The organism is Shewanella sp. ULN5, from assembly GCF_030731885.1.
Taxonomy (GTDB): Bacteria; Pseudomonadota; Gammaproteobacteria; order Enterobacterales; family Shewanellaceae; genus Shewanella; species Shewanella holmiensis.
In genome coordinates this window covers 1-57,671 of sequence record NZ_JAPJEE010000023.1, presented here as the reverse complement: position 1 = coordinate 57,671, position 57,671 = coordinate 1, and the positions used below count along the sequence as shown (strand labels likewise).

The following is a 57,671-nucleotide window of genomic DNA, read 5'->3' as shown; positions in this document are numbered from 1 at the left end:
GCATTGATAATAATCAGTTGCTGATAAGTATGAACATAATGTAATAGAACCCGCTATTATAATTTACCCAATTAAATTATATGGTTATCATTTATTACTTATTCGTTTATGAGAAATGGGCTCGGCATCACGTTTTTATTCATCAGCTTTTATCTGAATAATTTATACTTATGACCTCATTACTTCATACGCTGCTTTAAATCTGATGACTGCTTCTCAAACTGACGACCGTGTTGTTCAATTAGTTAAATCTTGGCATGCGCAGTTCTTGCAGCTTCAGTCTTTAACCAAAGCGCACATTGTTATGTGTATAAATGATGAAGACATAAATATCCCTCCATTACTTTCTTTGCATACCTTGTCTTCTGAACAAGCTGAATATTGTTTGAAATATTTACCTATAGTTATTAATAAGAAAAGTTTGACTTGTGATAATAATTTGCTTTTAGATGAATCAATTAAATTCACACACTTTGAAATTTTAGACAAACCTAAAAATGCTATAAATCATGATTTTGCGATACTTGCAACCAATGATAATTCTGAATCTAATCTCGCTTTATTTAACTTATTAGTTAATCAATTTAAAACTGATTTATCAAAGACCCTTACAAATAAGAATCATAAATCCTCAAATATTACCATTTCAGATCTAATGAATTCTTTTGAAGAAATATTTTGGATAAAAGACACTCAAGGAAGATATATTTACGCTAACCAAAGTGCTGAAAAAGCTTGGCATAAATCTAACCATGAAGTTATAGGTAAAACAGATCACCAACTTTATGACCATGAAGTTGCAGATTTATTTATTGATGGGGATAGTCAAGCTATTCAGGCGGGAAGAAGTGTTATTGTTGCTGAGTGTGAGGATTTCGATTTATCGAGCAATAAAGCCTGGTTAGAGACCCTTAAGTCGCCAATATATCACAAAGGCGAACTTGCTGGAGTGCTCGGTTTTACGCGTGATATAGCCAAGCATAAAGCGGCTGAAGAGCAGTTAATGTTGGCTGCCTGCGTCTTTGAAAATGCTGTCGAAGGGGTGCTTGTAACTGATAAATATGGTGTTATTCGTGATGTGAATCAAGCGTTCACACAAATTACAGGTTATGAGTTAAGCGAGGTTTTGGGAAAAAAACCGAGTGTATTAAGTTCTGGACGTCATAGTAAGGCCTTTTTTTCAAAAATGTGGAACACACTTTTAGTTAATGGAAAGTGGCATGGCGAGATTTGGAATCGTCGTAAAAATGGTACTGTATTTCCTCAAACTATTACACTCAGTGCCGTTTATGATGAAGATAATTGTGTTAAGTTTTTTGTCGGTGTATTTGCTGATATTTCAATATTGAAGCAAACAGAAGAAAAGCTTAAAAATCTAGCTTATGTTGACCCGCTTACTGGTTTACCCAACAGAATGCGATTTGTTTCCTATCTTGAACAAGAAATTAGCCATGCTTTACGGGGGAAAAAACAGCTAGCAATTTTGTGTATTGATATCGATTTATTTAAGCATATTAATGAAAGTTTAGGGCATTTAGCTGGTGACGAAATTATTGTCGAGTTGAGCAAGAGATTGTCATACGCATTATCTGAGTTTGATGTGTTAGCGCGTCTTGGAAGTGACGAATTTGTCGTGCTTTTGCCTTCAATCACAGGTACAGAATCTGTTTTCTCAAGCATTAGTCATTTAAGAAGGGTATTTGAGCGTCCATTTATTATTGATAATACCCAACCAATAAGGCTTACTGCGAGTATCGGGATCTCTCTTTATCCTAATGATGGTCTTGATGCTGATGCATTATTACGAAATGTCGACGCAGCAATGCATAAAGCAAAAGCTCAAGGACGAAATGGTTATGCTTTTTATACAGAAGGCATGACCGCTGAAGCTGCAGAACAATTAAAACTCCAATCAGCTTTGCATCAAGCCATTATAAATAATGATTTTTATCTCGTTTATCAACCTAAAATACATCTTGCGTCAGGTCAAATAAATGGTTTTGAAGCACTGATCCGTTGGTACGATCCAAAGCTTGGCCAGATATCACCTGCCGATTTTATTCCCTTAGCTGAAAAAATTGGCTTGATAAATGATATAGGTTTATGGGTCTTGCAAGCCGCCTGTACTCAGGGAGTAAATTGGTTGACACAAGGATTACAGTTCAGCCGGATATCGGTGAATGTTGCCAGTTTACAACTTCAAAAAAGTGATTTTGTTGATAAGGTTAGAGATATTCTTTTAACGACAGGACTGCCAGCTAAGCACCTTGATATTGAAGTGACAGAGTCCTGTATGATGACGAATCAAGTTGCTGTTATTAAAGATTTGAAGCAGCTATCCGCTATGGGGATTTCAATTAGTATTGATGATTTTGGTACTGGCTATTCATCATTAACTTATTTGAAAAAATTGCCATTAGATACCTTAAAAATTGATCAATCTTTCGTTAAGAACATTCCATTTGATTCAAATAATAGTGCAATTGCCAAAGCTGTTATTGCATTAGGACATGCATTGAACTTACAAGTGATCGCTGAAGGGGTTGAAACCCAGCAACAAGCAGATTTTTTATTGCAAAATAATTGCGATTTAGCTCAAGGTTATTTGTACAGTAAACCCAAATTAGCCGAAGAAGTTAACGAATTCTTGCTTCCTATAAGACCTACTTAATTTATGATTTGATTATTAGGTCCGTCAATTTTTAGCGTTATTATTGCCGCAAGCTGTTGGCTATTTTACCAAGCAAAGGCTTTGTGGTGCTGAAATTTGGCTTAAAAGGTGGATAACACATTTAAGTGACCAACAAATGCTGCCTGAAGAGTTCTGTAAATCGTTTTATTACATGTTGAATGGCTTTTTCACAAGGCATCTCTTCATTTGCCTCAATCAACACGTTTTTAACGATAACAAAACTTAACTCGCAAAGATCAACAACTCTCAGTGTCATTCATATCAAGATAAAATCAGTCATGCTTTCTACAATTATCTTTTATGCTCGCTCATGGGCTTAGTTTTGTTTAGAATGTTGATCTTATCTCATTGGCCATTTGCTAATTGGGAGTAAATAACACTGAGGTGGACTGTTTTTCTACCTAGGAGCTTTAATGCAACTGTTTGTAAAAGATTTAACTGTAATTGATTTTTCTTATCTGTGCCCGATCCGCGGCATGGTTGGAGAAAGCTGGATTGTCGATGTTTTGCTTGATGGGGGGTTAGACGAGCAAAATATGGTACTGGACTTCTCTAAAGTAAAAAAGACCATCAAAAATACCATTGATGATGTTGCCGATCATCGCTTATTGATCCCGACTGCGTGTAGCCAAGTTAGATGGCAACAGCAAGGGGATAGAGTATGGATGGATTTTGCTAGCCAAAAAGGTGATATCCACTTAGCTTGCCCTTCACAAGCGTTTGCCTTGATCCCCACAGAGGTGATTGATTTTGAAAGTGTGAATGATTTTTTGCAAAAAGCATTGCGTGAAGCATTACCTGAAAATGTACAAGGTATTAGCTTAACATTACGTAATGAAGTACTTACCACACCTTATTATCATTACAGCCATGGTTTGCGAAAGCATGATGGCAATTGTCAACGCATTGCGCATGGTCATCGCAGTCCTGTCACAGTATTTGAAAATGGAATTGCTGAGCCTAAATGGGATGAATACTGGGCTAATCGTTGGCGAGATGCTTATTTGGGGACGCAAGAGGATTTAGTGTCCGTTACTGAGCTGCAATTGTCTAAGCAATCTAATATTAATGATGAATCCCATTATGGTTTTCACTATATAGCGCCACAAGGTGACTTTCAGTTGGCGATGCCAAAAGTTTGTTGCGATATCATTCCGCACGACACTACAGTGGAGCTACTTGCTGAGTATATGGCAATTACCTTAGCTGCTAAAGTACCTGAGAGTCATTTTAAAGTGATTGCCTATGAGGGCATTGGAAAAGGCGCGATAGCGGTCAGAGGTTAAAAGGAATTCATTGAACATGAGATTGTATTCTGCAGTTTTTGGCACATTTTGGGGATTGTTGTTTATTTCTTCAGCAGCTGCTGAAGTGACGTTTGAAGGTAAATTTGAGCAGGGGGCTTTAGTCAGAGGAACCGTGCCTATTGGGAGTCAGATTACACTCAATGGCGAGCCTGTTAAAGTGACCGCAAAAGGGCAGTTTGCCATCGGTTTTGATCGTGATGCCAAAGCCGAGCAAATGTTTGAAGTTATCTACCCTACTGGGATGACTGAACTTAAGCCGCTAAATGTTACTGCTCGCGAATACAAAATCGATCGTGTTACAGGTATTAGCACCAAAATTATGAAACCTGATCCTGTTGCGCAAAAGCGTGCGGCGGAAGATGCTAAGCAAACCCGCGCAGCTCGAAGCACTTTTATTGAAAATGATGCTTTCATGCAGGATTTTATTTGGCCTGTTACCGGACGTATTTCTGGAGTATACGGCAGTCAGCGTGTGTATAACGATGTACCTGGCAATCCTCATTTTGGTGTTGATGTGGCAAGGCCAACTGGCACGGTTGTTGTCGCACCAGCGGATGGTGTGATTACCTTAGCCGTGGCAGATATGTTTTATTCTGGCGGCACCTTGATAATTGATCACGGTTATGGTGTTAGCTCTACCTTTTTACATTTAAGTAAACTGTACCCCAAAGTGGGGGACAAAGTTATTCAAGGTCAGAAATTGGCTGAAATTGGTGCTACAGGTCGAGTCACAGGCCCTCATTTAGATTGGCGGTTGAACTGGTTTCAGATGCGTTTAGATCCTGTATCAATTGTGCCAGCTATGTCGAGTGTATTAGCCGCTGAAAAAAGGCCAACAAAATAGGTTTTGTTGGCTTCAAGTTGCCAATGATAAACCGTAAAAAAGGAGAACATATATGTTCTCCTTATTATTTGTCCATATCTCAATAACTGCATTTGATTAGGTTGCTTGCTCACTTTTGATGATTTTTTGAATATTGTGAGGGTGCACTTTCACACAAATTCCATATGCTTTAAACGCGATGGTTGGATTGGCTAAACGTTCATTATTCCCTTTTGGCGAGCTTTGTTTCACTTTTATATCTGTTTTACCCGCAATGACCTGTGCGAGTTGTGGCACCTTGGCAATTAACTCATTGGCTAATTCATCACAGGTTTGCGCAGTCGATGGCAACACTAATTCTACATGTTCCCAGCCTTCAATAGGGTAAGTTTTATCAGAGGGGAAGGGCAGTTCAACACATTCAATTTGCGTGTCGCCCAGCATTAATGGATCAGTTAATTTAATGATTAAAATCGGCCGCCCATTGATCATATTGTTAGAAATAACCTGACCGTGTTGACTGAACTCCTCGGCGAGTAATTGTGCGAGTTGATTATTATTAACTCGCAGTGCGCTATGATCGCAATCCAAAGCTAGATTATCTAAACCTAGTTGTTTGATAAAAGCTTGGATCTGTAAACTAAAGTCTGCCCAAGTATGTTGTAAAGTCTGGTAATTCATAGATTGTCCAATGGTGATAATCTAGCTTAAATTGTCTATTGTTTATGGCCAAATTTCGATTGGTGTGCCTTCATCTATCATGCGCCACAATTCATCCATTTCTTTATTAGTCACCGCAATACAGCCGTTGGTCCAGTTATATTTTTGTGCTTCTTCTGGTGATAACGATGAACGCGGATTTTGGCCGTGGATCATAATCATTCCACCTGGGCTAATACCTAATGCTTGGGCACGTAATTTGTCTTCATCATTAGGGTAAGAGATGTGTATTGAACGGTAAAATGCGCTGTCTGACTTTTTATAATCCAGCACGTACCGACCTTGTGGTGTACGTTGGTCGCCTTCTCTAAGTTTATGGCCTTTGGGCGCATCTCCCATGGCAATCACATAGGTTTTTATTACTTTGCCATCACGCATCACTGACATGCGTGATTCTGATTTATTCACTATCACTAAATCGACTTTAGTATGGGACTGAGCTGACGAGGCACTGGCGGTAAAAGGGCATACAATGCTGAGGATGAAAAACCAATAACGCAAGTGCATGATATCTCCGTATAATGAATTTTATTATATTTTTAGGTTTGCCATTAAGATTTTTGGAAAGTCTAATGTGCAATTTGAAATGATTTTAACGTCATCCGTTTGTAAATGGTATGGTTAAGTTAAATATCTTTTTAGGGATTTGAGTTAATAGGATATGAACGTAAAAAACATTGAAGAGTCGCCTTTAAAACAGCGTTTGCGTACCATCATTTTTGGTACTGACACCCCTGAGGGGAAAGCATTTGATATTGCACTGCTTGTCTCTATTGTTGCCAGTATTATATTGATATGTTTGGATACTATCGATAGTTTACACCACGCATATGGGGAGTTATTTCTCATTGGTGAGTGGATGTTTACTGTTATATTTACCCTTGAATATGTACTGCGCTTATACTGCTCTCAAAACCGTTTCCATTATGCCCGCAGCTTTTTCGGTATTGTCGATTTACTGTCAATTTTGCCTAGCTATCTGGCATTGATCTTTCCGGCTGCTAATTTTGCACTTGCAATCAGAGTATTACGATTATTTAGGGTCTTTAGAGTGTTAAAGCTTTTGCGCTTTCTTGCCGATGGAAATCTGTTGTTAAAAGCCATGCTGCAATCAAGTCGTAAAGTCTTTATGTTTTTCTTTTCTGTTAGTTTGATCATTTTGGTATTGAGCGTAGTAATGTATGTCATCGAAGGGCCAAATAACGGGTTCAGTTCGATTCCTAAATCTATGTACTGGACTATTGTGACAATTACCACTGTAGGTTACGGCGATATTACGCCACAAACGCCTTTAGGTCAGGCAATAGCAGCGCTGACTATGTTAATAGGCTATTCCATTATTGCCATTCCAACGGGAATATTAACGGCTGAAATTTCGCATGAAATGGTGAAAGTGCGTGATTTAAGAAAATGCAGTAATTGTGGCAAGAAGGGCCATGATAATGATGCGCAATTTTGTAATCATTGTGGCAGTGAGCTAGAAACCCTTGACTCTTTAACTAGTCCATAAGGTCAGTTGGTGTTAATCGCGTTAATTTATCTTATCTCATCTTATTTATATAAAGGATATTCATGACAACAGCCAAGTTTGTTGAAGGGCCTATTTTACGCCATATATTAGTCATGAGTTCGACTGCAGCTGTGGGGATTTCCGCTCTGTTTATTGTTGATCTATTAGATATCTTCTTTTTAAGTTTATTGGGCGATCAAGAGCTCACCGCCGCAGTTGGATATGCTGGCACCATTTCGTTTTTTACCACCTCTATTGGTATTGGTTTATCTATCGCCCTTGGCGCATTGGTGTCTAGGGCGGTTGGGGCTAAAAATAGCATTCAAGCTAAACGACTGTTTTTAAATTGTGTTGTTGTCACCTTTATCGTAAGTGTATTTGTTGCCTTGCTAGTGTTCAGTTTTATCCCTGAATTACTTGCTGTGGTCGGCGCTTCTGGTTACACCGCTGAACTGGCTCAAAGTTATTTATATATCCTAGTGCCATCACTTCCGGTGATTTGTCTTGCGATGGCATTAGGCGGTGCATTAAGAGCCGTTGGTGATGCAAAATTGTCAATGATGTCAACCTTAGCCGGTGGGGGCGTCAACGCAGTTTTGGATCCCATTTTTATTTTTATCTTTGCTATGGGTATTGAAGGGGCGGCAACGGCATCAGTGTTGGCTCGTTTTGCGGTATTGTTTATTGCTGGACACGGCGCAGTTGTTAAACATCAACTGGTGGGCAAATTTAGTTTTGATGAGTTCAAGCATGATTTACCGACCATTTTTGCAATAGCAGGCCCAGCCATGTTGACTAACATTGCCACGCCTATTGGTAATGCTGTGGTAACCCGTGCAATTGCCGACTTTGGCGATAGTTATGTTGCAGGCTGGGCTGTGTTAGGCAGATTGATCCCTGTAAGCTTTGGGATGATATTTGCCTTATCGGGTGCTGTAGGTCCTATTGTTGGGCAGAATTTTGGTGCCAATGAATATGACCGCGTGAAACAAAGTCTAAACAAAGCCATTCAATTTTGTGTCATATATGTGTTAAGTGTGTCGCTGATTTTATTTCTACTTCGACACCAGATTGTTAGCGCTTTTGATATGACGGGCAATGCTGCCGAGGTCATCCTTTTTTTCTGCCAGTATATTGCGGTGTTCTTTATTTTCTCCGGTATGCTTTTTGTTGCCAACGCATCATTTAATAATTTAGGTAAAGCCAAATATTCCACATTCTTTAATGTGGGTAAAGCAACCTTAGGTACCATCCCATTTGTTTATTTCGGCGCGCAATGGGGCCAGGTTTATGGGGTACTTATTGGTCAAGTGATAGGGGCTATCATTTTTGGTGTCGCCGGGGTAATTGTTGCTTATCGACTTGTGGAAAAACTTTCGCATACGGCTAAAGCTGAATTATCAGCACAGGTATTTACGCAACAGGACGAGGCACAGCTACAGAATATTGCGACCTCTTCGCCATTATCTTCAGCGTGTGCGCAAATGGCTCAGTTAGATGACGAGCCTTTATGTAAGCAAATTGCTGAGGCTGAAATAACACCTAAGACTTCCGCACAACGCCATCGATAATAAACCAGACTAGCCATCAACTGTTGAATTTATGCGTATTAACAAGCCCATCTTATTTAAGATGGGCTTGTTAATTGGTTTTTAACTAGTTATCGCTTTTTATAGGTAATGGCTTAAATCACTGCCTGCATTAATCTCTATTTCCTGTAGCTCGCCATGGAATAAGTATCCTAATTTGTCACCCACTAAGGTTAATTTATTACCTTGAAGTTTTAGGGCACTCCCTTCCTGAATTGCGATGATGGGGGTTAAAGGATCGACTTGAGTAAATTCAAATAAGCGTTGTGCGCGGGTTTCACCATTATGCCCTGGTGCTTGATAATTACTGTAATGGGGGTTGATCTGAAAAGGAACTAAGCCGATTGCCGAAAATGAGGGGGGCTCAATAATGGGCATATCATTAGTGGTTCGAATAGATAATCCGGCAATGTTTGAACCTGCGCTCCAGCCTACATAAGGTTTACCTAGATTTACCTGTTCTTTAATCAAGTGAATAAGATCGTAACGGTAAAGTTCATTGATTAATTGAAATGTGTTGCCTCCCCCAATCAAAATGCCATCAGCATCTTTAATCGCTTGCTTAGGATCGCCAAACTCATGAATACCATTAATGGTAATTGGTAGTGAGGATAACCCGATACGAACTTTTTCAAGATACTGGTCATTACTCATGCCGACGCCTGCATAAGGAATAAAAATCCACTTACGCGTATCAGCACAGAATGGTTTTATAAACTCAAGTGCGTGTTGTAAATAAGGCGTATTACCTACTCTAGAAGCGCTTAATAGTAAGGCGTTAGCTGACATGAAAGATCCTTTTAAACTTAGGGAATGACGCTCAATTAAATTCATATTAACAAAGTTATTGAGCCCAAGGTACTGGCTACCTCTAATGCCTGTTAATTAACTCGAAATATTTAATCTATTCTGTTTAATTCAATGCTTTATGTTTTTGCTGTCAGGTTTTAGCAGTATTGACTGGATCATAAATTAACATTTACACCTTGCTTGAACACGGTATGAAACCCATAAAAGTTAACTGAGTTTATTATCATAATTTAGCTAATTTACAGATGGTTAGCTCTTTGATAGTGTTTTAAGTTTCAATTAAGTATTGCTACCTAGAATTTGCATCAAAATAAGGCGCTGCGATAGATTAAATCAAATTTAATCTTCTAAACCTTGAAAATCGTTTAATCGGACATAATATGTCTGTAGAATGTTTTGATATCGGCAATGTTGCCAACACAGGAGCTAAAATGAAGCGTATCTTTTTGTTAATTGCGACCAACATGGCAATTTTGCTAGTGGCCTCAATTGTAATGTCTATTCTAGGAGTGAACACTTCTACGATGAGTGGATTATTAGTATTTGCTGCCATTTTTGGTTTTGGTGGCGCATTTATTAGTTTAGCCATTTCAAAATGGATGGCAAAGAAAACAATGGGTTGTGAAGTCATCACACATCCTCGTGATAATACTGAACGCTGGTTAGTTGAAACCGTTGCGCGCCAAGCTGAACAAGCAGGGATAAAAATGCCAGAAGTGGCAATTTACCAATCACCTGAAATGAATGCATTTGCGACTGGCCCAAGCAAGAATAATTCATTGGTAGCGGTAAGTTCTGGTTTGCTATATGGCATGACCCAGGATGAAATTGAAGGCGTATTGGCACATGAAGTTAGCCACGTTGCTAACGGTGACATGGTAACTTTGACCTTAATTCAAGGTGTGGTAAATACCTTTGTTATTTTTGCGGCGCGTGTTGTTGCTGGCATTATTAATAATGTGGTTTCAAGCAATAGCGAAGACGGCGAAGGTTTAGGTACGTTTGCTTATATGGGCGTCGTATTTGTATTAGATATGTTGTTCGGTATTTTAGCGTCGATGATCGTAGCTTACTTCTCTCGTATTCGTGAGTTCAGAGCCGATGAAGGTGCAGCGCGCTTAGCGGGCAAGAACAAAATGATTGCTGCGCTTGAGCGATTAAAGCAAGGTCCTGAAACAGGAGCAATGCCAGCGCAAATGTCAGCTTTAGGTATTAATGGTAAACGTTCAATGGCTGAGTTTTTAATGAGTCACCCACCATTAGAAAAACGTATTGCAGCATTGAAAAATAGCTAAATCCAATTGGTTGATTTTGTCATATTAAAACTGGAGCCTTGAGCTCCAGTTTTTTTTGCTTTATTAAATGTGGCGCTAATTGAGTTAGTTCTCACTTCTGGGTTTATCAGCATGCTAAAGTGTTGTTATAGTGTGGATCCTTGTTTACAGATTATGGATTAACTCATTGGCGCTAAGTTGGTCACATTTTAAATGATGCTGCTAAGCTTAGAACAATACGATTAGCTTTTAAAATAAGAATGCCAAGGATAATAATGAGTGTGAAAATGAGCGTCATCATTTTTAGTCAAGTTTATCCCTTGGTTTAAGGGGGAGTGATATGAAAAATCAATACTTATACGCAATCTTTGCTGCTTGTCTAATGACGTTCGTATTTTCAGGCGGGGCATTGGCCGCTGGTGAAAACCTAGCAGATTATCATGCCGGTATGAATGGCTGTGAAAGTTGCCATGCTAATGAAGAACCCTCAGCAGATGGTGCATATGAGTTTGAACAATGTCAAAGCTGCCATGGTTCGTTAGCCGAAATGGATGATAACCATAAGCCCCATGAAGGTATGTTGATGTGCGCAGATTGCCACGCGGTACATGATGTAAATGTTGGTGATAAACCGACTTGTGAAGCTTGCCATGATGATGGTCGTATCGCTAAATAATACCAAGCAAGTTTAAACAACGACAATGCTGACTATCATGTCAGCATTGTCTTTTTTAGGGTAAAGCCATTTACTCCCTTGAACACGGTATACCTCTAAAGTGGTACTTAAATTTGTTTTATTTCAATAAGATGCGCAAATTTGGTGCGCTGGTTTGCACTTGTGTTGCGCAAATGTAAGTCGTTTTTCTTGCGCTATTGATAAAACCCTTTAAATTTCAATTCGATAACTATTTGGCACGCATGTTGCGATATTCAAAGCAATTAATGGGTGAACAAATAGGTGTATAAATGGCGGATATTCAATCAAGTTGTGCATATTGTGGCGTGGGTTGTGGGCTGACCATAAGTCATTATTCATCACAGACACTTGCTGAATCAAATCTATCATTCACTCTGAAAGGCGATAGTTCACATCCTGCTAACTTTGGTCATTTATGTGCTAAAGGTGAAAAACTTCTACTTAGTCTTGAGCAACCTAATACCTTACGTTACCCCAAATTGAGATCGGGTAAACCACTTGATTGGGATGCTGCAACGCGATTAATTGCTGACAAATTTCAACAAACAATACAGCAACACGGCCCTGATTCTGTCGCCCTGTATTTGTCTGGTCAGTTATTAACAGAAGATTATTATGTCGCCAACAAATTTGCTAAAGGCTATTTAAAAACCGCTAATGTCGATACCAATTCACGCTTGTGTATGTCATCTGCGGTGAGCGCGATGCAACGCGCCTTTGGTGAAGATGTGGTGCCTGGATGCTATCAAGATTTTGAACAAGCAGAAGTGATCGTGTTAATCGGTGCCAATACGGCGTGGACTCATCCGGTGTTGTTTCAGCGTATTCTTGCCGCTAAACAAACCAATGGCTGTAAATTAGTGGTGATAGATCCGATATCGACCGCAACGGCAAAGCAAGCAGATTTACATCTTGCTGTCTGCCCTGGTGCTGATTTACGTTTATTTGTTGGGTTACTGGGTTACTTAGCTGATAACCATCGCCTTAATCATAAGTACATTCAAAACCATACAGAAGGCTTTGAGACCGTTGTTGATAATGCTCAACGGGTCAGTGGCTGTTTAGCCACACTTGCTGACGCCCTGGGAGTATCAAAAATTGAACTCACCGAATTTTATCATTTATTTAGCTCATCTAAAAAAGTGCTTACGGCCTCGTGTCAGGGCGTTAACCAGTCCGTTATCGGCACAGATACTACGAATGCCATCATTAATTGTCATCTTGCTCTTGGGCAAGTTGGCCAAGAAGGTGCGGGATTCTTTTCGTTAACCGGACAGCCAAATGCAATGGGAGGGCGCGAAGTGGGAGGTCTTGCAACGCAATTGGCGAGCCATATGGGTTTTTCTGAGCAAGAACAAGCGTTACTCTCAGACTTTTGGCAATGTGGTCACGTTGCTACAAAGCCAGGGTTAGCTGCTGTAGAAATGTTTGATGCGGTCGCCAAGGGCAATATAAAAGCGATTTGGATAATTGGAACCAATCCGGTGGTATCTTTACCCGAAAGTGACAAAATTGCCCAAGCACTTGCCGATTGCCCCTTTGTGGTGGTGTCTGAGGTGAGCCCAGACTCGGATACGGCAAAACTCGCTGACGTATTATTACCTGCTCAGGGCTGGTCAGAGAAATGCGGCACTGTGACCAACAGTGAAAGATGTATTACTCGTCAGCGTGGATTTATTGCCCCTAAAGGTCAGGCTAAACCCGATTGGTGGGCGCTGTCTCAGGTTGCAATTAATATGGGTTTTAGTGGTTTTGACTACCCCAATAATGCCGCGATATTTTCAGAGTTTGCTTTATTAAGCCAAACTGTTAATCAAGCTTTTCCGCATAAGCGCTTTAATCTAGGAGGTTTGGCAGGGCTAACAAAAGCACAATACGATACTTTACCTCCGACACAATGGCCTGTTACAACCCAACAACAAATTGGTCAACAGCATCAAAGGGTGTTTGCTGACGCGCAATTTTCAACCCCCAGTGGTAAAGCGCAATTTATTGCACCAGCAAATTCGTTTGAGGCGCTAAATCATCATGAGGTGAATTCACTTCATCGAAAACCGCTTACCTTATTACTCAATAGTGGTCGCAGTCGTGATCAGTGGCATACAATGACCCGAACAGGGCATATTGCTAGTTTGCGTGCAAATGTGCCTGAGCCGACGCTGAGTTTACATTCTAGTTTGCTGAAACCGTTTAAATTAGTTGCTGGTGAGCTGGCACAAATTCAATCCGCTACTGGCTCATCATTCAGCCTTGCCCGCGTGCTTGTTGATGATGATTTATCGACTAATCTTGCCAATATGTCTATGCATTGGTCTGAGCAGTTTTCACTGACCAAAGGGGTTAATCAAGCTATTGATAGTCGATTTGATCCTGTGTCAAAACAACCTGGTTTTAAATGTCAGCCAGTAAGATTATTGCCTGTTGAGCTGGCTTTGCAAGGCGTTGTATTTGGTGATCATGATCCACAGGCTCAAGGGTTAACTTGGCAGGTTGCACAAACATTAACAACAGGGATTTGTTATCACCTCGGTTTTGCTCATCAGCAAGATGGATTTGCTTATCAGGCGTCACCATTTTCGCTGCAATGGACCGTTATGCTTGGTGCAATATTATTGAAAAAACAGCAACTACACATTCAATGTAATACAAGTAATGGTCGATTAGTTGCACTTAAAGTTTTATCAAATCAACCAGTTCATATCGCGTTAGAAGCGATGAACGCGCTTATTGGTCAAACGTTAGACACCAAGTTACTCAGTAAATTACACCAACAACTTAAGGCCGGAAATAGCCCACTTATCTGTAGTTGCACTGGGATAACCGACGCTGATATCTGCGATGAGCTAAATAATCAATTTAATCAACAAATACTGCTTAAGGGCACAAATTCTGTGCAATTTGAACAGGTATTAGATGCCACGCAATCAAGCTTAGGTTGTGGCCGAAAGTGTGGCAGTTGTAATAGTGAAGTAAGGCAATGCGCTGAAAAACATTGGCAAGAAGCGTTAACGTTTGCCCCCTCAATGGATGAGTTAAAAGTTGAACATGAATATGCTAAGCCTGTTAAAGAGGATGTTGCTTAATGAATATAGTCGACGCAATGATTAATTATCCCCCCGTGACATTCGGTCAAATAGATACCTTTAACGCTGGAGATGTCGCCATTGTGGGGGCTGGTTGCGGTCAATTAGACTTGATGACCATTAAAGCTGCGCGCATTGTGGCCCAAGCAGAGGTTTTAGTATTTGATAGTCTGGTTAGCAGTGAAATCTTAACCTTAGTCAGCACTCAATGCCAACGGCACTTTGTGGGTAAACGATGTGGTCAACCCAGTTTCAAACAAGATGATATTAATGCGCTGTTAGCAACATTAGCGCGACAAGGATTAAAAGTCGTTCGTTTAAAAGGTGGTGATCCGCATATTTTTGGCCGAGGGTGTGAAGAGGCCTTATACCTTGCACAGCGTGGCATTCGTTCGCAGTTTTTTGCTGGTGTAACGGCTGCATTAGGCTGCGCATCAAGTACAGGTATCCCGTTAACTTTTCGCGGTATGGCGCGCAGTGTCACCTTAATCACAGGCACAAGAATGACAGATGGGGATAATTCCAGCGCACCTAATCAGTGGCAAGCATTATTAGCGGCGCAATCAACTTTAGTTTTTTACATGGGTAAAGAGCAAGCTGCGTCAATTTCATCAGGATTAATTGAAGCTAAATGCATTGCCAAACTCCCAGTTGCTTTTGTTACTAATGGTGGTCGTCCTAATCAATTAATTACCTATTCAACCGTTGCCAATATGAGTGCAGATGCGTTAACCATTAAAGATTCTGGGCCGACCTTGATTATCATTGGTGAGGTGGTTGCAGTGGGCCAGCAATTAAGCCAACTATTAGCCGGCATTGAGTATGGGAACGATAAGCGTATCGACCATCTGCAAGGTGACGGATATTTGGATGAGGTGCGTTATGCCTAAAACTGTATTTGAGTTAACCCACCTTGAAGAATTTGATTTTAGGTTATTAATTAAGGCATTGGGAAAAGGTGAAAAAGGTGCTCGGTCATTAACGTTCGCGGAATCAAGTTTGCTTATCCAAGGATTCGCCAAAGGTAAAGTGACTCACGCTCAAATGGCCAGTGCCATGATGCTAATGCGAGTAAGAGGCGAGACCGCAGCGGAAGTTGCTGGAGTAGTGAGCGGATTAAAACACACTATTGATGAAAGTTGGCAAGCAATACAGGTTGATATCGATTGGCCTGTTTATGCGGGGAAACGTGAGCAATTACCCTGGTTATTGCTGGTGGCAAAGGTGCTCGCCACAAAAGGTTTAAGGGTGATGTTGCATGGTGATAGTTTAGCATTACCACATCGCCGTCATGTTGAGTCGTGTATTGAGGCGCTTAACATTTCCAGTGCTAAAACCGCAGACGAAGCAGAAAAAACCTTGCAAGCTGACGGTATTGTGTATGTTCACGCTGGGGATCTTGCCCCTGTACTTGATGATTGCCGTTTATTGCACCAAGAACTTGGGTTACGAAGTCTTATTCAAACGGCATCAAGATGCATGAACCCAACCAATGGAGCAATCAGTTTACGCAGTTTTTTTCATCCTGGGTTAGATAACTTGCACCAAAGCATTGCAGAAATACTCTTCGCTGAAGGCGATTACCAACCGGGGATGATTGCTATTTTTAAAGGGCTGCAGGGGGAAACAGAGATTAACCCCCGTGTCACTACTGATGTGCGTATCATCAAAAAAACATCAGACACGCTGCAATTTAGTTCATTTACTTTACCCACGGTATTGGAAGGCTTTAGTGGTGCAAAAGTAGGCCAATCTGAATTGTCTGCAAAGAGTCTTGCACACCTTTGGCACACCATTTTACCTTTTCAATCATCAATTTTGGCACATGAAATGACCTGCTCCATGGTTGAGCAAGCCCTCTGCAGCGTAGAGGCGACCTTATGTTTAGTGTTAAGTTTACAGCAAGCATTATCCTCAAGGCCTGTTGTTGTAAAAGACAACCTATTATTGGCTCAACAATGGTGGTCTGAAAGGCTTTCTTTTGCTGCGTCTCATCCTATTAAACCTATGGAGACGTCGCCAAAATATTCCCTTGTAGATGCACTTTTGGATGATAAGGATGAAGTATGCGCAGTTTAATTTTATGTGATACGACTTTCCTAAAATTTACTGATGCAGTTCAGCGCCTGGAACAGTATCAGGCGGTATTAAATTCAATGGGTGAAGTCGACATTATTGGTTCAATTAGCGCAGCAGAAAAGTCATACCAGCAGTCAAATTATGACATTATTTTAGTTTTGGTCGATACGTTAGCACACCCTATGCAGAGTTTTATACTGCGCGCTTTAAGCGTTAAGCCGAGCGTGTTTATTGTCAATGCTAACCATTGGGATTTACAGCAACTAACTGAATTATTGGCTTGCGGCAGGCTGACTTTTGTACCTGAAAACTTGGTGGCCAGTAGGCTAAGCCACATAGTCAGTTTAGCAAAAGTGCGTTTTATCACGGCTAACAACTCCTTGAATGAATTTAAAAAACTAGACGATGAAATGAAGCAATTGAAACTCATCGCTCAAGCCAAAGTGTTTTTGATGAAGCAAGGTTTTAGTGAAGACAAAGCGCATCAAATTATTCAGCAACAAGCTATGCAAAAAGGCCTCACTATGGCGCAGATGTCTGCACAAATTATTGCTCTGATGAGGTCACAAACGGTTCAACCATCTTCCCCGGATTCCGCAGTGCATGAAACGGGGCGCCTCATTTCAGTGCAAATGCACGTAAGGTGATCATGGTAAGTGTAGATATATAAATTGATGGTGTTTAAGTCGTTGTTTTTAAATTGTTAAATATTTATTTGTTAGGTGCGTTTTGTGGCATGTTGCCTGCAATAACATAATTAGTATTAAAAGTGTAAATTAAAATCTGGTTTGTATTTAGGCAAAGGCGCCAACTCTTTAAGTGGAGTTGGCGCCTTTTTGTTTTTTACATCCATGGCATGAAGGAGCCTAAAAATGGCAGTCACAAAACCCAAGTTAATGGTCGTCGGTAATGGCATGGTCGGCCATCACTTTATTGAACAATTGTGTAGCCTAGGGCTAAATAAGCAGTTTGATGTGCACGTGTTTGGTGAAGAACCTCGTCCGGCCTACGATAGAGTGCAATTATCGAAATATTTTGAGACAAATAGTGCAGACTCTTTAATGTTAACCAGTGCGCAAGATTATGCCGATTGGGGCATAACGCTGCACTTAAATACCCAAATAACCGCCATTGATACAGCAAGTAAAACCCTAACCAGCGCTCAAGGCGATGTATATGAGTATGAACGTTTAGTGTTATCAACAGGCTCATTTCCTTTTGTGCCGCCAATTAATGGTAATGACCGAGCTCAATGTCTGGTGTATCGCACCATTGAAGATTTAGAAGCCATTCAAGCATCGGCTAAAAATAGTAAAATTGGCGTAGTAGTTGGTGGTGGATTGCTGGGTTTGGAAGCGGCAAATGCCATGCAGCAGTTGGGTGTAAAAACCCACGTTGTTGAATTTGCACCACAATTGATGCCCGTTCAGCTAAATGATAAAGCCGGTGAATTACTGTGCAGTAAAATTGAACAGCTAGGTGTTAGCGTACATACCTCAAAAGCCACCACAGCAATTATTGATGGTGAAACGGCATTGCACCGCATGACTTTCAGTGATGAGTCATACCTTGAAACCGACATGATAGTGTTTTCAGCAGGGATCCGCCCCCAAGATGCATTAGCAAGAGTCTCTAACATCAACATTGGCGAGCGCGGTGGCATTGTGATTGATGATTACTGCTTAACATCTGCACCAGATGTGTATGCCATTGGTGAGTGCGCCTTATGGGAACAAAAGATTTTTGGGTTAGTGGCGCCTGGTTATCAAATGGCCCGTGTTGCAGCCTCACATATTGCCTCAATTGTGACTGACGCAACAGCAACGGCCTTTAAAGGTGCAGATATGAGCACCAAACTGAAATTATTAGGCGTTGATGTTGCCGCTATTGGTGCTAGCAGAGGTTTCGATAATGCCCAATTTGTTGAACTGTCAGATAACCAAGCGGGGATTTATAAAAAGCTGTGGCTTGATGAAAACGGCAAGTTTTTAAAAGGTGCGGTGTTAATTGGTGATAACAGTGACTATAGCCGCTTGCTAGATACTTATTTATCCCAAGATGAAATTGAAGGCTCTGCGGTGGAGTTACTACTGGCAGGCGCTGAATTAGACGCCGATCTAAAAGATACCTCTATTGTGTGTTCATGCCATCAGGTGACCAAAGGCGATATAGTTGAAGCGGTCAAAGCTGGCAATCACAAAATGGCTGAAATTAAGTCATGTACCCGTGCCGCTTCTGGTTGTGGTGGCTGTGCGCCATTAGTGCAAAAGATTATCGATCAAACCTTGCAAGCTGAGGGTTTAGATTTTAATACTGGGATTTGTGCTCACTTTGATCATAATCGCCAAGGCTTGTACCACATCTGCCAAGTAGAAGACATTCATGATTTTGAAACCTTAATTAGCCAGCATGGCAAACCCTCAGCAGATGGCCATCATTATGGTTGCGATATCTGTAAACCTGCTGCCGCCTCTATTTTTGCCAGCCTAAAAAACCACTATGTATTAGATCAAGATAAAGGTCATGTACAACTGCAAGATACCAACGATGCCTATTTAGGCAACTTGCAAAAAGATGGAACCTATTCAGTTGTTCCGCGTGTTGCTGGTGGTGAAATCACGCCTAAAAAGTTAATTGCCATGGGTGAAATTGCCCAAGAATATGACCTTTACACCAAAATAACCGGTGGGCAGCGCATTGATATGTTTGGTGCCAAGCTATCGCAGTTACCTGAAATTTGGCGAAAGCTAATCGATGCTGGTTTTGAAACGGGTCATGCTTACGGTAAATCATTACGCACGGTTAAATCTTGTGTTGGTAGTACATGGTGTCGTTATGGTGTGCAAGATTCTGTTGGTTTAGCCATTGATTTAGAGAACCGTTACAAAGGGTTACGCAGTCCACATAAAATTAAGTTTGCGGTATCCGGTTGTACTCGAGAGTGCGCTGAAGCGCAAAGCAAAGATATCGGCGTGATAGCCAGTGATAAAGGTTGGAACTTATATGTTGCTGGTAATGGCGGTATGCGACCACGCCACGGTGATTTATTTGCTACCGATTTATCAACCGAAGATTTGTATAAGTACATCGACAGAATCTTGATGTTCTACATCAAAACGGCTGACAAGTTACAGCGGACGTCTACTTGGATGGAGTCGCTAGAAGGTGGGCTGCCTTACTTACAATCAATAGTGGTTGACGATGCATTAGCGATAAATGCTGAGCTGGAAAAACAAATGGATCACATTGTTGGCAGTTATCAATGTGAGTGGAAAACCAGTCTTGAACGACCTGCATTCTTAGCGCGATTTAATGAGTTTGTGAACCCTAATGATGCGCCAGCGGAGGAATTGCATGCGTATGAACGTATTCGAGATCAGCGTTTTCCAGCATTAAGCAAAAATGTAGGAGCAGGCACGATTGCTATCAAAGATGTCACCGATGAAAAAGAAACTGCCACAGAGGAGGCCTTAGTATGAGTTGGGTAAATGTATGTGATGAAACAAGTCTGCCTCAAGGTACAGGGGTTGCGGCCTGGGTAGCAGGAAAAGCCGTGGCCATTTTTAATCTGGGTAAGCATGGCTTATTTGCAATTGATAATATCGACCCGGCAACTGGCGTGAGTTTACTCGCCCGTGGATTAATTTGTGAAATGGAAGGTCAACTTTGCGTCGCATCGCCTTTATATAAACAGCATTACTGTTTAAAAACCGGTGTGTGTTTAGAAGACTCGCAATTGGTCGCTAGCCCTTTTGCGATAAAAACTGAGCTGGGCAAAGTGTTTGTTATGGCCAAAGAATAAAGAAGGAATCAATCATGAGCATACAAAAATTTAAGCTGTTTTCATTTTCTGGAAAAATGAAAGTTTTACACTTGAGCTGGATGGCCTTTTTCATCACCTTCGTTGTGTGGTTTAACGCAGCGCCTTTAGTCAGTGTTATTGCTGATAGTTTAGGGTTAACCAAGGATCAAATTAAAACGCTATTGATTTTAAACGTAGCGCTGACTATTCCAGCAAGGATTATTATCGGTATGGTGACCGATAAATATGGTCCTAAGGTGACTTATTCAGCCTTGCTGGCTATCTGTTCTATTCCCTGTTTTATGTTTGCGGTAGCGGACTCTTTTGAACAGCTTGCGCTAGCCCGTTTTTTAATAGGCTTTATTGGCGCGGGTTTTGTTATCGGAATTCGTGTTGTTAGTGAATGGTTTCCGGCGAAAGAGTTAGGCACAGCTGAAGGTATTTATGGTGGTTGGGGTAACTTTGGTTCAGCTGCTGCCGCATTTACTTTACCAGCCGTCGCATTAGCTTTTGGTGGCGAAAATGGCTGGCGTTTTGCCATTGGCTTGACGGGATTGATGAGTTTAGCATTTTCATTTGTATACTACTTCAATATCACCGACACGCCAAAAGGGTCTACCTACTTTAAACCTAAAAAAGGCGGTGGATTAGAAGTCACCAGTAAAAATGATTTTGTGTTGTTAATCATCATGAAAATCCCAATGTACGCCACATTAGCATTACTTGCTTGGAAGCTGTCTCCTGCTGGTGTCAGTATGTTTACTCAAAGTGTCACCGAGCTTATTTATGGTTTATTACTTGTGGTATTTGTGATTGATGTTTATCAAACCTATCAGGTCAACAAGCATATATTTACCCGCGAGGTCCCTGAATTTGAACGTTATGAATTTAAGCAAGTGGCGGTATTGAATGTCTTGTACTTCACCACTTTTGGTTCCGAGCTTGCTGTGGTGTCGATGCTACCATTATTTTTTGCAGAAACGTTTGCATTAGGTATGGCACAAGCGGGTATGGTGGCTTCAAGTTATGCCTTTATGAACCTAATGTCTCGCCCTGGCGGCGGCTGGTTAAGTGATAAGTTTGGCCGTAAAACCACCTTATTAATTTTAACGGCAGGGTTAGCCGTTGGTTATTTTTCGGTCGCGCAGATTGATTCAAGCTGGAACCTGCCTGTTGCGGTGGTCGTGGTAATGGCATGTTCATTCTTTGTACAGGGTGGTGAAGGCGCTGTGTTTGCTGCTGTGCCATTAATTAAACGCCGCTTAACAGGGCAAATTGCGGGAATGACAGGGGCTTATGGGAACGTGGGGGCCGTGTTCTTTTTAACGGTTTACTCAATGGTTTCAACCCAAATGTTTTTCTACGTCATTGCCTTAAGTGCAGTATTTGGCTTTATCACACTATTCTTTATGAACGAGCCTAAGGGGCATATTGCTGAAGTGAATGAGCAGGGTGAAGTCACCTTAATTAGTGTGAGTTAATTTTACCGCAAATGTTAGCGCGAGTAGTTCACTGCTCGCGGTTCATTGTTGAACACTGATATGACCATTGGCATTTTGATCCTACTTAACATTGTCAATGAGTGACCAATGAGTAGAGAATAAGTATGCACAAACAAATCGACGGGCAGCTTAAAAACATGAGTTTACAAACATGAGTTTAGAGTCAAGCAGTGATGATGTATTACCCACACTTCAAGCTAATCAGCTGAGTCTTCATGTCGGTCAGGCGTCAGACAAAGGGGTTAAAGCTTCCAATGAAGATGCCGTGGGTATTCGTATTCCGTCAGGACTCATGCTAACCACTAAAGGCATTGTTAGTGTGATCAGCGATGGGGTGAGCACGGCGGAAAACGGCGCACAGGCATCTGCCATCAGTGTGAGTAATTTCATTAGTGATTATTATTCCACCCCAGATACCTGGAGCGTACAAACCTCAAGTAATAAAGTATTAACCTCCTTAAATCGATGGTTGTATGGGCTAGGGCAAGATTACAGGGATGCGCGCAGAGGTTATGTCTGTACTTTTTCTGCATTGGTGTTTAAATCATGCACAGCACATATGCTGCATGTCGGTGACTCTAGAGTGTATCGTTTTAGAGCAGGAGAGTTAGTCAAATTAAGTCGCGATCACAGCACCAGTGTCAGTGAAACTCGGCATTATCTGACCCGAGCTTTAGGGATGGATGTTAATTTAGAGGTTGATTACAAGGCTGTTTCGTTACAGCAAGGTGATGTATTTTTGCTGACAACCGACGGGATCCATGATGTGCTGACCGATCATGAAATGAGCCAGTTTTTGCTTGGGTTTATGAGTAAACATCCTCAGTTATCGGATCGACAATGTGAACAGTTTTGCGATCAATTAGTCCACAAATCCTTGCAACTTCAGAGTAAAGATAATCTAAGTGCTCAATTGCTTTATGTCGCTCGTTTGCCGAGTCAGGCGATTGATGATGTTTATCAACGTTTAGCCAGTAAGCCTTTTCCGCCGCCAATGGACGTAGGAATGAAGCTCGATGGTTACCAAGTCACTCATATTGTCCATCAGTCGCAGCGTAGCCAGGTTTATCGAGTAGTTAACCAAGACGGAAAAGCCTTTTGTATGAAAACGCCGTCGGTGAACTATCTTGATGATGCGGCGTATATCGAGCGATTTATGCTTGAGAGTTGGGTCGGCAATCGTATCAATAGCCCTTATGTTGTGAGTCTTGCTGAGCAACAGCAAGCTAAATCTGCTTTGTATTATCTGACAGAGTTTTTAGATGGACTGAGTTTAGCCGAGTGGCTTGTTCATCATAACAAAGCACCAGTGGAAGATGTTCTTAGATTGGTGAAGCAAATTGAGCTAGGGGTGAGGGCGTTTCATCGTAAAGAGACCCTTCATCAAGATTTAAAGCCGGATAATATTTTTGTTACTCGTCAAAATACAGTGAAGATTATCGATTTTGGCTCTTGCTACATAAAAGGTATCGCAGAAATCAGTACACCGCTCATTAGAGATCAAATACTGGGTACCGCTGATTACACCGCACCTGAAGTGATACTGGGTTATCAACCCGACAGTAAGGCTGATTTATTTTCAATTGCCGTTATTGCTTTTGAAATGCTAGCGGGTGAATTGCCCTTTAAAGGTCAATTAAATAAGTGCCATACACGTCAAGATTTTCTAAAATTAGATTATGTCAGCGTATACAAACTTAACCCTATGGTGCCTGAATGGATGGATAAAGTGCTCAAGCAAGCCATGAGCATTGAACCGGCATTTAGACAGGCTGATAGCTGTGAGTTTATTCACCAGCTTTGCACTCCCAAACAGGAGGGCGGGACAAAAGTCAGTGTGCCACTTATTGATAGAAACCCACTTAAATTTTGGCAAGTCACCTCAATTATTTTATTTATCTCTCTGGTCATTTCGTTACTTAATTAATCCCAATTAGCATTGTGAAACGTTTAATACTTGCATAAGTACTTTTGACTATTAATTAGAATGTTAGTCTTCAAAACGTATTAATTACCTTTGTCATCAGATCTTCAACTCCCTCGCTTTCTATTAAATAATGCATATTAAGCATTGCTTAACACTATGATATTTAAATGATTATGCCTTTAGCTAGTAATAAAGTGGGGGGTGGCGGCGACTTTTAGTCTGAAGGTCTATGCTGCTTTCATACTGCGGGTGGACTCATTGTTGTTAATGCGGCGTCATAATATTGACACTACCGATAGCGCAGGGATCAGTAAAAATTAACTGATTGCGCTTTAATATTAATGGATTTAATGAATCCCCTAAGGGCAGGAAGTATGACCTTGATTAAGCGTCAAACATCATATGGCATGAAAACAAACGCAGGTTTGTTAGCGCTTGCAATGTACATTTTGTCCTTCCCAAGTTTGAGCCAGGATATTAGCGATATTGATGAATTAGCTGTGATAGGTAACAGGGCCAATGTTGTTCAACTTGGCGATGACCTTAGCGTTAATCTCAGTCAACGAGGCACAAATAATCATTTTTTAACAACTCAATCTGGATTTGATAATCAACTTACAGCTAACCAGCAAGGTACAAATAATTATGCCATTGCGAATCAGTCAGGAAGTGATATCGAAGCCAATTTATTACAAACCGGTTTTAATAATGTGGCGTTAGTCAATCAAATGGGTGCAAACCTAATGGTTGATTTGACACAAATAGGTATTGATAACGTTGCGATTGTGAATCAAACCGGTAGTGAGAATGCGATTTGGATCCAGCAGTACGGCTCCGGAAATGCTGTAGGTGTAACTCAATGGGGTACATCACAACAAGTTGTTGTGACCCAAGGTAATTTATCTAACTAAGCGTAAAGGGAAAGACAAAGATGAAACATTCAAAATTAGCGGTATTAGTTTCGGCAGCTCTATTTGCATCAGCAGGTGCTTATGCAAGTGATGCGAATGAAGCAACAGTCGATCAGAGTGGTGAAGGCAACTCAGCTACTGTGACCCAACAAGTTAATAGCATAAATAATGATGCTACCATTTCACAATCTGGTACAACTAACAGTGCCACTGTCACTCAATCCGATACCGAAAATACTCATGCTTTTATCACTCAAGATGGCGAGTTAAACACAGGTTTAATCACCCAACATAATGCCACTCAAACAGCTACAGCGACAATTAGTACAACTGGTTATGATAATGATGCGTCAATTGAGCAGCGCTTTAACAATGGTGACAATGCAGCCGCCACAGTTAACCAAGCTGGTGATTTAAATGACGCAACAATATTACAAGACAATGGCGATGCAGCCAATTCTACTATCAATCAGTATGGTGAAGGTGATACTGCTGAAATTCGAAACCATTGGTCAGACTTTGCTAATGCGACAATTACCCAAAGTACAGGTACTGGTAACAACGCTTACATCAATCAAGAATCATCAGACGCAGCCACGGCCAACCTCAGCCAAGATGGCGCGGGTAACACGGGTGAAATTCAACAAGACACTCAAATGTATGGCTACAACGCTTCGGCAGATGATACTAGCGCAACCCTAATGCAAATGGGTGATAGTAATGTTGGTTACATTAAGCAAACCGGCGATTCTAGTATGGCCAATGTGTATCAAGGTGGTGATGGTAACGATGCCAATGTGATGCAAACAGGCAATAATAATGATGCTTATGTCAATCAGTTAGGCAACAATGATACTGCGGATGTTGATCAAACTGGTGAAGATGGTTGGGTGATGATTAATCAAGCTGGTAATACCTTCAATTCAGCAACCGTTGATCAAGGTGGTTGGTCAAATGACGCAATGGTTGACCAAACGGGTTCGGGCTTAACTGCAACCGTGACGCAATCTGATTATGATAACGTGGCAGATATTGACCAATCTAATTTGGGTAATACAGCAACGGTAACTCAAAGTGGGTCGGCTGCCTCTATGGGCAACTTGGCAACAGTGATTCAAGCTGGTGATACCGACAGCGCAACTGTTGTGCAAACAGGCGATCAAAACATTGCGTATGTAGACCAAGATGCGTCAAGCAATGCAAATAGCATTGCTATTAATCAGTTAGGTGACTCTAACTATGCAGGTGCAGCATCTGATTTAGGCGGCAGTAATACAATTACCATTAATCAAACCGGTGATCGCAACTATGTAGGTAATACCGCTTCAGGTTCGGCTAACTATTATGGATCAGCAATCGGCGCGGGTACGTATGGTGCTGAAAACACAGTATTGATTACACAAACAGGTAATGATAACAAAGCCTATGCTGACTCAGCTGATTTTTCTTCTGAGGTAGATATTTCACAAACTGGCGATTTTAACAATGCCATTGCTGAATCTTGGGCTGGAACTGACAATAATATTATGATTGCTCAAACCGGTACATTGCATAACGCAGATGTTTTTGTAAATGGTGCTGGTAACAACACTGTTTCTATTACTCAAACGGATGCGAGTAACACTGCCAATGTTACCTCAATGGGTTATGGTAACTCTGTCACAGTATTACAAGGTATGTAGTACAAAAGTATAACAAAGGGTGCGCAAGCACCCTTTTGGCTAATTGTTATACTGTAAAAGCATTGTTAAGCTTGCCAAGTATTGCTACTGGTTTTATCAATTCTTGCAAACAGAACACATGGAGTGTCAGATGTTTAAAGTCGTAAATTGGATGATTGTTTCACGATCGCAGTTACTAATAGATTTACTTGATTGCCGCTGGCCCCAAGAGTTTTTGGTTAAGCTTGCTAAAGCTCAGCCAGGGAACATGGTGAAAATGTTGGCGGTTCAAGATAATTCGTTAGTGATATTTGATTTATCAACGATAGATCTTCAGCAAGCATATCAACTTCAGCGCATCATTGAGCGTGAGCACAATGGTATTCGTACGGTTTTTATTAATTTCCCTAGGCAAATGGATGCTAAGTTTTTAGTTCATCCTGCTACTACTTCTGGTGTGTTTTACTCCGATGCGCCATTGACTGAGCTGAGCAATGGTTTCAATGAAATCCTCAAAGGTCGTAGCATCATTCCACAAGATTTACATCAATCTATGCTTAATGTTGATAACGAGGATGATAGCGATCAACTGACTATTCGTGAACGTGAAGTATTACAGGCCTTGTTATCAGGTAGCACTAACCTAGACATTGCCAATCAATTATTTGTAAGTGAATCAACCATCAAAACCCATTTATACCGAGCATTTAGAAAAATTGGGGTGTCTAGCCGTGGTCAAGCAATTGCTTGGGCGCAAACGCATATTCATGAGGTGAGAGTGTGATCAACCCTGCCTTAGCTTTCACGCTAGTAGCTTTAGCTATGTTAGTGGTGAATAACGGCTATGCAGATGAAAAAAGCGCCATTGATGTTAAGGTCGTTGAGTTTACCCAAGCCGAAATCGCCTCTAATCCTGATGATGTTGTCCCCGAGTCGAAGGCTTCTATTGCTCAAGAAAACTCGCTTAAACAACCTGATAATAAAGTGGTTAACGTCAGTGATGCTAAGCCTAAACGTGAAACCGATTTAGTTGATGGCCTTATTTTAAATCGCGCCATGACTCGGTTTGGACACAGATTTTATCGCGAGTTTGTCAGTGCTTATCGCGATATTAATGGTATGAGTGAACATAGTGGCTTAACGATTGTCGAGCAAGCAACCGCAAGAAGCGGCAGTAAAATTTTAGTACTGCACAATAGAAAACCTATTTTTGTGACGTTTGTGTCGCCCGCTTCGCGCAACATAGACGAACAAGCCGATATGGCAGCAAAAAGAGTGAATGTTTCTCTTCTGCAATATCAACAACAAGCACAATGGAATGCATTTTCTGATCCTGATCTTGCATCCGATGAGTTTTAGCAGGGAAAGCATATGAAAAAGTTAATACTATCTTTGGCTATTTCAGCCTTGAGTTTACCTATCTGCGCAACACAACTGGTGTATACCCCGGTGAATCCCGCATTTGGTGGGAGTTACCTTAATGGCGGTTATCTTTTAGCCAATGCATCTGCGCAAAATGAACACCAAGGCGGTTCAAGTTATACCGCTCCAACGGCGCTGGAACGTTTAGCGGGCTCTTTACAATCCAGATTAATGAGTCAGTTGTTTAATGATGCAGCCAATGGCGGTGAAGGTTATTTAAAAACCGATGACTTTGAAATTAATGTGGTAAATGAAGACGGTGCATTGATTGTCCATATTACCGACTTGTTGTCTGGTGAAACTACCATCATTGAAGTCGGCGGTATTGTCGGCAATGGCACGGTAGGGGGCTAGTGATGAAACAGATATTTGTCGGTTTGTTAATACTTTCACTTACAGCCTGCTCATCAATTGACAGTGAGTTTGAAAATATTCAAGCATCATCCAGTTTGATGCCCAAAGGAGAAACTTACTACGATCTCGTCAGTTTACCACCGCCACAGGGCAGCATGGTTGCCGCAGTGTATGATTTTAGAGACCAAACGGGTCAATACAAACCAATACCATCCAGCAACTTCTCAACCGCAGTACCGCAAAGTGGTACGGCTTTTTTAGCACAAGCCTTGAATGACTCAAGCTGGTTTGTACCGGTTGAGCGAGAAGGGTTACAAAACTTACTGACTGAGCGCAAAATTGTCAGAGCAGGATTAAATGGTGATGCGGGTAAATTGCCCCAATTAAATAGCGCACAGATTTTAATGGAAGGTGGGATTGTTGCCTATGATACTAATATTAAAACCGGCGGTGCTGGCGCCAGATATTTGGGGATAGGCGCTTCTGGTCAATACCGAGTCGATAGTATTACGGTTAATTTACGCGCGGTAGATATTCGTTCTGGACGGTTACTTAGCAGCGTAACAACTACAAAATCAGTGGTGTCGATAGAAGTTACCGCAGGTGTATTCAAGTTTATTGATGCGCAAGAGTTACTTGAGGCTGAAGCGGGTTATACCTCAAATGAACCGGTAAGTTTATGTATTGCCGCAGCAATAGAAAGTGCCGTGGTACATTTAATTGCAGATGGAATTTGGAAGGGCTCTTGGAGTTTACTCGATCAATCCTCTGGGGTTAAAAATCCAACACTGCAAAAATATTGGCTTGAGGCTCATAGCGAACAACAGGTCAGTGCCCGTATCAAGCAAAGTTAGCATAAATCGATTTTTTAGGTTTTTATTAACAGGCATCCAAATTGGATGCCTGTTTGCTATACCTGTTCGAATACATCAGGACAAATACATCAGAACGAATACATTTTAACGAGTACACTTTCGCTATTAAAGCTCATCACTCAATTCCTTATTATTCAATGTAGGAATTTTTAGGGTAAACGAGCTAATTTTACTTGCTGTTCAACCTAGCCATAATGTTGCCAGATGCTTATCTTTTACACTCAAGGCGACAGTGTCTTTTATTGCGGCTTGAATGATTAACTCACCTTGCATCAATTCATCACGTCTAAACCAATGCAGCTTGATTGACTCACCAACAAAGTAGTGCTGCAGTAACTGCTCAAATTGTCCATTAACTTGTAAGTTGTCGGCGGCAATGAGTAAATCACCTGCGCTAAGTCCTGCTTGATGTGCTGGACTGTGTTGATTAACAGAGATAATTTTTAACCCAAGTCCTTCTGATTTCACTTTTGCACCAAAGCCAATATTAAAGCCTTTTGCTTTACTGCCACCATTATCGTTAGCACCTTCACTGCTTCTAAAATGCATCTCAACCCCGACTTGTGCCAGTAAGGGGGCTAATGGTAGGTCGTCGGTGTGATATAAAAAGTTGAAAAGTTCATCACAATTACGATTTAACAGTGATTCAACGATACGTTGATGGCTTTGGTTGTCTGTGCCAATACCGGTTAAACCATATTCTTGCCAAAGCTGTCGCATGACATCATCTAAACTTTTTTCTCCCTTGGTTTCTAACCTAATGGTTAAGTCTAACAGTAAGGCAAATAACGCGCCTTTAGTGTAATAGCTTACAATGGCATTCGCGGCATTTTCATCCTGTTTATAAAACTTAGTCCAAGCATTGAAACTGGATGACGCTAAACTTTGTTTAAAGCGACCTTGACTGCGGTAAACCCTTGTCATGGTTTCACTAAGTAGCGTTAAATAACTTTGTTGATCAATGCAGCCACTGCGATAGGTAATGAAATCATCAAAGTAAGAGGTAATCCCCTCGTAAGCCCATAGTTGTTCCGTATAACTTTCTTGGGATAAATCAAACGGCGTAAATTGAGCTGGCTTGATGCGTTTGACATTCCAACTGTGGAAATATTCGTGGCTACAAAGAGACAAGTAAGTGCGGTAACCCTTATCAACATCGCCATGTTCACTTAGCGGTAAATCGTTGCGGGAACACATTAATGCTGTAGAGGCTTTATGCTCTAATCCGCCAAAGCCATTATCCAGTACCGTGGTCATAAATACATAACGCTCAAACGGCGCTGGTGTGTTAAAAAAGTGAATTTGGTACTCGCAAATGGCTTGTAAATCTTGCTTCAAACGGGCCATATTGGCGCGATGTTTCCCACTTAATACAATATCGTGTGGAACGCCAGCGGCGATAAATGTGTCAATGGTTAAATCACCCATTTCAACGGGGTGGTCAATTAAATCATCATAATTTTCAGCGCTGAACTCACCGAAACCAAATGGTTCACCGGATACTCGTGACATGCTGGTGGCGATTTTCCATTGTGATAATTCACTTAATGCTGGCGGGGCAATAGTGACATTTTGCTTATCTTGTTCTAGCCCTTTTGCGGCGAGAAACACCGAGCTGCCATTGAAAAATCCATGGTTAGTATCGAGGTGAGCAGTACGAACGGATAAATCCCATGCATAGACTTGATAACGTAATGTGATAGTGGCGGTGTGATTAGCCACCTGCCAAGTTTGTTTGTCTAATTGTTGAAAGGGAATGGCAAGGTTATTTTCATCAAAAAATTGAATATCAATAATGTTTTTAGCAAAATCTCGGATCATGTAACTGCCCGGAAGCCAGGCAGGCAAACTGAATATTTGATTGTTTCGGGCATTATTTAACGTGGCTGTTATGGCAAATAAATGGGCTTTGGGATCGATGGCATGAATATGATGATGCATAGAAAATCCAGTCACTAGAAACGATAAAGATGACATGCTGCCAAAATTGGCGCTTTTACGCAAACCCACTTAATTAAAAACCACTAATAGCGGTTATCTTTATTAAAAAATACGATAAACTTAATCCCATCGGTATCTTGGTAAATACGCTATGGTACGTAAAGTATGTTTTTCAGATTGTGCTATCTAGACGCAGTCATCGCAAAAAGGACAAGCAAATGGCCGAAGAAACCATTTTTAGTAAAATTATTCGTCGTGAAATTCCTGCAGACATTCTTTATCAAGATGAGTTAGTCACTGCATTTCGTGATATTTCACCACAAGCACCGACGCACATTTTGATTATTCCGAATCATTTAATTGCGACAGCTAATGATGTGAAAGCATCAGATGAATTAGCCTTGGGCCGCATGATGACGGTAGCGGCAAAGTTGGCCGAAGAAGCTGGTATTGCACAAGACGGTTATCGATTAATCATGAATTGTAATAAACATGGTGGTCAAGAGGTTTACCATATTCATTTGCATCTATTGGGTGGTAAGCCGCTTGGCCCTATGTTGAGCCGTGGCTAATGAAAATTAATTCTGATTTTTTTCCATTAACGGAAGTTGCTACCCGATTTGTTAATCAGTTAGCACAATGCCGCCGATTAGGCTTATCAGTTCAGGAGGCGAGTGAGCATCATGTATTGATAAAACTGCCTTATAGTCAAGATATTATCGGCTATCCTGATACTGGGGTGATACATGGCGGCGTGATCACCACTTTAATTGATACCACTTGCGGCACTGCCGTGGTGTGCGCCATCTTAAAAAAATATCAATCATTAGAAATCTCTCCCACCCTCGATTTACGGGTGGATTACATGAAGCCTGCTGAGCCACATAAAGCGGTGTACGCTTTTGCAGAATGTTATCGCTTATCATCAAGTGTGGCGTTCACCCGTGCGATTGCTTATCAAGACAGTATTGATGAGCCGATTGCCCATGCTGTGGGAACATTTATGCGGATTAGCCCTGAAATGGTTGGCGAGGATTTTCGTCAAGCCTTAATGGGATATTTGCCAGAGGTGAAAAATGACTGATATGAATAAGCCTTCTGAACAAATCGATTGTCCATCTCTAGATGTGCAGGATGTGGTTAAAAGAGCCATTGAACTAAATGATTACAGCTACTTGCTTGCACAGGTTCCTTACTCGCAATTTATTGGTATGTCGGTAGCGCGTTTTGGCGATGAAATGGTGTTTAAGTTACCCGCGAAGGATGACAATATTGGTAATCCGGTGTTACCGGCTATTCACGGCGGCGTGATAGCAGGATTTATGGAGATGTCTGCCATTGTGCAATTAATGGTATTCATGCAAGCCAAAAAAGTGCCTAAGATAGTCGACTTTTCAATCGATTATTTACGTGCGGGTTTACATCAGGATACCTTTGCTGAGTGCAAAATCACTCGACAGGGTAGACGTGTTGCAAATGTCAATATCAACTGTTGGCAAAATAACCGCAAGCAGTTAATTGCCACCGCTAGGGCCCATTTTTTGATTGATTGAGTCAACATATAAAGGAATAAAAATGAAACAGATTACCTATTTGATCATATTGTCCATCAGCTTATTACTTGCCGCTTGTGCTAATCATACCTCAGGTATTTCGGCTAACTCGCAGGGCGAGATTCGGGTAGATAACAACTCGTTTAGTCGTGAAGTGTCAGTTTCAAATATTACTTCACGTCAGTCTGCAGATTTAATTCAAGCCGCGGCGCAAATTAGTAGCTTAGTGGCGACTGATTTACGTTTGCAATACAAGTTTACTTGGTTTGATGCCAGTGGCTTTACCATAGAAGATGAAGCGACAAGTTGGAAATCATTAAAATTGCATGGTAAGCAACAAATACAAGTCAATGCCGTTGCACCGAATGCAACAGCAAGTCGATTTGAAGTTTATGTACGTAAAGCATTTTCTAATTAGAAATTGATTCACTTGCCAATAAAGCCTGATCATCAGGCTTTATTTTTTAGTGATAAAAAAGTATTAGTTTTGTCTGTTACCTTGTTAAATTTAAGATATAATCCCTGACGCCAAGGGGTGTTTTCTGAACGTCAATCATTGACAGTATTAAGAAAACTGAGATATCGCAAGATGAACCCTTAGAACCTGATCCGGCTAATACCGGCGTAGGAATGGGCCACTTCGATGTCATGGATGTGCACTTCTTTATCGCTACCTGCCGGATCTCAAAATACATATTTGAGGTCCTATGCTCCCTGTAAAAACAAAATCTTTGCTTAAAACACCACTCGCATTGGCAGTTATGTCTGCCCTTTATGCTGGTAATCTTATGGCCGCAACTGAGTCTGTTGAACGTGTGGCCCCTGAATCCGAAAAAATGGAAGTGATTGTCGTTAACGCTGATTTTAGCCATGTTAGCTTAGATAAAATGCCTTCAAGCGTGACGGTTATTGATGCACAACAATTAGCCGATGAGGGGGCGCAACATTTTGAAGATGTTTTAAATTCTATTGCCAACTTTAACTGGTCAGGGGGCAGTTCTCGTCCTAAATACTTCCAAATTCGTGGTGTTGGTGAGCAAGAGCAATACCAAGGTGCACCTAATTCTTCAGTCGGGTTTATTGTTGATGATATCGATTTATCCGGCCTTGGCATGGTGTCGAGTATGTATGACATGCAACAGGTTGAAGTATTACGTGGCCCACAAGGAACGCAATATGGCGCTAATGCACTTGCGGGCTTGATATACCTTAAAAGTAATGACCCGACAGATACATTTGAGAACGGTGTTAAAGTCAGTTTAGGTGATGATGACTTACAGACGTTTTCAGGGTTTAGTTCAGGACCTGTGACAGATTCAGGCAAGCTTTTATATCGTGTGTCGGTAGAAAAACATGATCAAAATGGTTTCAAAAATAACACTTATTTAGACCGTGATGATACCAACAAGCGAGATGAATTGAGTGCGCGAGCTAAATTACGTTGGTATGCGACGGATGATTTACAAGCAGATTTAACCTTCTTATACGCCGACTTTGATAATGGTTATGATGCTTGGACATTGGATAACAATGGCACAAATACTTTAACCGATAAACCGGGTGTTGATAATCAGAAAACCACAGGTGTTGGACTCAAACTTTCTTATACAGGCGCTAAATATTTTGAGCTAACGTCTTTAACCTCATTTGCAAATACGGATCATCAGCATGCTTATGATGGTGATTGGGCTAACCCTGATTATTGGGCTAGCAAGCAATGCACAGCTTATGATAGTGATTGGAATGAATCTGGCACAGAGCCATGTGTTTATGACTATATTTGGGATAAAACCGGTAAACGTAAAACAATATCACAGGAATTTCGTTTATCTTCAAATCAAGCCAGCCGTATTTTTAATGATTCCACTGATTGGTTAGTTGGCGTTTATGCCATGAATTTAAAAGAAGATAACGACTTATATTCTGAATATAACACTTGGCCAGATGAAGTATTGCAATCTGATTACGAAGCGACAAATTATGCAGTTTTTGCTCAGCTAGACAGTCACTTAGGTGATGATTATCTATTATCGACCGGCCTTCGTTTTGAACGCCGCGACAGTGAATACTCTGATACAAATCAAGATCACTTCAAGCCTTCTGAAGATATGTGGGGCGGCCATATTGCTTTGTCTAAAGCGTTAAATGATTCACACAACACTTATGCAAAAGTTGCCCGTGGTTATAAAGCGGGTGGTTTTAATATGACCTTGCCAGCGGAATTGGCCGATAAAAAAGAATTCGATACCGAAATCTTGTATAACTACGAAATCGGTCTTAAGTCGGTGTGGCTTGATGGTGTGTTAGACAGTAATTTTGCGTTGTTCTTTATGGATAGAGAAGACCAACAAGTGGCAGCATCATTACAAGATCCTGAAAACCCTCAGCGATTTATTCTCTTTACCGAAAATGCTGGCAGCTCAAGTAACTATGGCGCTGAGCTTGATCTTAATTGGTATGCCACTGAGAATTTGCAAGTTTATGGCAGCGTAGGCTGGTTAGAAGCCGAATATGGTGATTACAGTTATCAAGACAAGTCTGGCAATACCATAGATTTATCTGGTCGTGAGTTAGCTCATTCGCCGAGCCTCACTTACAGCGCTGGCATCACTTATCTCGCTGACTCAGGTTGGTTTGCTAATATCAATACCAGTGGTAAGAGCGAGTTTTACTACTCAGATAGTAATGAATCAAAATCGGATCCCTACAATATTGTTAATGCCCGTTTAGGTTATGAAACACAAACCTGGTCGGCTTATCTTTGGGGCCGCAATCTATTTGATGAAAACTATGGCGTTCGCGGCTTCTATTTTGGTAATGAGCCAGATTTAGATTGGGCTGACAAACAGTACATTCGATATGGTGACCCACGTCAGGTTGGCGTGACGTTCGACTATAAGTTTATGTAATTTAATTTATGGCTTGCCGAACTAGGGCAACCGCAGAGCGGCACCTATTTAGGGTGTCGCCAATTATTTTTAAGGTGTAATGATGAAATTAACCGCAGAAATTAGCATGTATCCATTCAATGAAAACTATTTGGATCCAATCAAGTGGTTCATCGGTCGAGTTGATAGCTATAGCAATATCGAGCGCGTGACAAACGCCATGGCAACACAAGTATGTGGTGAATATGCAGATGTTATGTCGATGCTGGCTATTGAGATGCAGGCTGCCCATGAAAAGTGGGGCAAAGCGGTTTTTGTGTGTAAATTTATTGGTGGTGAACTTAATTTAGCCCACAGCGAGTAGCAATATGTCTGAAATTAGCCAGTCTATTAGCCAAATTATCAGTGAAGCGGGAGTCATGACCGCATGGGAAGCGGTTGCAGTATTATTAGCCATTGTGTATTTAGTATTGGCGATGCGAACAAATATTTGGTGTTGGGCGGCGGCATTTATCAGTACGGCAATATACACGGTGCTTTTTTGGAAAGTCTCATTGCTTATGGAATCGGTGCTCAATGTCTATTATATGGCGATGGCGTTATACGGTTACTGGATGTGGATGCAGCAACCTGATGTTGGAGTTGCACACCATATTGATGACAAAGGCTCGCCTATTATCAGTTGGCCTGTAAGCACCCATTTTATGTTGGTATCTATTACGTTACTCGTTTCTCTGGTTGTTGGATATTTGATGGCCAATTATACCCAGGCTTCATTTCCATATTTGGATTCAGCAACAACCTGTTTTGCGGTAATGACTACCTACTTAGTAGCCAAAAAAGTGCTTGAAAATTGGTTTTACTGGATAGTGATTAACACTGTGTCTATTTATTTATATTTCAGTAAAGGACTCATGTTAACCACAGCATTGTTTGTCGTTTATGTATTTATGGCAATCGCAGGATATTTTATGTGGCGAAAAATGTGGGTTATGGATCTTCAATCAGATGCCCAGCCTGCTCAACAGCATGGCTAATTTCACTGAAGTGCTAGAGAACAAAGCATTAGCTGGATTACCAGTAAAGGTTATTCAGCTTTTAGTTGAGCAGCTACCAGCGGAAAAATTAAGTCAACTAATCAGCGATTGCGTCCATGTTGAATTGCTTTCAGCAGGATTAAGTAATCAAAACTTTTTGCTTCAAAATCAATCAAAAGCAGGCGTACAAGCGCAAGTGCTCAGGGTCAATCACGCAGAGACAATTTGGTGTAGCCGTGTTGATGAAGTGACAAGCTGGCAAGCCGCACAAGCCATTGGTTTCGCGCCGCAATTATATTTTTGCGGTGCTAAAAATGAATTGTACCTTAGTGAGTTTATCTGCGAGCCCGAACCTTGGAGCCAATTTTATTGTGCACACGCTAATCACACTCTTCGGCAGCAAGTAATTAAGATTGATGATTCAACTACAGAGCCAGTCAAGCATCTGCTAACTGTCTTACAAAGCCTTGCAAAGCTTCCTTTGCCCGCCAAACAGGTAAGTATGTTACAGCAATGGCAAGAGTATCAATTACAATTAGTCACCGATAAAATACCTTCCAAGCAATGGCAATCGTGTTTACAACAAATTAACAGCCTAACTGATGACGCGCTATTGTGGTTTAATGCCATGGATAAATGTTTAATTACACCATCGTTTTGTCATCGTGATTTATCTCCTTTTAATCTCCTTTTACATTCCAATCAACATTCGATGTCGGGCGAGACACCGACAAAGTTGATGTGTATCGATTTCGAATATGCGGCAACCAGTCATCCACTTTTTGATTTAGCCTCAATATTGGCTACCCATGATTTATCTTCAGCACAATATGAATCATTACTTGATGGTTATTTTAAATGGCAATCAGAACTGAGTTCACCTTATCTAAATGAAAATGCACAGCAATGTGTAGGTTATGCGATTAATTGTTACTGGTTATTTTGTGCAATGTGGGCATTAATTATGGCCAAATCTGCACCAGAGACATTTTTAGCTTATTTCCAGCAGTATTTTGCCTTAATCGATAGCCATTAAGGCTTGTTTGTCTGCACCCCAAAACTTTATTTCGGGTCATTGAAATATTTTCCTGTTATGTCAGGTCTTAATAGTTACTCACTATCAAGCTGACAGAGTTCCGATGATGTTTAATCTTAGTCTTAAATTTAGCCAATAGACTAGACAAAACGAATATTGAAGTTTGTCTGCAAATTAATACATCTCATAAAGGAACTAGCATGCAAGCACTCTTTGCCATGTATCAGAATTTACTTAATAAATTATCCTACTTGGAGGGATTGGCGCCGTTAGCGCTGCGGATTTATCTCGCGCCGGTTTTAATGCAAGCTGGGTATAATAAATTATCTCATTTTGGCGATACAGCGGCTTGGTTTGGTAATCCTGATTGGGGACTGGGTTTACCTATGCCTGAACTGATGACCGTATTAGCTGCCGGAACTGAGTTTTTTGGCGGGCTGTTATTATTAATAGGGCTTGCGACCCGATTTATGGCTCTGCCGCTTATGATAACCATGCTAGTGGCTGCATTTGCGGTACATTGGTCAAATGGTTGGTTAGCCATTGCTGATGCGAGTTCGTGGTTAGCCAGTGATAAAGTGGTTGAGGCGGGTGAAAAACTTGCTGCAGCGAAATCTATATTACAACAGCATGGCAATTATGAATGGCTTACCAGTTCAGGTAATTTTGTTATTTTGAACAATGGTATTGAATTTGCGATAACCTATTTTATTATGTTGCTCGCATTACTCTTTATGGGCGGCGGCCGCTATTTTAGCCTAGATTATTATATTCATCGCTATATGGGACGGAAAGATTCTTAATAGGTTTTAAGGCTTAATCAATTTGTAAATATCCCAGCCAAAAACTGGGATATTTGATATTATCCATACAAATAAGCATCAATAGGATAAACACTTTGAAAGCGTCTGAATTATTGTTAACTCGTCAATCCTCTCCAAGATTAGTTGCTCCAGCTCCTTCTTCTGAACAACTCGAATTTATTCTCAATGCTGGGGCTAGAGTGCCTGATCATGGGGCATTAACACCCTGGGAGTTTATTATTGCTCAAGACGAGGGACTTAGTCGTTTGGCTAAGGTGTTTGTTTTTGCGGCAGAGCAATCAAATGCAGATGAAGCTTTTATCCAAAAAGCAGAAAAAATGCCATTTCGTGCACCTATGGTGATTACTGTTGTAGCCAAAACACAAGACCATCCTAAGGTCCCCGTGCTAGAACAACATATTGCTGCAGGATGTGCGACCATGGCCATGCAACAAGCCGCATTTTCGTTAGGTATTGGCGCGGTTTGGCGGACGGGCGATTTTGCCTTTGATAGAAACGTCCATCAGCAACTGGGATTAGCAGAGCAAGATCAGATTATTGGTTTTCTGTATGTTGGTACACCCTCGGTACAAGCACCGATCAAGCCTTTAAAAGAGGGGCGTCAATTCGCGAGGTTTTTATAAACGGTATTGCTCATGCTTCAAGTAAAACGGCATGAGCAATTTGATAAACGGCATGTTGCAGTTTACTCAAGTGTGTCTAACGGTAATGAGTTTTGAAAAAGGTAAAACCCTAAAGGCCCCAAAAACAAACTTAATCCGCACCAAATTCCTCGTTTGAAGTTGCTGATATGCGCCTTGGTCGTCATCGCGTTATAGCAAAATAATATGTGCAACAATCCGACAGCGGTAAGTAAAAAAACCAGGGTTAAATCCATTGTATTCATGTCATGTTTTCCTTTGCTTTACGGCAATGACTCTTTAGCGTGTAATCGTTAATCGAATTTGTGCAAAATAATAAAAATCCTTCTTATTATCTAACGTCAATTAACGGTTAAATCTTGCTGATACTAAGTCTCAATCTAATCTATTTTTACCTTATTTAAAAGTCATAAAATTGATTAATCATCTAAATTAATTACATTTTTTCGAAATACCACGATTTAGACACTGATACGGTTTATATTTTAATCTCGCTACCACTTTAGGTGGATTGTTCTTTTATCATCTAGCCACAAAGGGTATTTGGTCATGACCTGTTTGAATAACTCGCTTTCAATTAATGAGTTTAACCAAGCGCGTACTTTGGGATATGGACAAGATGCAAACCAGCTAGGATCAACACCTGCAAATTGTCTGATAAAAGGGAATATTGCGTAATCGGCAAAAGTAGGGTGATTTGTAAATAGAAAAGCATCTTGACTGAGTTGTTGTTCAAGATGGTCAATAAAAAGTTCCGCCTGTTGCCGATAGGCGAACTGGCTCATTTCCGGATGCCTGTCGGCATATTTATACTTATCTAACCAAGGTTTAAATACAACATCATTTTGTTGAATAAGCGATTTAGCGTCTTTTGAGTCGAGACTTTCAATTAATGTTTGGTATTGGTCTTTATTTAAGTATGGGCAGTTTTGCTGTGGATACTGCTTCAATGCAAATTGGAATATATCCAAGCTTTCTGCAATCACTTGATCTGAGTAGACCAATACCGGCACTGTGCCTTTAGGTGAAATGGCAAGCATTTCAGCGGGCTTATTTTTTAAAATGATTTCTCTTACTTCAGGATTTAAAACGCTCAAGTGCAAGCCTGTTCTAGCTCGCATAGCATAAGGGCAGCGACGAAAAGAGTACAAATGATTCATGATAATGGCCTGTAATATTTTGCAGCGAATGAATGATGGATAGACTTTATCAGTAGTGTCATGGCATGAATGACAAACGGCAATAACTTCAATATTTCGAAGCATTTTTGCATCAGTAAAACGAAGGTGATTTTACCGTAAAAAAATTATTTTTGATGATAAATGGCATTTAAAATCCTATAGAGAGATTAAAAACTGTTATTTGGGTGTGATTTAGTTATAATTTCGGCCGTTTTTTAGCTATAGCTCACATTTGTGTGCCAGTAATATGCACTGGAAATTAAGTTCCAGCCAGCGGAGAGATCATGTCAACGAATACATCAATACCCCCATCATCCACATTTGCAGTATGTGCACTTTATAAGTTTGTTGCCTTACCCGATTTTGAAGCAATCAGGCAGCCGTTACTTAACGTGATGGAACAGCATGAAGTGAAAGGAACCTTGTTACTTGCTAGCGAAGGCATAAATGGCACTGTAGCAAGCAGCAAGGCTGGTATCGAGGCTTTATTAGCTTGGTTAGATGTTCAACCTGGTTTAGACAATATTGTCACTAAATTATCCTTTGATGATGAAATGCCATTCTATCGAACCAAAGTGAAGCTGAAAAAAGAGATTGTGACTATGGGTATTGAGGGTATCGACCCTCGTAAAGTGGTAGGTACCTACGTTAAGCCCAAAGATTGGAATGCATTAATTTCAGATCCTGATGTGTTATTGGTTGATACTCGTAACGATTATGAAGTGCAAATTGGTACCTTTGAACATGCAGTCAATCCAGTTACCGAAACATTTCGTGAGTTTCCTGAATACGTAAAACAAAACTTAGATCCTGCAAAACACAAAAAAGTGGCCATGTTTTGCACCGGCGGCATTCGTTGTGAGAAATCAACTGCCTATCTAAAAGAACAAGGCTTTGAAGAGGTTTACCATTTAGAAGGCGGTATTCTTAAGTACTTAGAAGAAGTTCAGCCTGAAGAGAGTTTGTGGAAAGGTGAATGTTTCGTATTTGATAATCGAGTTGCAGTAAATCATGCACTAGAAAAAGGTCAGTACGATCAATGTAATGCTTGTCGTATGCCCATTACTGAAGCGGAAAAAAATTCGCCAGCATATGTACAAGGGATTAGTTGCCCGCATTGTATTGATAAAATATCTGACGAACAGCGTCAGCGGTTTATTGAACGTGAACGTCAGGTTCAACTTGCTCAGCAGCGTGGTGAGGCTCATATAGGCAGTGATGTCAATCAAGTGATTGAACAACGAAGACAGAAAAAAGAAGCCTTGAAAAAAGCGCAAGAAGCTAAAAAACGCAGCTAGATATATTGATTAACATGTAACCTGTCAGTATAAGTCTTGAAATTGTGTTGGGTGTTATGCTGATGGAGTACCACAAAAAAAGCCTCATTAATTGAGGCTTTTTTATGTCGCAAGCATAACCCATTACCACTTCTTTTTGGGTTGAAACAACATATCAAGATCGTCTTCATCATTTTTCTTGGGTTGAGGAACATTGGGGCCAGAGCTTTTTTGTGCGCCCATTATTTCATCAAGTAATTGTTTAGCTTCGTCAACTTTACGAGTGATAAAAGGATCGTTTGGTGTTTGTGCTTTGATTAAATGCAATGTAGACAGTGCTTTAGTTACCATTTGTTTACTTGAGCCGTATTGCTTCATATAACATGCTGCTCTAGCACGAGATATCATTGATTCTACGTTAATTCGTTGTTGTAAACTGTCGATACGACTTTCTTCGCTACTGAAAACAACCGAGTCTACTTTTCCCTTATTGTGCTCGGCACGTAAAATTGCTTTGAGTTTTTTCAGGGTTTTAACTAATTCTAATACTTGACGGTCATTGTCAGGTAACCGAAAGTTTTCAACCGACGGTACCTGCGCAGGTGCCCCCATCATGTTATTCACCTGCGCTTTTAAGTCACCTAGACGGCGCTGATAATCGTTAAGAACTTGTCCTGAGGAATAGGATATTGATTGTTCTAGTGCTTCTTGAATACGTTTATATAAAATTAAAATGATATGGCTAGAACATGAAGCCATAGCCGTGTTGGCTAATACGGCCTCAGTTTCATCTATAATGGCTCTTTGACGTGATGCTTCTAGTCTGCGTTCTGCTTCAGCTCGTTCTTTTTGTTGTTGAATAATGCTGAAGCCAATTATTAGCAGTAGTAAAGCGCCAATCAGCAGTAATATGAGAATTAAGGACATAGGTTTTCCGTATGGTCATAGTAATTGCAGGTGTCGCATTAAAAATAATGCCCAGCAACACAAACTTATTTCGGTTTTATAATCATGTTTACATTATAGGTGAATAGTAAAACCAAAATTACTTTATATCTTAGCGTAAGTTATGTCGACTGTCGTTGAAAACTAAGTCATTTTAATGAGAAAAATAATGTCAGAAATAACATAAAGAATAAATCAGTCGGTATTTTTCTAATTATATGAACTTGTCTGCTCTTTTTGACTGCAAATTTTCGTACCTTAAAGCTGTTAAAGTTAATTGTTTTCACTTGTCATATATTCCATATTGGATTACATTTGCAGTTAAGTATAACAAATAGTTATAGATATGCAGTGGTGAACACAGCTTTGTACCATTGATGTTAACTCTTCAATTTAAACCGCAAGGAAATATGCCATGAAGCTACAGCAACTTAGATACATTGCCGAAGTGGTAAAACATAATCTTAATGTGTCGACCACGGCAGAAAACTTGTATACCTCACAACCTGGTATCAGTAAACAGGTGAGAATGCTTGAAGATGAACTTGGCATTCAAATATTTGGTCGTAGTGGTAAACACCTGACGCATGTCACGCCAGCGGGACAACAGGTTATCGAAATAGCTAACGATATTTTGAGTAAAGTTGAGAGTATTAAAAAAGTTTCCGAAGAATATACCAAACCGAATCAAGGCGAGTTAAATATTGCCACTACAGATACACAAGCGCGTTATGCATTACCTAATATCATTCAGGAGTTTATTAAGCGCTATCCAAAAGTTAACTTGCACATGCACCAGGGCACGCCAAGTCAGATCAGTGAGCAAGCCGCGCGAGGTTATGCAGACTTTGCGATTGCAACAGAAGCAATGCACCTTTACACCGATTTAATTATGTTGCCATGTTATCACTGGAATCGCTCGATTGTTGTAACTCGTGATCATCCTTTAGCCAATATCGTCAAACCGAGTATTGAAGAGCTGGCAAAGTATCCGTTAGTTACCTATGTTTTTGGTTTTGATAAAGCTTCAGAAATTGAAAAATCATTCAATCGCGCTAACTTAGACCCTCGAGTGGTGTTTAGTGCGACAAGTGCTGATGTATTAAAAACCTATGTTCGTTTGGGGTTAGGGGTAGGGGTCATAGCATCTATGGCCATAGATGCTAATATTGATAAAGATTTAGTCGCAATAGATGCAAGCCATCTATTTGCGCATAGCACCACAAAAATAGGTTTTAGACGGGGTAGCTTTTTACGTGGTTACATGTATGATTTTATGCTGCATTTCGCTCCTCACTTAACAAGAACGGTTGTTGAAAATGCGGTCGCTTTACGTGATCAGCAACTTATTGATGAAATGTTTGCCGATATGAAATTACCTGTTCGCTAATTTCTGATCATATCGGAAGCAAAAAAAATCACGCCTAGGCGTGATTTTTTGTATATCAACAAGATTAATCTGGGGCGTAACCGCTTTCACCAATCACACAACCATCAAGAAACGCTTGATTATTGTTCATTGATAATCGCCCTAAGCTGAACCACTTTACTACCAGAGGATAGATAGCATGTTCTTGTTCATGCACTCTTTGGGCTAATGTTTCTGCATCATCCTCAGGATAAACAGGCACTTTGGCTTGTAAAATAACGGGACCAGCATCTAACTCAGGGATCACAAAGTGCACACTGGCACCGTGTTCTGTATCTTTGGCATCAATTGCACGTTGATGAGTATTTAGCCCAGTATACTTAGGTAATAATGATGGGTGAATATTTATCATTTTACCTAAGTATTTGCTAACAAACTTATCGGATAAAATCCGCATAAAGCCGGCAAGCACGATCAAGTCAGGCTGATACTTTTCAATCGCACTGATTAAGCGAGCATCAAAGTCTTCGCGTTGTTCACCTTTGCGAGCAATGACACAACTGGTGTCAATTTCACTATGATGAGCGCGAACTAAGCCATAGGCGTCAGGTTTGTTACTGATAACGCCAACTACTTCAGCGTTTAGGTTGTCATCACAACCGTCTAAAATAGCTTGTAGATTACTACCGTTACCTGAAATTAACACCACTACGCGGCAGCTTGCAGACATTAGATAATCTCCACTTGCTCTTCATCGTTACTGCGCTCTGCAATTTCACCGATTAACCAAGCATGTTCACCTTCAGCAGTTAATAACGCTAATGCAGCATCAACCTTCTCTGAAGGAAGCGCAATAACCATACCCACACCACAGTTAAACGTGAGGTACATTTCACGCTTGGCGATGTTACCGTTGGTCATTAACCAATCAAATACTACTGGCCAGTTCCAAGAATCACCTTTCACAACTGCTTTACAGTTTTCAGGTAATACGCGAGGGATGTTTTCCCAGAAACCGCCGCCTGTAATATGTGCCATAGCATGTACTTCAGTTTGCTCAAGTAATTTGAGTAATGACTTTACATAAATTTTTGTTGGCTCAAGTAAATGATCGATTAACGGCTTACCATTAAGATCTTGCTTAGGATCTGCTTTGCTTACTTCTAATACTTTACGGATAAGCGAATAACCATTTGAGTGCGGGCCGCTTGAACCAAGGGCAATTAAAGAGTCGCCTGCTTTAACTTTAGTTCCGTCAATAATGTCAGCTTTCTCTGCAACACCAACACAGAAGCCTGCAAGATCGTAATCTTCGCCTTCATACATTCCTGGCATTTCAGCTGTTTCGCCGCCAATTAACGCACAACCTGATTGGAAACATCCTTCAGCAATGCCGTTAACAACTGAGGTAGCCGTTTCAACATCTAACTTGCCGGTGGCGTAATAATCTAAGAAGAATAAAGGTTCTGCACCCGAAACAATTAAATCATTAACACACATGGCCACAAGGTCTATACCGACTGTGTCATGCTTCTTATGATCAATCGCCAGTCTAAGCTTGGTGCCAACACCGTCAGTACCAGAAACAAGTACAGGATGTTTATATTTAGTTGGTAATTCACATAATGCGCCAAAACCACCTAAATTGCCCATAACTTCTGGACGACGGGTGCGTTTTACAGCAGATTTTATGTTATTAACTAATGCGTTACCTGCATCGATATCAACGCCGGCGTCTTTGTAACTTAATGGTGTAGGAGTGCTCACGGAGGATCCTCTCGGGTACATCGTTTAAGGAATTTTATGCGGCGGTATTCTACCAGCTTGTGCCGCTTGTCGAAAGCCATGATTTGGCTTTATCCGCCATATAAAACACCAAATTGTACTATTTTTATTGGCTTAGCTCACGATTTACAGCATTTATGAAACTTTATGTTTTATAGCGGGGACAAATGCACTAACATTTGTTAAATTTGGCTGTAAATAGACAAAGCTGGGAGAGAAAATGAAAGTCGTTGAAGTAAAACACCCTCTAATTCGTCATAAAGTAGGATTGATGCGCGAAGCTGATATCAGTACTAAACGTTTTCGTGAATTGGCGACAGAAGTTGGCAGTTTGTTGACCTATGAAGCTACTGCTGACTTTGAAACCGAAAAGGTCACTATCGATGGTTGGAATGGCCCAGTAGAAGTCGATCAAATTAAAGGTAAAAAGGTCACTGTAGTGCCCATTTTACGTGCAGGTTTAGGCATGATGGACGGTGTGTTAGAGCATATTCCAAGTGCACGTATTTCTGTTGTTGGTATTTACCGTGACGAGAAAACTCTTGAGCCGGTACCGTACTTTGAGAAGTTGGTTAGCAATGTTGATGAGCGAATTGCATTAGTCGTTGACCCGATGTTGGCAACGGGTGGTTCAATGATCTCAACCATCGACTTATTAAAAGCACGTGGCTGTACGTCAATTAAAGCATTAGTGCTTGTTGCGGCGCCTGAAGGAATTAAAGCATTAGAAGCTGCGCATCCAGATATTGAACTGTACACCGCAGCCATTGATAAATGCTTAAATGAGCAAGGCTATATTTTACCTGGCCTTGGCGATGCCGGTGATAAAATTTTTGGTACTAAATAATTTAGATATCAATATTGTTCAGCAATAAAAATGGGAACGTAAGTTCCCATTTTTATTGCCAGTTTTTATACTTTCATCAATTCAATAGCTTCACTACATCAGCTTAAAGCACCATTGCCGCCAACCAACCAAAGCCTAATAAGGGAATGTTATAATGCATAAATGTTGGGATAACGCTGTCACGAATATGATCATGCTGTCCATCCGCATTCAAACCTGCAGTAGGGCCTAAGGTAGAATCCGATGCAGGTGAGCCCGCATCCCCCAATGCCGCGGCTGTTCCCACAAGGGCAATAGTGGCAGGAATTGAAAAACCAAAACTCAGGGCTAAAGGGACATATATAGTGGCGATAATCGGAATGGTTGAGAACGATGAGCCAATACCCATGGTGATCAGTAATCCGACAACTAGCATTAATATTGCCGCTAGTGCTTTATTATTACCAATGATATCCCCTAAAGATGCCACTAATGTGCTGACTTCCCCCGTTGACTTTAATACCGCAGCAAACCCTGCCGCTGCGATCATGATAAAACCAATATTGGCCATCATATGGACTCCTTGATTAAACAAGTCCTGTCCTATGCTGCGTTTGATAATTCCCGAAAACCGGAAAATGATGAAACCCGCTAGCGCGCCAAAAATCATCGAATTAGTTTGAAGTTGCACTATTAACGTCGCCAAAATGGCGATGATTGAAATGACAATACTTTTACGATTTATTCCGGGCTCTGTTGTTGCATTACTCAGTTGCGGAGCGATGATTTGATACTCACGCGGTTTACGATAACTTACAAACACGGCAAACAGTAGACCACATACCATGCCAAGCGCTGGAAGTAACATGGCTTTAGGGATTTGAGTATGAACAGCTTCTAAACCATTATTATTTAGGTTTGCCAGCAAGATATCGTTCAAAAAGATCCCACCAAAACCAATTGGCAAAATCATATAAGTGGTGACTAAACCGAAGGTCAGCAAACAGGCAATAAGCCTTCTATCAATTTTTAACGTCGACAACACATGTAATAGTGGCGGAATAAGAATGGGAATGAATGCAATATGAATTGGCAGCAAGTTTTGTGAAGAAACCGCCATTGCAAGTATGGTGACTAATAGCGTCCATCTCACCACATTAGTATTGGTGCTGTTAGGTTCTTTACCTAGCTTTTTGATGATGGAGTGAGAAATTAACGTGGTCAATCCTGAATGTGATAACGCTGCAGCAAAAGCGCCGAGCAAGGCATAGCTTAATGCTATTTGTGCTCCGCCGCCTAGACCATCATTAAAAGCCGCAATGGTTTGGTTTAAATCAAGCCCACCGACTAAGCCTGCTACTAATGCACTGATCGTCAGTGCGATAACAACATTTATTCGAGCAAAACTTAATGCAAGCATCAAGCAAACGGCAATAACAACAGCATTCATATCAAAATCAATCTATTTATATTTATAAGACGTTTATTTATGACGTTATTTGTTTGTCTTGTCCAGTAATGCCTATTGTTTTGCTATTTTTTATGCTTTACAAAAGCGGATGTAATCGCAGTTTTTCTTTCTTGTATCATTCTGTGTAACCAGTTTGTTGCATAGCACTCGTATTCCACGCCAATTGTTATTTATCTTAGAATGCTAAAATCCCTATAAAGAGTAGGGCTGCAGTGCAGGGTTTTTCAGCAGGTAAAACAAATTTCATTCAAAAACGCTTATATCAGACACAAATAAAAGGTATGGTATAGCACATTACGGAATGATGGTGCTCAGCACCTTCCCTTATGTTTTAATCAAGCCATTAATGGAGATATAAAATGAGCGTATTAGTAGGCCGTCCAGCCCCAGATTTTACTGCAGCTGCTGTTTTAGGTTCTGGTGAAATTGTTGATAACTTTAATCTTGCAACTGCGATTAAAGGTAAGCCAACAGTGATCTTTTTCTATCCTTTAGATTTCACATTCGTATGTCCATCAGAGCTAATTGCTTTTGATCACCGTATGGAAGAGTTCACTAAGCGTGGCGTTGAAGTTATCGGTGTGTCTATTGACTCACAATTTACCCATAACGCATGGCGTAACACTCCAGTAGAAAAGGGTGGTATTGGCCAAGTTAAATACACTCTAGTTGCTGACGTTAAGCATGAAATTTGTAAAGCTTATGATGTTGAGCATCCAGAAGCGGGCGTTGCATTCCGTGGTTCTTTCCTTGTAGACAAAGAAGGCCAAGTACGTCACCAAGTGGTTAACGATTTACCATTAGGCCGTAATGTTGACGAAATGCTACGTATGATCGATGCGCTGCAGTTCCACGAAGAGCACGGTGAAGTATGTCCAGCTGGTTGGTCTAAAGGCGACAAAGGTATGACTGCAAGCACTGATGGTGTTGCTGCATACTTAAAAGATAACTCTGACAAGCTATAATTTAACTTGTGAGTGTAAAAAAAGCTGCCTAGGCAGCTTTTTTATTTGTCAGTCATAAAACGGCTAAATTAACAAATTTATTCTGTGTCGGTTTGTTCTGAATCTTCTTCAGTATCACTGTCAGCCAATGACGGAATTGGCCATCCACCTAACGCTTTCCAGCGATTAACGATATAACAAAATAATTCAGCCGTTCTTTCTGTGTCATACAAAGCAGAATGGGCTTCTTTGTTATCAAAGTCGATGCCGGCCATTTTACATGCTTTAGCCAATACGGTATGGCCAATCGCTAATCCCGCTAATGAAGCGGTGTCAAAGCTGGCAAAAGGGTGAAAAGGAGAGCGTTTTAAACCATTACGTTCAATACACTGATTAACAAAACCAAGGTCAAACGCTGCATTATGTGCAACCACAATGCTTCTGTGGCAGCCAACCGCTTTTTGTGCTTTTTTGACTTCTTTAAATATTTCTAAAAACGCAGTCTTTTCGTCCACAGCACCACGTAGAGGGTTTGTGGGATCAATTCCATTAAATGCTAATGCTTCAGGTTCAAGATTAGCACCTTCAAAAGGCTCAATATTAAAGTGTAACGTTTTATCCAAACTCAAATAGCCCTGGTCATCCATTTTTAGCATGGTGACGGCTATTTCTAATAGCGCATCTGTTTTTGCATTGAAACCTGCTGTTTCAACGTCGATAACAATGGGAAAGTATCCACGGAAACGATGTTTAAATTTGTTGCTGTCGCAGATGTCACTCATGAAATTCTATTACCCTGTTAAACTTGAATGCTGCTGCAATTATAAAGATGAAAATAGAACCCTAGCAGCTTTTAGGCCGAGTATTATACCCAAACGGCAACAAGATGCTCGTATCCTCGCTAAATTAAGCTTAAGAAAATTATTCTAACGCCGATATAGAAAACAGGATGGATTTATTAGGTGGCATCATGTGGCGTAATTTGTTGTTAATATCAAGTTTGTGCATCAGCACTTCAGCAAGTGCTGACTTGCGTCATTATGTTGCCTCACTAGACAACTCTGCTTGGCGCGTTGGTGAGAACTCTCCCATAGAGTGTCGTTTAGAGCACGACATACCTGACTATGGCAAGGCGGTTTTTTCAAGCAAAGCAGGAAAGGATTTGAATTTGTTATTCACCCTTGATATGTGGGCCAAACCGGATGCCGTAACGAATGCTAAGTTAATGAGTCGCGCCCCTCAATGGCGCCCAGGTGATGCCGCAAAAGAAATTACCGCGCTAAAATATCAAAAACAATTTAATGGCGAAGTACCTAAAAAAGCAGCTTGGACCATGCTTAACGAATTAAGTCAGGGAAGGGAGCCAACGTTTTACTATTCAGACTGGTATGATGCATCACAGAGGGTTGCTGTTGGTATTTCGGCAGCAAACTTTGCTGGTAAATATAGAGAGTTTCGATCATGTCTAGCTAATTTACTTCCCTATAGCTTTGATGACATCGCCTTCACTGTATTGAACTACCAAGATGGCGGAACCGAACTGACACGGTTCTCAAAGTATCAATTGAAGAAAGTTCAAGAGTATTTATCATTTGACCCTGAGGTCGAGCTGGTTGTTGTGAATGCTTATACTGATAGCTATGGTGGTCGTTCAATTAATCAAAAGGTATCAGACAAACGTGCTGATTCCGTTAAAGACTTATTGGTTGCTAGCGGCATTGCTCAAGATAGGATTATTACAGAAGGCCATGGTGAAAAACGCCATGTAACGGGTAATGATTTGGCTTCAGAGCGCCAGGTTAACCGCAGAGTTGTTATCAAGATCACTAAGCCAATATAAAAATATTTAAGTTGAGATTTCAAAGCCTGAATTATATTCAGGCTTTTTGTTTTTTGAAGATAAAAAAAACCCACTCAAACCGAGTGGGCTAAATAATTTGCAATCAACAAATTGAAGGAAGGAAGTCAAGCATAAGAACTGGGATAAATTAATGTTTCACAAACACTAATTAGAAGTTCATTGTTTTCTACATCAAACTGATGTCCTGAAAACAAGGCTATAATAGATTTTATGCTCTAGATTGACAAACTAAAAAAACTTCGTTTAAGGATTAGTTTTGCTAATGAATTGGTTGTTTTTATAAATGCTGAAAATAACGTTTAACCAATGATACGAGTGCTTTAGGGCAATATATGACATTTTTATGCATAAGTACTCGGATAAGTTGCATTGTCGAGCAAATGTAATTGTTAATAAACCTCGAGACTCTATCTTATGTGCCTACTCATTTGCCCAATGGCAATAATAATTTTTATTCTGTTTTGCTATTAACAGGACCTGACTTAACCAAAAGTTGGAGGTTTATTATAATATTTAACCTAGATTAATTGAGCTGGCGATTGAGGGCATCTTAGAGCGCCTTTGGCTCGATAGCTATGCTGAATCCTTTACAGTAAGCGAGCAATTGCAAATGGATTTAGTTTGTGTTCAATGCAAGGCTGAAATTTGATGGTTAACCTGAACTCTGGATAAGAGATTAGCTAAACATATGAAATTAAATAATATATAACCCAGGTATTCTAGAGAGATATTTTTTCTTAGAACAAGGCAAATTTGTGCGTCAATAGCTGGCCTATTGCAAACAAATTTAACACAGTTATCAGTAAAAATAGCCTCTAGAAAGCAAGTTGTTATCCAGAGTTCAGGTTAGTCAGCATTGGGGAATCTCATTTATCTGTTAATGCGAGTTGAGGTTGTATAGCCGTGCTTCTAAAGCACAATATCGAGTTCTAGTTAAGCATTTAGATTGTATTTGCTGCTTTGAATTAACGGGATGTTTCGCATGACTGATTTTTACTAAATTCAGTCACAAGCGATGACATTAAACGGTCGCTCATTTATCGATATGCTTTTTAGAAAAACAATTAGCGTTATCATGTCATTAATTGTCAGTTTTATTGGTTTTGATCGCATTCATTTTACGGCTTTGCTTTAACTTAGCCGACTATCTTTCAATAAGCCTAACCTTGTATGGACGTGATCCTATTTTATTAGTTAATTTATATGAGGAAATCAGGCAATTAAACCCATGGAAAAAAGATATTTTAAAAAGACAAAATTTTGTTTTTGATACGGGGGTTTACTGAGTTTTAAGCAGGAAAACATTAAAGAACCTTCATCTATCTTAATTTAAGCCAAGATTAAGTCGTTTTAAGGTATTTTAGTGAAAATAAAGTCCATTTTTAGCGTGTAAGATGATTCACAACTGACTTGCTACTCGGTATAGTAAGCGAAATTTTGTCAGCTGAAAAAAGAGTCATCTAATGACGTTTAATTGGCCAATAACTGTGTATTATGAAGACACCGATGCGGGTGGGGTTGTCTACCATTCAAATTACTTGAATTTCTTTGAAAGAGCACGGACAGAATGGTTAAAAGCGATTGGTGTTAGTCAAACTAAACTACTGGCAGATGATATTGCTTTTGTAGTCAAACGCGCGGAGTTAGATTTTCGCCGTGCAGCAAAGTTCGAACAAGATTTCACGGTTGAATCTTGTATTTCGTCATTAAAAAAAGCGTCGTTGGTGTTCCAACAGCGTTTAGTTGATGAGCTAGGTGAGTGCTATTGTGAGGCATCGGTGACTGTCGCCTGTGTGTCCTTATCCAAAATGCGACCCAGAGCCATCCCAGAATTTATAGTTCAGGAGTTTGAAAGTGCACGCTGATATGTCTTTTATTGGTTTGTTTTTACAAGCCAGTGTGTTGGTAAAATTGGTTATGTTGACCTTGTTAGGTCTTTCCATTGCATCATGGGCGGTCATTATCCAACGCCGTAAAATGCTTAATTCAGCACGGCTTAAATCAGCGCGTTTTGAAGATACTTTTTGGTCAGGTGTCGATTTAAATCGCTTATACAAAGAGCTTACCGCCAGAGGTGAAAGTGTTGCTGGATTAGAAGCGATGTTTGTTGCAGGCTTTAAAGAATACTCAAGACTGATTAAAGTTAACAGCAAGTCACCAGATGCTGTTATGGAAGGTACTTCAAGAGCGATGCGTGTAAGTTTGTCCCGTGAAATGGAAAAGCTTGAGAACAATTTACCTATGTTAGCAACGATTGGTTCAACCAGTCCTTATATTGGTTTGTTTGGTACCGTGTGGGGGATTATGAATTCATTCATTGCACTGGGTACTGTTGAAAATGCCACTTTAGCAATGGTTGCCCCTGGTATTGCTGAAGCATTAATTGCGACTGCGATGGGTTTGTTTGCGGCTATTCCTGCCGTTGTTGCCTATAACCGTTTTGCAACCCAAGCTGAAAAACTTGAGATGGCATATGCAAACTTTATGGAAGAGTTTTCGAATATTTTACAGCGCCAAGCCTATAGTGAAAAGGAAGCGGTGTAATGTACCAACGTAAGCGTCGTCGTCCTATTGCGGAAATTAACGTTGTACCTTATATCGACGTTATGTTGGTGTTATTAATCATTTTTATGGTTACCGCACCAATCGTTTCGCAGGGTGTTAAAGTTGAATTGCCACAGGGAAAAGCAGAGGCTTTACCTCCAGACAGTAAACCGCCGATAGTTGCTTCGATAGATGCAGCAGGTGAGTATTATTTAAACGTGGGTTCAGGTTCTAACAGCGATCCGTTAGATCTGGAAGAGATTTCTGTGCAAGTGGGAGCAATGATTTTGCTTGAACCGTTAAGACCAGTTGTTGTAAAAGCGGATAGAAGCATAGCATATGAAAATGTCATTCAATTGATGGTGAGCTTGCAGCAAGCAGGTGTTCCTTCAGTCGGTTTGATGACAGATTCACCCAAGGAGAAGTAGGTGTCAGATCAATCTAATATCAAAATACCGTTTGCGATATCCGGCGGTATTCACATTGGGGCGATAATCATCCTTGCATTAGGTTTAAGCTTTGATGATAAACCGAAAAATATGCCTTCAGCACCTAGCGCGCCTGCAATTCAAGCCGTGATGGTTGATCAACAAAAGATTAATCAGCATGTTGAGAAATTGAAACAGCAAAAACAAGATGCTGAGAATAAAGAAAAGGCACGTCAAGCAGAGTTAGAGCGTAAAGCTCTTGAAGCACGTAAAAATCGTGAGCTTGAACAGCAAAAAATTAAAAACCTAGAAATTGAACGTAAACAGAAAGAAATTGAAACACAAAAAGCGAACGATGCGGCTAAAGCGGCACAAATAAAAGTGCAGCAAGAAAAAGAGCGCGCGCAAAAAGCTGAAGCTGTTCGTAAGCAAAAAGAACAAGAGCAAAAAGCCTCAGAAGAAGCTGCGCAAAAAGCGGCTGAAAAACGTAAGCAAGAAGAAGCTGCTGCTAAAAAAGCTGAAGACGAGCGAAAACGTAAAGCTGAAGAGGAAGAGCGCAAACGTAAAGCCGAAGCAGAGCGTCAACGTAAGGCTAAAGCTGATGCTGATGCAAAAGCCCGTCAAGAGCAAGAGATGGCGGATGCTCTAGCTGATGAACAAGCCGCGTTATCGCAAACTCGTAACAAACAAGTGATGTCAGAAGTTGATAGATTTAGAGCGATGATCAGTGCCACGATTCAACGTAACCTAGTGGTAGATGAGTCGATGCGAGGTAAAAGCTGTCGAGTGTTTATTCGATTGGCACAAGATGGCTTTGTGACATCTAGTCAAACCTTAGATGGCGACCAAGTTGTTTGTCGTGCTGCAAAGGCGGCAATCAATAAAGCTGGACGCTTACCTGTTTCAACAGAAGCCGGTGTATATGACAAATTAAAAGAAATTAATTTAACAGTTTCACCTGAATTTAATTAATTTCTTACTGCATTAATAATGCGAAGGGTATAAAGGAGTCTCATGAAAAATTTGGTTAAATGGTTCGCACTGGCGTGTATCGTGTTAACGACCCCAGCGCGTGCTGCATTAGATATTGTGATTACTGAAGGGGTTGACCAAGCTCGCCCTATCGCCGTTGTGCCGTTTGTGTGGTTAGGTGAAGGTCCAGCGCCAGCATCCATTTCTGATGTGGTAATGTCTGATTTGGCGCGCAGTGGTACTTTTAAACCACTTGATACGCGTGCATTGCCGCAAGTCAATATTCATACTGCAAGCCAATTCACCGCCGATAGCTGGCGAAATATTTCAGCCGATGGTTTAGTGGTAGGTTCAATTAAACCTTACGGAGCTGGCCAATATTTGGTAAGTTTTGAATTAATCGATTTGGTTAAAGCGCAACTACAAGCGGGCAAAGGCCCAGTGGCAGCTAGCGAACTTTTATTAGAAAGTCGCGAAACCGTTATTAATGCAAATCAATTTAGACAATATGGTCACCGTATCAGTGACGTGGTATATGAAAAACTTACTGGTATTCGTGGTGCGTTCTTAACTCGCATTGCTTATGTAGTTGTTAAACAAGGTCAAAAATCTCCATATCATCTAATGATTGCAGACTATGATGGTTACAACGAGCAAATGTTATTACGTTCACCCGAGCCGTTAATGTCGCCAACTTGGTCTCCAGATGGGCGTCGTTTAGCTTATGTGAGCTTTGAGAATCGTAAAGCTGAGATCTTCGTTCAGGATATTTATACTCAAGCTCGTGTGTTAGTGAGTAGCTTTGATGGTATCAATGGTGCGCCATCATTTTCACCAGATGGTAAAAAACTTGCTGTCACGCTTTCAAAAGATGGCCAACCAGAAATCTACACCATTGATATCGCAACTAAAGCGATTAAACGTATTACAGATCATTACGCTATTGATACTGAACCATCATGGTTTCCTGATGGTAAATCTCTTCTATTTACCTCTGAACGAGGTGGAAGACCACAGTTATACCGTGTAAGTTTGGAAACAAACAAAGTCAGTCGCATGACTTTTGAAGGCGAATGGAATTTAGGTGGTTCAATCACGCCTGATGGTCGCAGCATGATTTTTGTGAATCGTACTAATGGACGTTTCAATATTGCCAGAATGGACTTGGCAACACGATTTATGCAGGTGTTATCGTCAACCCGTTTAGATGAATCTCCAAGTGTAGCGCCTAATGGCACTATGGTGATTTACGGTACGACTCACGAAGGTAAACAAGTATTGGCAGCGGTTTCTACCGATGGCCGCTTTAAGGCAAGATTGCCTGTCGGACAAGGCGAGGTGAAATCACCCGCTTGGTCTCCATTTCTTTAATTAAGATATTGATAAGGATTTAACATGGATCTGAATAAGTTGTTCAAAGCTATGATGGTTGCAGTTCCGCTTATGGCACTGGGTGCTTGTAGCTCAACTTCAGACTCTGAAACAGATGCAAGCGGTTCTACTTCTGGTTCATCTAGCAGCCAATATGGTAATGGTGGAATTGAAACCGGCGGTGCAGGTGCTGTATTAAGCCCGGCTGAACAGCAACGTTTAAAAGAGCAAGAGTTACGTCGTCAAAATATTATTTATTTCGACTTCGACCGCAGTGAAGTGCAAACTGAAAACGCGGAAATTTTGCTAGCTCATGGCAATTACCTGGTCGAAAACCCAAATGTTCGCGTGTTAATTGAAGGCCACGCTGACGAACGTGGCACTCCAGAGTACAACATTGCATTGGGTGAACGTCGTGCTAAAGCGATTGCTAAGTACCTTCAAGGTATGGGCGTACAACCTAGCCAAATGAGCGTTGTAAGTTATGGCGAAGAAAAGCCATTAGACTTTTCTCGTTCAGATTCAGGTTTTGCTAAAAACCGTCGTGGTGTTTTAGTTTACTAAACATTATTGAAGGAAGGCTAGTCAGATTGATTGGCCTGTTAGGAGTTTACAATGAAACATGCCGTATTAGTTGCGGCAATGTTCTTAGGTATGGGAGCAGCAGTCGCCGCTCCTGCACCAGTAGAGGATATTGCTAGTGGTTCAAGTGACGAACGTATTGCACGTTTAGAACGTATTTTAAAAGCGAAACAACAGGGTGAATTTGAAATGCAACGTCGTGTCGATGCATTACAAAGAGAAGTGTTGGATTTGCGTGGTGTTACTGAACAACAAAATTATCAGTTAAACCAGGTTCTGCAACGTCAACGTCAGCTTTACGAAGACATAGCCAATTTATCTACTAAACCTACCCCTGCAGCCAATTCAACCGTTGCAACTGATCCCGTTAGTGTTGCAGCATCTAGCTCAACGTTAGGTGAAACAGCAAGTTATGAAGCCGCTGTAAATCTCGTGTTGAAAGATCGTAAGTATGATGATGCTATTCCTGCTTTTCGGAATTTTATTAAACAGTATCCACAATCAAGTTATGCGGCGAATGCTAATTACTGGTTAGGACAGCTACTGTTTAATAAAGGCGAGAATGCTGAAGCCAAAACCGCATTCAGTACCGTAGTGAGTCAGTTTGCCGATTCGAATAAGCGTGGCGATAGTTTGGTTAAATTAGGGATGATTGCCGAGAAGGATAATGATATCCCTGGTGCAAAAGCACTTTATCAGAAAGTATTGAAAGATTACCCTAACAGTGCATCGGCTCGCCTTGCACAGCAGCAATTATCTGCGATTAATGGCTAATAGAGACAAAAAACAGCCTCTTAGTCTGTTTTTCATGCAAACAACAAGAAATTGGAAAATTGCACTTGCATGAGAAAATGAAAACGGTATTATAGGCGCCCTCAGAACGGCATAGCCTTCTGGGGGATGTTTTAAGACTATTTATGACATCCTTGGGACATCAATTCAAACTAATTGAAAGTTAATTTGTTTGTATCTGCTCCTTCTAACTATAATCAGTTAGCAAAACTTCTATGGGTCGTTAGTTCAGTGGGTCTTGAAATGTAGACTGTTGGCTTTTGCTCCAGTTAACCGTAAAGGTTAATAAAACCAAGATGGGTCGTTAGCTCAGTAGGTCTTGAAACATAGACAGTTGGCTTTTGTTCCAGTTAACCGTAAAAGGT

General features: G+C 40.7%; 53 protein-coding genes and 1 riboswitch. Of the genes, 43 read left to right on the top strand and 10 right to left on the bottom strand.

All coding sequences use genetic code 11. The annotated features are described in order from the left end of the window. The first annotated feature begins 205 nt into the window (after positions 1-205). From ORI98_RS16890 to ORI98_RS16880, 3 genes are all read left to right on the top strand, one after another. On the top strand, positions 206-2,671 hold the full coding sequence (locus ORI98_RS16890) for an EAL domain-containing protein (protein ID WP_306135996.1): 2,466 nt from the start codon (positions 206-208) through the stop codon (positions 2,669-2,671). 434 nt (positions 2,672-3,105) lie between these two features. Then, positions 3,106-3,978, top strand: coding sequence for a 6-carboxytetrahydropterin synthase (locus ORI98_RS16885; RefSeq protein ID WP_261299583.1), 873 nt, complete (start codon positions 3,106-3,108; stop codon positions 3,976-3,978). Between the two features lie 16 nt (positions 3,979-3,994). Next, positions 3,995-4,843, top strand: a complete 849-nt coding sequence (locus ORI98_RS16880) for a M23 family metallopeptidase (RefSeq protein ID WP_261299584.1) — start codon at positions 3,995-3,997, stop codon at positions 4,841-4,843. A 96-nt stretch (positions 4,844-4,939) separates the two neighbouring features. On the opposite strand, the gene ORI98_RS16875 is transcribed toward ORI98_RS16880, so the two are convergent. Both ORI98_RS16875 and ORI98_RS16870 read right to left on the bottom strand, forming a co-directional pair. After that, on the bottom strand, positions 4,940-5,503 hold the full coding sequence (locus ORI98_RS16875; protein ID WP_261299585.1) for a VOC family protein: 564 nt from the start codon (positions 5,501-5,503) through the stop codon (positions 4,940-4,942). A gap of 42 nt (positions 5,504-5,545) precedes the next feature. Beyond that, positions 5,546-6,049, bottom strand: a complete 504-nt coding sequence (locus ORI98_RS16870; protein WP_261299586.1) for a murein L,D-transpeptidase family protein — start codon at positions 6,047-6,049, stop codon at positions 5,546-5,548. A gap of 154 nt (positions 6,050-6,203) precedes the next feature. Between ORI98_RS16870 and ORI98_RS16865 the strand changes: the two genes are divergently transcribed. Together ORI98_RS16865 and ORI98_RS16860 are read left to right on the top strand one after the other, a co-directional pair. Beyond that, complete coding sequence (locus ORI98_RS16865) at positions 6,204-7,052, top strand: ion transporter (RefSeq protein WP_306135995.1); 849 nt, start codon at positions 6,204-6,206, stop codon at positions 7,050-7,052. 62 nt (positions 7,053-7,114) lie between these two features. Continuing rightward, complete coding sequence (locus ORI98_RS16860) at positions 7,115-8,623, top strand: MATE family efflux transporter (protein WP_306135994.1); 1,509 nt, start codon at positions 7,115-7,117, stop codon at positions 8,621-8,623. A 99-nt stretch (positions 8,624-8,722) separates the two neighbouring features. Here ORI98_RS16860 and pepE read toward each other — a convergent pair whose 3' ends face one another. Then, entirely contained in the window at positions 8,723-9,430 is a 708-nt protein-coding gene (pepE, locus tag ORI98_RS16855) for a dipeptidase PepE (protein WP_306135993.1), read from the bottom strand. 452 nt (positions 9,431-9,882) lie between these two features. On the opposite strand from pepE, the gene htpX reads away from it, so the two are divergent. From htpX to ORI98_RS16775, 16 genes are all read left to right on the top strand, one after another. Beyond that, positions 9,883-10,746, top strand: a complete 864-nt coding sequence (gene htpX / locus ORI98_RS16850) for a protease HtpX (protein WP_261299590.1) — start codon at positions 9,883-9,885, stop codon at positions 10,744-10,746. Positions 10,747-11,065: 319 nt separating this feature from the next. Then, positions 11,066-11,401 carry a cytochrome c3 family protein gene (locus ORI98_RS16845; RefSeq protein ID WP_261299591.1) on the top strand — a complete coding sequence of 112 codons (336 nt, stop codon included), beginning with the start codon at positions 11,066-11,068 and terminating at the stop codon, positions 11,399-11,401. 290 nt (positions 11,402-11,691) lie between these two features. Further along, positions 11,692-14,505: a molybdopterin-dependent oxidoreductase gene (locus ORI98_RS16840; protein WP_306135992.1), complete on the top strand. Its 2,814-nt coding sequence runs from the start codon at positions 11,692-11,694 to the stop codon at positions 14,503-14,505. After that, positions 14,505-15,395 carry a uroporphyrinogen-III C-methyltransferase gene (gene cobA, locus ORI98_RS16835; RefSeq protein WP_306135991.1) on the top strand — a complete coding sequence of 297 codons (891 nt, stop codon included), beginning with the start codon at positions 14,505-14,507 and terminating at the stop codon, positions 15,393-15,395. The genes ORI98_RS16840 and cobA overlap by 1 nt, the downstream gene beginning before the upstream one ends. Continuing rightward, positions 15,388-16,584, top strand: a complete 1,197-nt coding sequence (locus ORI98_RS16830) for a glycosyl transferase (RefSeq protein WP_306135990.1) — start codon at positions 15,388-15,390, stop codon at positions 16,582-16,584. Before cobA ends, ORI98_RS16830 begins: the two co-directional genes overlap by 8 nt. Next, positions 16,572-17,231, top strand: a complete 660-nt coding sequence (locus tag ORI98_RS16825) for an ANTAR domain-containing response regulator (RefSeq protein WP_306135989.1) — start codon at positions 16,572-16,574, stop codon at positions 17,229-17,231. Before ORI98_RS16830 ends, ORI98_RS16825 begins: the two co-directional genes overlap by 13 nt. Before the next feature lie 225 nt (positions 17,232-17,456). Then, positions 17,457-20,063, top strand: a complete 2,607-nt coding sequence (nirB, locus tag ORI98_RS16820) for a nitrite reductase large subunit NirB (RefSeq protein WP_306135988.1) — start codon at positions 17,457-17,459, stop codon at positions 20,061-20,063. After that, positions 20,060-20,386 (top strand): nitrite reductase small subunit NirD, encoded by a 327-nt coding sequence (nirD, locus tag ORI98_RS16815; RefSeq protein WP_261299597.1) that lies wholly within the window; start codon positions 20,060-20,062, stop codon positions 20,384-20,386. Before nirB ends, nirD begins: the two co-directional genes overlap by 4 nt. A gap of 14 nt (positions 20,387-20,400) precedes the next feature. Next, on the top strand, positions 20,401-21,867 hold the full coding sequence (locus tag ORI98_RS16810) for a NarK family nitrate/nitrite MFS transporter (protein ID WP_306135987.1): 1,467 nt from the start codon (positions 20,401-20,403) through the stop codon (positions 21,865-21,867). Between the two features lie 172 nt (positions 21,868-22,039). Further along, positions 22,040-23,815 carry a bifunctional protein-serine/threonine kinase/phosphatase gene (locus ORI98_RS16805; RefSeq protein ID WP_306135986.1) on the top strand — a complete coding sequence of 592 codons (1,776 nt, stop codon included), beginning with the start codon at positions 22,040-22,042 and terminating at the stop codon, positions 23,813-23,815. Positions 23,816-24,189: 374 nt separating this feature from the next. Continuing rightward, a complete protein-coding gene (locus tag ORI98_RS16800; protein ID WP_306135985.1) occupies positions 24,190-24,726 on the top strand; it encodes a curlin in 537 nt (178 codons plus the stop codon). A 20-nt stretch (positions 24,727-24,746) separates the two neighbouring features. After that, positions 24,747-26,408 carry a curlin gene (locus ORI98_RS16795; RefSeq protein WP_306135984.1) on the top strand — a complete coding sequence of 554 codons (1,662 nt, stop codon included), beginning with the start codon at positions 24,747-24,749 and terminating at the stop codon, positions 26,406-26,408. Between the two features lie 130 nt (positions 26,409-26,538). After that, complete coding sequence (locus tag ORI98_RS16790) at positions 26,539-27,171, top strand: LuxR C-terminal-related transcriptional regulator (protein ID WP_306135983.1); 633 nt, start codon at positions 26,539-26,541, stop codon at positions 27,169-27,171. Continuing rightward, positions 27,168-27,746: a curli production assembly/transport protein CsgE gene (locus ORI98_RS16785; RefSeq protein WP_261299603.1), complete on the top strand. Its 579-nt coding sequence runs from the start codon at positions 27,168-27,170 to the stop codon at positions 27,744-27,746. Before ORI98_RS16790 ends, ORI98_RS16785 begins: the two co-directional genes overlap by 4 nt. Before the next feature lie 12 nt (positions 27,747-27,758). Further along, entirely contained in the window at positions 27,759-28,163 is a 405-nt protein-coding gene (locus ORI98_RS16780) for a curli assembly protein CsgF (RefSeq protein WP_261299604.1), read from the top strand. 2 nt (positions 28,164-28,165) lie between these two features. Beyond that, a complete protein-coding gene (locus tag ORI98_RS16775; protein WP_261299605.1) occupies positions 28,166-29,017 on the top strand; it encodes a CsgG/HfaB family protein in 852 nt (283 codons plus the stop codon). 201 nt (positions 29,018-29,218) lie between these two features. Here ORI98_RS16775 and ORI98_RS16770 read toward each other — a convergent pair whose 3' ends face one another. Next, positions 29,219-30,979: a M61 family metallopeptidase gene (locus tag ORI98_RS16770; protein WP_306135982.1), complete on the bottom strand. Its 1,761-nt coding sequence runs from the start codon at positions 30,977-30,979 to the stop codon at positions 29,219-29,221. A gap of 218 nt (positions 30,980-31,197) precedes the next feature. On the opposite strand from ORI98_RS16770, the gene hinT reads away from it, so the two are divergent. From hinT to ORI98_RS16720, 10 genes are all read left to right on the top strand, one after another. Then, positions 31,198-31,551 carry a purine nucleoside phosphoramidase gene (gene hinT / locus ORI98_RS16765; protein ID WP_306135981.1) on the top strand — a complete coding sequence of 118 codons (354 nt, stop codon included), beginning with the start codon at positions 31,198-31,200 and terminating at the stop codon, positions 31,549-31,551. Beyond that, entirely contained in the window at positions 31,551-32,063 is a 513-nt protein-coding gene (locus ORI98_RS16760; RefSeq protein ID WP_306135980.1) for a PaaI family thioesterase, read from the top strand. Before hinT ends, ORI98_RS16760 begins: the two co-directional genes overlap by 1 nt. Next, positions 32,056-32,532, top strand: coding sequence for a PaaI family thioesterase (locus tag ORI98_RS16755; protein WP_371931187.1), 477 nt, complete (start codon positions 32,056-32,058; stop codon positions 32,530-32,532). Before ORI98_RS16760 ends, ORI98_RS16755 begins: the two co-directional genes overlap by 8 nt. Positions 32,533-32,554: 22 nt before the next feature. Continuing rightward, positions 32,555-32,950, top strand: coding sequence for a YcfL family protein (locus ORI98_RS16750; RefSeq protein WP_306135979.1), 396 nt, complete (start codon positions 32,555-32,557; stop codon positions 32,948-32,950). A 103-nt stretch (positions 32,951-33,053) separates the two neighbouring features. Further along, positions 33,054-33,181, top strand: a riboswitch (TPP riboswitch). Positions 33,182-33,239: 58 nt separating this feature from the next. Then, the gene (locus ORI98_RS16745) at positions 33,240-35,441 is read left to right on the top strand and encodes a TonB-dependent receptor (protein ID WP_306135978.1); all 2,202 of its coding nucleotides are present in this window, start codon (positions 33,240-33,242) and stop codon (positions 35,439-35,441) included. An 82-nt stretch (positions 35,442-35,523) separates the two neighbouring features. After that, the gene (locus tag ORI98_RS16740; RefSeq protein ID WP_261299611.1) at positions 35,524-35,784 is read left to right on the top strand and encodes a hypothetical protein; all 261 of its coding nucleotides are present in this window, start codon (positions 35,524-35,526) and stop codon (positions 35,782-35,784) included. 4 nt (positions 35,785-35,788) lie between these two features. After that, complete coding sequence (gene pnuC / locus ORI98_RS16735) at positions 35,789-36,457, top strand: nicotinamide riboside transporter PnuC (protein ID WP_306135977.1); 669 nt, start codon at positions 35,789-35,791, stop codon at positions 36,455-36,457. Further along, positions 36,429-37,493: a phosphotransferase gene (locus ORI98_RS16730; RefSeq protein ID WP_306135976.1), complete on the top strand. Its 1,065-nt coding sequence runs from the start codon at positions 36,429-36,431 to the stop codon at positions 37,491-37,493. The genes pnuC and ORI98_RS16730 overlap by 29 nt, the downstream gene beginning before the upstream one ends. A gap of 200 nt (positions 37,494-37,693) precedes the next feature. Next, complete coding sequence (locus tag ORI98_RS16725) at positions 37,694-38,296, top strand: DoxX family protein (protein ID WP_261299614.1); 603 nt, start codon at positions 37,694-37,696, stop codon at positions 38,294-38,296. A 95-nt stretch (positions 38,297-38,391) separates the two neighbouring features. Next, positions 38,392-38,940, top strand: coding sequence for an NAD(P)H nitroreductase (locus ORI98_RS16720; RefSeq protein ID WP_261299615.1), 549 nt, complete (start codon positions 38,392-38,394; stop codon positions 38,938-38,940). Between the two features lie 512 nt (positions 38,941-39,452). Here the strand turns inward: ORI98_RS16720 and ORI98_RS16715 are convergent. Continuing rightward, complete coding sequence (locus ORI98_RS16715; protein WP_306135997.1) at positions 39,453-40,124, bottom strand: glutathione S-transferase; 672 nt, start codon at positions 40,122-40,124, stop codon at positions 39,453-39,455. Positions 40,125-40,423: 299 nt separating this feature from the next. Between ORI98_RS16715 and ORI98_RS16710 the strand changes: the two genes are divergently transcribed. After that, the gene (locus ORI98_RS16710) at positions 40,424-41,437 is read left to right on the top strand and encodes a rhodanese-related sulfurtransferase (RefSeq protein WP_261299617.1); all 1,014 of its coding nucleotides are present in this window, start codon (positions 40,424-40,426) and stop codon (positions 41,435-41,437) included. A 123-nt stretch (positions 41,438-41,560) separates the two neighbouring features. On the opposite strand, the gene ORI98_RS16705 is transcribed toward ORI98_RS16710, so the two are convergent. Further along, positions 41,561-42,343 (bottom strand): hypothetical protein, encoded by a 783-nt coding sequence (locus tag ORI98_RS16705; RefSeq protein ID WP_306135975.1) that lies wholly within the window; start codon positions 42,341-42,343, stop codon positions 41,561-41,563. A 433-nt stretch (positions 42,344-42,776) separates the two neighbouring features. Between ORI98_RS16705 and cysB the strand changes: the two genes are divergently transcribed. Continuing rightward, the gene (cysB, locus tag ORI98_RS16700) at positions 42,777-43,751 is read left to right on the top strand and encodes an HTH-type transcriptional regulator CysB (RefSeq protein WP_261299619.1); all 975 of its coding nucleotides are present in this window, start codon (positions 42,777-42,779) and stop codon (positions 43,749-43,751) included. 64 nt (positions 43,752-43,815) lie between these two features. On the opposite strand, the gene purN is transcribed toward cysB, so the two are convergent. Both purN and purM read right to left on the bottom strand, forming a co-directional pair. Next, the gene (gene purN / locus ORI98_RS16695; protein ID WP_306135974.1) at positions 43,816-44,460 is read right to left on the bottom strand and encodes a phosphoribosylglycinamide formyltransferase; all 645 of its coding nucleotides are present in this window, start codon (positions 44,458-44,460) and stop codon (positions 43,816-43,818) included. After that, the gene (purM, locus tag ORI98_RS16690; RefSeq protein WP_306135973.1) at positions 44,460-45,497 is read right to left on the bottom strand and encodes a phosphoribosylformylglycinamidine cyclo-ligase; all 1,038 of its coding nucleotides are present in this window, start codon (positions 45,495-45,497) and stop codon (positions 44,460-44,462) included. Before purM ends, purN begins: the two co-directional genes overlap by 1 nt. Positions 45,498-45,735: 238 nt before the next feature. Here purM and upp point away from each other — a divergent pair, with 238 nt between their 5' ends. After that, positions 45,736-46,362, top strand: coding sequence for a uracil phosphoribosyltransferase (gene upp / locus ORI98_RS16685; RefSeq protein WP_261299622.1), 627 nt, complete (start codon positions 45,736-45,738; stop codon positions 46,360-46,362). Positions 46,363-46,465: 103 nt separating this feature from the next. On the opposite strand, the gene ORI98_RS16680 is transcribed toward upp, so the two are convergent. After that, positions 46,466-47,791 carry a Na+/H+ antiporter family protein gene (locus ORI98_RS16680; protein ID WP_261299623.1) on the bottom strand — a complete coding sequence of 442 codons (1,326 nt, stop codon included), beginning with the start codon at positions 47,789-47,791 and terminating at the stop codon, positions 46,466-46,468. A 380-nt stretch (positions 47,792-48,171) separates the two neighbouring features. Between ORI98_RS16680 and ORI98_RS16675 the strand changes: the two genes are divergently transcribed. Next, positions 48,172-48,777, top strand: coding sequence for a peroxiredoxin (locus ORI98_RS16675; protein WP_261299624.1), 606 nt, complete (start codon positions 48,172-48,174; stop codon positions 48,775-48,777). A 77-nt stretch (positions 48,778-48,854) separates the two neighbouring features. Here ORI98_RS16675 and rnt read toward each other — a convergent pair whose 3' ends face one another. Further along, a complete protein-coding gene (gene rnt / locus ORI98_RS16670) occupies positions 48,855-49,538 on the bottom strand; it encodes a ribonuclease T (protein WP_306135972.1) in 684 nt (227 codons plus the stop codon). A gap of 188 nt (positions 49,539-49,726) precedes the next feature. Between rnt and ORI98_RS16665 the strand changes: the two genes are divergently transcribed. From ORI98_RS16665 to ybgF, 8 genes are all read left to right on the top strand, one after another. Continuing rightward, positions 49,727-50,596, top strand: a complete 870-nt coding sequence (locus tag ORI98_RS16665; protein WP_261299628.1) for an OmpA family protein — start codon at positions 49,727-49,729, stop codon at positions 50,594-50,596. 1,484 nt (positions 50,597-52,080) lie between these two features. Further along, complete coding sequence (gene ybgC / locus ORI98_RS16660; protein ID WP_306135971.1) at positions 52,081-52,482, top strand: tol-pal system-associated acyl-CoA thioesterase; 402 nt, start codon at positions 52,081-52,083, stop codon at positions 52,480-52,482. Continuing rightward, positions 52,472-53,161: a protein TolQ gene (gene tolQ, locus ORI98_RS16655; RefSeq protein ID WP_188839346.1), complete on the top strand. Its 690-nt coding sequence runs from the start codon at positions 52,472-52,474 to the stop codon at positions 53,159-53,161. The genes ybgC and tolQ overlap by 11 nt, the downstream gene beginning before the upstream one ends. Further along, a complete protein-coding gene (gene tolR / locus ORI98_RS16650) occupies positions 53,161-53,589 on the top strand; it encodes a protein TolR (RefSeq protein ID WP_261300011.1) in 429 nt (142 codons plus the stop codon). Before tolQ ends, tolR begins: the two co-directional genes overlap by 1 nt. After that, a complete protein-coding gene (gene tolA / locus ORI98_RS16645; RefSeq protein WP_261300012.1) occupies positions 53,590-54,561 on the top strand; it encodes a cell envelope integrity protein TolA in 972 nt (323 codons plus the stop codon). 42 nt (positions 54,562-54,603) lie between these two features. After that, a complete protein-coding gene (tolB, locus tag ORI98_RS16640) occupies positions 54,604-55,932 on the top strand; it encodes a Tol-Pal system beta propeller repeat protein TolB (RefSeq protein ID WP_306135970.1) in 1,329 nt (442 codons plus the stop codon). A 24-nt stretch (positions 55,933-55,956) separates the two neighbouring features. Continuing rightward, positions 55,957-56,496: a peptidoglycan-associated lipoprotein Pal gene (pal, locus tag ORI98_RS16635; RefSeq protein ID WP_261300014.1), complete on the top strand. Its 540-nt coding sequence runs from the start codon at positions 55,957-55,959 to the stop codon at positions 56,494-56,496. Positions 56,497-56,547: 51 nt separating this feature from the next. After that, positions 56,548-57,288, top strand: coding sequence for a tol-pal system protein YbgF (ybgF, locus tag ORI98_RS16630; protein WP_261300015.1), 741 nt, complete (start codon positions 56,548-56,550; stop codon positions 57,286-57,288). The last annotated feature ends 383 nt before the right edge of the window (positions 57,289-57,671 follow it).

What these genes read in the sequence shown, in the direction of transcription:
- ORI98_RS16890 (WP_306135996.1), top strand. Translation starts at nt 206, where the DNA reads ATGACTGCTTCTCAAACTGACGACCGTGTTGTTCAATTAGTTAAATCT.
- ORI98_RS16885 (WP_261299583.1), top strand. Translation starts at nt 3,106, where the DNA reads ATGCAACTGTTTGTAAAAGATTTAACTGTAATTGATTTTTCTTATCTG.
- ORI98_RS16880 (WP_261299584.1), top strand. Translation starts at nt 3,995, where the DNA reads ATGAGATTGTATTCTGCAGTTTTTGGCACATTTTGGGGATTGTTGTTT.
- ORI98_RS16875 (WP_261299585.1), bottom strand. Translation starts at nt 5,503, where the DNA reads ATGAATTACCAGACTTTACAACATACTTGGGCAGACTTTAGTTTACAG.
- ORI98_RS16870 (WP_261299586.1), bottom strand. Translation starts at nt 6,049, where the DNA reads ATGCACTTGCGTTATTGGTTTTTCATCCTCAGCATTGTATGCCCTTTT.
- ORI98_RS16865 (WP_306135995.1), top strand. Translation starts at nt 6,204, where the DNA reads ATGAACGTAAAAAACATTGAAGAGTCGCCTTTAAAACAGCGTTTGCGT.
- ORI98_RS16860 (WP_306135994.1), top strand. Translation starts at nt 7,115, where the DNA reads ATGACAACAGCCAAGTTTGTTGAAGGGCCTATTTTACGCCATATATTA.
- pepE (WP_306135993.1), bottom strand. Translation starts at nt 9,430, where the DNA reads ATGTCAGCTAACGCCTTACTATTAAGCGCTTCTAGAGTAGGTAATACG.
- htpX (WP_261299590.1), top strand. Translation starts at nt 9,883, where the DNA reads ATGAAGCGTATCTTTTTGTTAATTGCGACCAACATGGCAATTTTGCTA.
- ORI98_RS16845 (WP_261299591.1), top strand. Translation starts at nt 11,066, where the DNA reads ATGAAAAATCAATACTTATACGCAATCTTTGCTGCTTGTCTAATGACG.
- ORI98_RS16840 (WP_306135992.1), top strand. Translation starts at nt 11,692, where the DNA reads ATGGCGGATATTCAATCAAGTTGTGCATATTGTGGCGTGGGTTGTGGG.
- cobA (WP_306135991.1), top strand. Translation starts at nt 14,505, where the DNA reads ATGAATATAGTCGACGCAATGATTAATTATCCCCCCGTGACATTCGGT.
- ORI98_RS16830 (WP_306135990.1), top strand. Translation starts at nt 15,388, where the DNA reads ATGCCTAAAACTGTATTTGAGTTAACCCACCTTGAAGAATTTGATTTT.
- ORI98_RS16825 (WP_306135989.1), top strand. Translation starts at nt 16,572, where the DNA reads ATGCGCAGTTTAATTTTATGTGATACGACTTTCCTAAAATTTACTGAT.
- nirB (WP_306135988.1), top strand. Translation starts at nt 17,457, where the DNA reads ATGGCAGTCACAAAACCCAAGTTAATGGTCGTCGGTAATGGCATGGTC.
- nirD (WP_261299597.1), top strand. Translation starts at nt 20,060, where the DNA reads ATGAGTTGGGTAAATGTATGTGATGAAACAAGTCTGCCTCAAGGTACA.
- ORI98_RS16810 (WP_306135987.1), top strand. Translation starts at nt 20,401, where the DNA reads ATGAGCATACAAAAATTTAAGCTGTTTTCATTTTCTGGAAAAATGAAA.
- ORI98_RS16805 (WP_306135986.1), top strand. Translation starts at nt 22,040, where the DNA reads ATGAGTTTAGAGTCAAGCAGTGATGATGTATTACCCACACTTCAAGCT.
- ORI98_RS16800 (WP_306135985.1), top strand. Translation starts at nt 24,190, where the DNA reads ATGACCTTGATTAAGCGTCAAACATCATATGGCATGAAAACAAACGCA.
- ORI98_RS16795 (WP_306135984.1), top strand. Translation starts at nt 24,747, where the DNA reads ATGAAACATTCAAAATTAGCGGTATTAGTTTCGGCAGCTCTATTTGCA.
- ORI98_RS16790 (WP_306135983.1), top strand. Translation starts at nt 26,539, where the DNA reads ATGTTTAAAGTCGTAAATTGGATGATTGTTTCACGATCGCAGTTACTA.
- ORI98_RS16780 (WP_261299604.1), top strand. Translation starts at nt 27,759, where the DNA reads ATGAAAAAGTTAATACTATCTTTGGCTATTTCAGCCTTGAGTTTACCT.
- ORI98_RS16775 (WP_261299605.1), top strand. Translation starts at nt 28,166, where the DNA reads ATGAAACAGATATTTGTCGGTTTGTTAATACTTTCACTTACAGCCTGC.
- ORI98_RS16770 (WP_306135982.1), bottom strand. Translation starts at nt 30,979, where the DNA reads ATGCATCATCATATTCATGCCATCGATCCCAAAGCCCATTTATTTGCC.
- hinT (WP_306135981.1), top strand. Translation starts at nt 31,198, where the DNA reads ATGGCCGAAGAAACCATTTTTAGTAAAATTATTCGTCGTGAAATTCCT.
- ORI98_RS16760 (WP_306135980.1), top strand. Translation starts at nt 31,551, where the DNA reads ATGAAAATTAATTCTGATTTTTTTCCATTAACGGAAGTTGCTACCCGA.
- ORI98_RS16755 (WP_371931187.1), top strand. Translation starts at nt 32,056, where the DNA reads ATGACTGATATGAATAAGCCTTCTGAACAAATCGATTGTCCATCTCTA.
- ORI98_RS16750 (WP_306135979.1), top strand. Translation starts at nt 32,555, where the DNA reads ATGAAACAGATTACCTATTTGATCATATTGTCCATCAGCTTATTACTT.
- ORI98_RS16745 (WP_306135978.1), top strand. Translation starts at nt 33,240, where the DNA reads ATGCTCCCTGTAAAAACAAAATCTTTGCTTAAAACACCACTCGCATTG.
- ORI98_RS16740 (WP_261299611.1), top strand. Translation starts at nt 35,524, where the DNA reads ATGAAATTAACCGCAGAAATTAGCATGTATCCATTCAATGAAAACTAT.
- pnuC (WP_306135977.1), top strand. Translation starts at nt 35,789, where the DNA reads ATGTCTGAAATTAGCCAGTCTATTAGCCAAATTATCAGTGAAGCGGGA.
- ORI98_RS16730 (WP_306135976.1), top strand. Translation starts at nt 36,429, where the DNA reads ATGCCCAGCCTGCTCAACAGCATGGCTAATTTCACTGAAGTGCTAGAG.
- ORI98_RS16725 (WP_261299614.1), top strand. Translation starts at nt 37,694, where the DNA reads ATGCAAGCACTCTTTGCCATGTATCAGAATTTACTTAATAAATTATCC.
- ORI98_RS16710 (WP_261299617.1), top strand. Translation starts at nt 40,424, where the DNA reads ATGTCAACGAATACATCAATACCCCCATCATCCACATTTGCAGTATGT.
- ORI98_RS16705 (WP_306135975.1), bottom strand. Translation starts at nt 42,343, where the DNA reads ATGTCCTTAATTCTCATATTACTGCTGATTGGCGCTTTACTACTGCTA.
- cysB (WP_261299619.1), top strand. Translation starts at nt 42,777, where the DNA reads ATGAAGCTACAGCAACTTAGATACATTGCCGAAGTGGTAAAACATAAT.
- purN (WP_306135974.1), bottom strand. Translation starts at nt 44,460, where the DNA reads ATGTCTGCAAGCTGCCGCGTAGTGGTGTTAATTTCAGGTAACGGTAGT.
- upp (WP_261299622.1), top strand. Translation starts at nt 45,736, where the DNA reads ATGAAAGTCGTTGAAGTAAAACACCCTCTAATTCGTCATAAAGTAGGA.
- ORI98_RS16680 (WP_261299623.1), bottom strand. Translation starts at nt 47,791, where the DNA reads ATGAATGCTGTTGTTATTGCCGTTTGCTTGATGCTTGCATTAAGTTTT.
- ORI98_RS16675 (WP_261299624.1), top strand. Translation starts at nt 48,172, where the DNA reads ATGAGCGTATTAGTAGGCCGTCCAGCCCCAGATTTTACTGCAGCTGCT.
- rnt (WP_306135972.1), bottom strand. Translation starts at nt 49,538, where the DNA reads ATGAGTGACATCTGCGACAGCAACAAATTTAAACATCGTTTCCGTGGA.
- ORI98_RS16665 (WP_261299628.1), top strand. Translation starts at nt 49,727, where the DNA reads ATGTGGCGTAATTTGTTGTTAATATCAAGTTTGTGCATCAGCACTTCA.
- ybgC (WP_306135971.1), top strand. Translation starts at nt 52,081, where the DNA reads ATGACGTTTAATTGGCCAATAACTGTGTATTATGAAGACACCGATGCG.
- tolR (WP_261300011.1), top strand. Translation starts at nt 53,161, where the DNA reads ATGTACCAACGTAAGCGTCGTCGTCCTATTGCGGAAATTAACGTTGTA.
- tolB (WP_306135970.1), top strand. Translation starts at nt 54,604, where the DNA reads ATGAAAAATTTGGTTAAATGGTTCGCACTGGCGTGTATCGTGTTAACG.
- pal (WP_261300014.1), top strand. Translation starts at nt 55,957, where the DNA reads ATGGATCTGAATAAGTTGTTCAAAGCTATGATGGTTGCAGTTCCGCTT.
- ybgF (WP_261300015.1), top strand. Translation starts at nt 56,548, where the DNA reads ATGAAACATGCCGTATTAGTTGCGGCAATGTTCTTAGGTATGGGAGCA.